The sequence below is a fragment of the Paenibacillus sp. CH40 genome (assembly GCF_024213605.1).
Lineage (GTDB): Bacteria > Bacillota > Bacilli > Paenibacillales > Paenibacillaceae > Paenibacillus > Paenibacillus polymyxa_B.
In genome coordinates this window covers 1-56,386 of record NZ_JANAVQ010000015.1, presented here as the reverse complement: position 1 = coordinate 56,386, position 56,386 = coordinate 1, and the positions used below count along the sequence as shown (strand labels likewise).

Annotated in this window: 71 protein-coding genes and 1 other annotated feature (1 of these 72 cut by a window edge); of the genes, 69 read left to right on the top strand and 2 right to left on the bottom strand. The window is 45.2% G+C overall.

Annotation, left to right across the window (positions count from 1 at the left end; genetic code table 11):
* The 67 genes from clpC to NLX73_RS24105 all read left to right on the top strand — a co-directional run.
* Positions 1-783, top strand: the end of a protein-coding gene (clpC, locus tag NLX73_RS24435; RefSeq protein ID WP_023990572.1) for an ATP-dependent protease ATP-binding subunit ClpC. Its footprint begins 1,662 nt before the window's first position; only the last 783 of its 2,445 coding nucleotides appear in the window; the start codon falls outside the window, past its left edge; its stop codon occupies positions 781-783.
* Between the two features lie 241 nt (positions 784-1,024).
* The gene (radA, locus tag NLX73_RS24430; RefSeq protein ID WP_013312184.1) at positions 1,025-2,398 is read left to right on the top strand and encodes a DNA repair protein RadA; all 1,374 of its coding nucleotides are present in this window, start codon (positions 1,025-1,027) and stop codon (positions 2,396-2,398) included.
* 12 nt (positions 2,399-2,410) lie between these two features.
* The gene (disA, locus tag NLX73_RS24425) at positions 2,411-3,487 is read left to right on the top strand and encodes a DNA integrity scanning diadenylate cyclase DisA (RefSeq protein WP_013312183.1); all 1,077 of its coding nucleotides are present in this window, start codon (positions 2,411-2,413) and stop codon (positions 3,485-3,487) included.
* Between the two features lie 54 nt (positions 3,488-3,541).
* Positions 3,542-4,288, top strand: a complete 747-nt coding sequence (pssA, locus tag NLX73_RS24420; protein WP_025723803.1) for a CDP-diacylglycerol--serine O-phosphatidyltransferase — start codon at positions 3,542-3,544, stop codon at positions 4,286-4,288.
* A gap of 193 nt (positions 4,289-4,481) precedes the next feature.
* Entirely contained in the window at positions 4,482-5,567 is a 1,086-nt protein-coding gene (locus tag NLX73_RS24415) for a PIN/TRAM domain-containing protein (protein WP_039274953.1), read from the top strand.
* A 70-nt stretch (positions 5,568-5,637) separates the two neighbouring features.
* A complete protein-coding gene (gene ispD / locus NLX73_RS24410) occupies positions 5,638-6,336 on the top strand; it encodes a 2-C-methyl-D-erythritol 4-phosphate cytidylyltransferase (protein WP_039274950.1) in 699 nt (232 codons plus the stop codon).
* Positions 6,333-6,809, top strand: coding sequence for a 2-C-methyl-D-erythritol 2,4-cyclodiphosphate synthase (gene ispF, locus NLX73_RS24405; protein WP_025723806.1), 477 nt, complete (start codon positions 6,333-6,335; stop codon positions 6,807-6,809). The genes ispD and ispF overlap by 4 nt, the downstream gene beginning before the upstream one ends.
* A gap of 39 nt (positions 6,810-6,848) precedes the next feature.
* Entirely contained in the window at positions 6,849-8,309 is a 1,461-nt protein-coding gene (gltX, locus tag NLX73_RS24400) for a glutamate--tRNA ligase (RefSeq protein ID WP_254327569.1), read from the top strand.
* A 485-nt stretch (positions 8,310-8,794) separates the two neighbouring features.
* Positions 8,795-9,475: a serine O-acetyltransferase gene (cysE, locus tag NLX73_RS24395; protein WP_069290484.1), complete on the top strand. Its 681-nt coding sequence runs from the start codon at positions 8,795-8,797 to the stop codon at positions 9,473-9,475.
* Positions 9,476-9,499: 24 nt separating this feature from the next.
* Positions 9,500-10,903 carry a cysteine--tRNA ligase gene (gene cysS, locus NLX73_RS24390; protein ID WP_254327568.1) on the top strand — a complete coding sequence of 468 codons (1,404 nt, stop codon included), beginning with the start codon at positions 9,500-9,502 and terminating at the stop codon, positions 10,901-10,903.
* Entirely contained in the window at positions 10,900-11,358 is a 459-nt protein-coding gene (locus NLX73_RS24385) for a Mini-ribonuclease 3 (protein ID WP_069290482.1), read from the top strand. The genes cysS and NLX73_RS24385 overlap by 4 nt, the downstream gene beginning before the upstream one ends.
* A gap of 55 nt (positions 11,359-11,413) precedes the next feature.
* A complete protein-coding gene (gene rlmB, locus NLX73_RS24380) occupies positions 11,414-12,160 on the top strand; it encodes a 23S rRNA (guanosine(2251)-2'-O)-methyltransferase RlmB (RefSeq protein ID WP_013312173.1) in 747 nt (248 codons plus the stop codon).
* 4 nt (positions 12,161-12,164) lie between these two features.
* Positions 12,165-12,686 (top strand): NYN domain-containing protein, encoded by a 522-nt coding sequence (locus NLX73_RS24375; protein WP_007432599.1) that lies wholly within the window; start codon positions 12,165-12,167, stop codon positions 12,684-12,686.
* 162 nt (positions 12,687-12,848) lie between these two features.
* Positions 12,849-13,493 carry an RNA polymerase sporulation sigma factor SigH gene (gene sigH, locus NLX73_RS24370; RefSeq protein ID WP_016324748.1) on the top strand — a complete coding sequence of 215 codons (645 nt, stop codon included), beginning with the start codon at positions 12,849-12,851 and terminating at the stop codon, positions 13,491-13,493.
* A 334-nt stretch (positions 13,494-13,827) separates the two neighbouring features.
* Complete coding sequence (rpmG, locus tag NLX73_RS24365; RefSeq protein ID WP_023990562.1) at positions 13,828-13,977, top strand: 50S ribosomal protein L33; 150 nt, start codon at positions 13,828-13,830, stop codon at positions 13,975-13,977.
* A gap of 20 nt (positions 13,978-13,997) precedes the next feature.
* Positions 13,998-14,189: a preprotein translocase subunit SecE gene (gene secE / locus NLX73_RS24360; protein ID WP_013312170.1), complete on the top strand. Its 192-nt coding sequence runs from the start codon at positions 13,998-14,000 to the stop codon at positions 14,187-14,189.
* A 22-nt stretch (positions 14,190-14,211) separates the two neighbouring features.
* Complete coding sequence (gene nusG, locus NLX73_RS24355) at positions 14,212-14,745, top strand: transcription termination/antitermination protein NusG (RefSeq protein WP_007432596.1); 534 nt, start codon at positions 14,212-14,214, stop codon at positions 14,743-14,745.
* Between the two features lie 73 nt (positions 14,746-14,818).
* Entirely contained in the window at positions 14,819-15,244 is a 426-nt protein-coding gene (rplK, locus tag NLX73_RS24350) for a 50S ribosomal protein L11 (RefSeq protein ID WP_007432595.1), read from the top strand.
* A gap of 87 nt (positions 15,245-15,331) precedes the next feature.
* Positions 15,332-16,024, top strand: a complete 693-nt coding sequence (gene rplA, locus NLX73_RS24345; RefSeq protein ID WP_013312169.1) for a 50S ribosomal protein L1 — start codon at positions 15,332-15,334, stop codon at positions 16,022-16,024.
* Between the two features lie 68 nt (positions 16,025-16,092).
* Positions 16,093-16,244: a sequence feature (ribosomal protein L10 leader region), on the top strand.
* A 74-nt stretch (positions 16,245-16,318) separates the two neighbouring features.
* Complete coding sequence (rplJ, locus tag NLX73_RS24340; protein WP_013312168.1) at positions 16,319-16,822, top strand: 50S ribosomal protein L10; 504 nt, start codon at positions 16,319-16,321, stop codon at positions 16,820-16,822.
* Positions 16,823-16,890: 68 nt separating this feature from the next.
* Positions 16,891-17,256: a 50S ribosomal protein L7/L12 gene (rplL, locus tag NLX73_RS24335; protein WP_010348819.1), complete on the top strand. Its 366-nt coding sequence runs from the start codon at positions 16,891-16,893 to the stop codon at positions 17,254-17,256.
* Positions 17,257-17,404: 148 nt separating this feature from the next.
* Complete coding sequence (locus tag NLX73_RS24330; RefSeq protein WP_061831395.1) at positions 17,405-18,007, top strand: class I SAM-dependent methyltransferase; 603 nt, start codon at positions 17,405-17,407, stop codon at positions 18,005-18,007.
* 355 nt (positions 18,008-18,362) lie between these two features.
* On the top strand, positions 18,363-21,908 hold the full coding sequence (gene rpoB / locus NLX73_RS24325; protein WP_061831396.1) for a DNA-directed RNA polymerase subunit beta: 3,546 nt from the start codon (positions 18,363-18,365) through the stop codon (positions 21,906-21,908).
* Positions 21,909-22,048: 140 nt separating this feature from the next.
* Positions 22,049-25,663: a DNA-directed RNA polymerase subunit beta' gene (gene rpoC / locus NLX73_RS24320; RefSeq protein ID WP_029514492.1), complete on the top strand. Its 3,615-nt coding sequence runs from the start codon at positions 22,049-22,051 to the stop codon at positions 25,661-25,663.
* Positions 25,664-25,879: 216 nt separating this feature from the next.
* Positions 25,880-26,131: a ribosomal L7Ae/L30e/S12e/Gadd45 family protein gene (locus NLX73_RS24315; protein WP_007432588.1), complete on the top strand. Its 252-nt coding sequence runs from the start codon at positions 25,880-25,882 to the stop codon at positions 26,129-26,131.
* Positions 26,132-26,275: 144 nt separating this feature from the next.
* On the top strand, positions 26,276-26,698 hold the full coding sequence (gene rpsL / locus NLX73_RS24310; RefSeq protein WP_007432587.1) for a 30S ribosomal protein S12: 423 nt from the start codon (positions 26,276-26,278) through the stop codon (positions 26,696-26,698).
* Positions 26,699-26,748: 50 nt separating this feature from the next.
* Positions 26,749-27,219, top strand: coding sequence for a 30S ribosomal protein S7 (rpsG, locus tag NLX73_RS24305; protein ID WP_007432586.1), 471 nt, complete (start codon positions 26,749-26,751; stop codon positions 27,217-27,219).
* A 47-nt stretch (positions 27,220-27,266) separates the two neighbouring features.
* On the top strand, positions 27,267-29,345 hold the full coding sequence (gene fusA / locus NLX73_RS24300; protein ID WP_029514491.1) for an elongation factor G: 2,079 nt from the start codon (positions 27,267-27,269) through the stop codon (positions 29,343-29,345).
* A gap of 94 nt (positions 29,346-29,439) precedes the next feature.
* Positions 29,440-30,630, top strand: coding sequence for an elongation factor Tu (gene tuf / locus NLX73_RS24295; protein ID WP_023990558.1), 1,191 nt, complete (start codon positions 29,440-29,442; stop codon positions 30,628-30,630).
* Between the two features lie 339 nt (positions 30,631-30,969).
* Positions 30,970-31,278, top strand: a complete 309-nt coding sequence (gene rpsJ, locus NLX73_RS24290) for a 30S ribosomal protein S10 (protein WP_005544556.1) — start codon at positions 30,970-30,972, stop codon at positions 31,276-31,278.
* Positions 31,279-31,310: 32 nt separating this feature from the next.
* A complete protein-coding gene (gene rplC / locus NLX73_RS24285; RefSeq protein ID WP_013312161.1) occupies positions 31,311-31,934 on the top strand; it encodes a 50S ribosomal protein L3 in 624 nt (207 codons plus the stop codon).
* Between the two features lie 26 nt (positions 31,935-31,960).
* Positions 31,961-32,584: a 50S ribosomal protein L4 gene (rplD, locus tag NLX73_RS24280; RefSeq protein ID WP_013312160.1), complete on the top strand. Its 624-nt coding sequence runs from the start codon at positions 31,961-31,963 to the stop codon at positions 32,582-32,584.
* Positions 32,584-32,874 carry a 50S ribosomal protein L23 gene (rplW, locus tag NLX73_RS24275; RefSeq protein ID WP_013312159.1) on the top strand — a complete coding sequence of 97 codons (291 nt, stop codon included), beginning with the start codon at positions 32,584-32,586 and terminating at the stop codon, positions 32,872-32,874. Before rplD ends, rplW begins: the two co-directional genes overlap by 1 nt.
* A 30-nt stretch (positions 32,875-32,904) precedes the next feature.
* Positions 32,905-33,735 (top strand): 50S ribosomal protein L2, encoded by an 831-nt coding sequence (rplB, locus tag NLX73_RS24270; RefSeq protein ID WP_013312158.1) that lies wholly within the window; start codon positions 32,905-32,907, stop codon positions 33,733-33,735.
* Between the two features lie 72 nt (positions 33,736-33,807).
* A complete protein-coding gene (rpsS, locus tag NLX73_RS24265; RefSeq protein ID WP_007432579.1) occupies positions 33,808-34,086 on the top strand; it encodes a 30S ribosomal protein S19 in 279 nt (92 codons plus the stop codon).
* A 36-nt stretch (positions 34,087-34,122) separates the two neighbouring features.
* Positions 34,123-34,455 carry a 50S ribosomal protein L22 gene (gene rplV, locus NLX73_RS24260; protein WP_013312157.1) on the top strand — a complete coding sequence of 111 codons (333 nt, stop codon included), beginning with the start codon at positions 34,123-34,125 and terminating at the stop codon, positions 34,453-34,455.
* Positions 34,456-34,468: 13 nt separating this feature from the next.
* Positions 34,469-35,134, top strand: a complete 666-nt coding sequence (gene rpsC / locus NLX73_RS24255; protein WP_013312156.1) for a 30S ribosomal protein S3 — start codon at positions 34,469-34,471, stop codon at positions 35,132-35,134.
* Between the two features lie 2 nt (positions 35,135-35,136).
* Positions 35,137-35,571: a 50S ribosomal protein L16 gene (gene rplP / locus NLX73_RS24250; RefSeq protein ID WP_007432576.1), complete on the top strand. Its 435-nt coding sequence runs from the start codon at positions 35,137-35,139 to the stop codon at positions 35,569-35,571.
* Entirely contained in the window at positions 35,561-35,758 is a 198-nt protein-coding gene (gene rpmC, locus NLX73_RS24245; protein WP_007432575.1) for a 50S ribosomal protein L29, read from the top strand. The genes rplP and rpmC overlap by 11 nt, the downstream gene beginning before the upstream one ends.
* A 50-nt stretch (positions 35,759-35,808) precedes the next feature.
* Entirely contained in the window at positions 35,809-36,072 is a 264-nt protein-coding gene (gene rpsQ / locus NLX73_RS24240; RefSeq protein WP_007432574.1) for a 30S ribosomal protein S17, read from the top strand.
* Between the two features lie 34 nt (positions 36,073-36,106).
* Complete coding sequence (rplN, locus tag NLX73_RS24235; protein ID WP_007432573.1) at positions 36,107-36,475, top strand: 50S ribosomal protein L14; 369 nt, start codon at positions 36,107-36,109, stop codon at positions 36,473-36,475.
* A 36-nt stretch (positions 36,476-36,511) separates the two neighbouring features.
* Positions 36,512-36,865, top strand: coding sequence for a 50S ribosomal protein L24 (gene rplX / locus NLX73_RS24230; protein ID WP_013312155.1), 354 nt, complete (start codon positions 36,512-36,514; stop codon positions 36,863-36,865).
* A gap of 31 nt (positions 36,866-36,896) precedes the next feature.
* A complete protein-coding gene (gene rplE / locus NLX73_RS24225) occupies positions 36,897-37,442 on the top strand; it encodes a 50S ribosomal protein L5 (RefSeq protein ID WP_007432571.1) in 546 nt (181 codons plus the stop codon).
* Between the two features lie 76 nt (positions 37,443-37,518).
* On the top strand, positions 37,519-37,704 hold the full coding sequence (locus NLX73_RS24220; RefSeq protein WP_010348808.1) for a type Z 30S ribosomal protein S14: 186 nt from the start codon (positions 37,519-37,521) through the stop codon (positions 37,702-37,704).
* Positions 37,705-37,736: 32 nt separating this feature from the next.
* Positions 37,737-38,135: a 30S ribosomal protein S8 gene (rpsH, locus tag NLX73_RS24215; protein WP_007432570.1), complete on the top strand. Its 399-nt coding sequence runs from the start codon at positions 37,737-37,739 to the stop codon at positions 38,133-38,135.
* A gap of 33 nt (positions 38,136-38,168) precedes the next feature.
* Complete coding sequence (gene rplF, locus NLX73_RS24210) at positions 38,169-38,711, top strand: 50S ribosomal protein L6 (RefSeq protein ID WP_013312152.1); 543 nt, start codon at positions 38,169-38,171, stop codon at positions 38,709-38,711.
* A gap of 115 nt (positions 38,712-38,826) precedes the next feature.
* On the top strand, positions 38,827-39,195 hold the full coding sequence (gene rplR / locus NLX73_RS24205) for a 50S ribosomal protein L18 (protein ID WP_007432568.1): 369 nt from the start codon (positions 38,827-38,829) through the stop codon (positions 39,193-39,195).
* Between the two features lie 27 nt (positions 39,196-39,222).
* On the top strand, positions 39,223-39,720 hold the full coding sequence (rpsE, locus tag NLX73_RS24200; RefSeq protein ID WP_013312151.1) for a 30S ribosomal protein S5: 498 nt from the start codon (positions 39,223-39,225) through the stop codon (positions 39,718-39,720).
* Positions 39,721-39,732: 12 nt separating this feature from the next.
* Positions 39,733-39,918, top strand: a complete 186-nt coding sequence (rpmD, locus tag NLX73_RS24195) for a 50S ribosomal protein L30 (protein ID WP_013312150.1) — start codon at positions 39,733-39,735, stop codon at positions 39,916-39,918.
* 43 nt (positions 39,919-39,961) lie between these two features.
* Positions 39,962-40,402: a 50S ribosomal protein L15 gene (rplO, locus tag NLX73_RS24190; protein WP_013312149.1), complete on the top strand. Its 441-nt coding sequence runs from the start codon at positions 39,962-39,964 to the stop codon at positions 40,400-40,402.
* Positions 40,402-41,700 (top strand): preprotein translocase subunit SecY, encoded by a 1,299-nt coding sequence (gene secY / locus NLX73_RS24185; RefSeq protein ID WP_061831397.1) that lies wholly within the window; start codon positions 40,402-40,404, stop codon positions 41,698-41,700. The genes rplO and secY overlap by 1 nt, the downstream gene beginning before the upstream one ends.
* Positions 41,701-41,790: 90 nt before the next feature.
* Positions 41,791-42,435 carry an adenylate kinase gene (locus tag NLX73_RS24180; RefSeq protein ID WP_061831398.1) on the top strand — a complete coding sequence of 215 codons (645 nt, stop codon included), beginning with the start codon at positions 41,791-41,793 and terminating at the stop codon, positions 42,433-42,435.
* 5 nt (positions 42,436-42,440) lie between these two features.
* On the top strand, positions 42,441-42,980 hold the full coding sequence (locus tag NLX73_RS24175; RefSeq protein WP_061831399.1) for a M24 family metallopeptidase: 540 nt from the start codon (positions 42,441-42,443) through the stop codon (positions 42,978-42,980).
* Positions 42,981-42,989: 9 nt separating this feature from the next.
* Positions 42,990-43,298 carry a KOW domain-containing RNA-binding protein gene (locus tag NLX73_RS24170; RefSeq protein ID WP_013312145.1) on the top strand — a complete coding sequence of 103 codons (309 nt, stop codon included), beginning with the start codon at positions 42,990-42,992 and terminating at the stop codon, positions 43,296-43,298.
* Between the two features lie 2 nt (positions 43,299-43,300).
* Complete coding sequence (gene infA, locus NLX73_RS24165) at positions 43,301-43,516, top strand: translation initiation factor IF-1 (RefSeq protein ID WP_006212898.1); 216 nt, start codon at positions 43,301-43,303, stop codon at positions 43,514-43,516.
* A gap of 118 nt (positions 43,517-43,634) precedes the next feature.
* Positions 43,635-43,748 carry a 50S ribosomal protein L36 gene (rpmJ, locus tag NLX73_RS24160; protein WP_003333770.1) on the top strand — a complete coding sequence of 38 codons (114 nt, stop codon included), beginning with the start codon at positions 43,635-43,637 and terminating at the stop codon, positions 43,746-43,748.
* 21 nt (positions 43,749-43,769) lie between these two features.
* Positions 43,770-44,138 carry a 30S ribosomal protein S13 gene (rpsM, locus tag NLX73_RS24155; protein WP_007432560.1) on the top strand — a complete coding sequence of 123 codons (369 nt, stop codon included), beginning with the start codon at positions 43,770-43,772 and terminating at the stop codon, positions 44,136-44,138.
* 19 nt (positions 44,139-44,157) lie between these two features.
* Positions 44,158-44,553 (top strand): 30S ribosomal protein S11, encoded by a 396-nt coding sequence (rpsK, locus tag NLX73_RS24150; RefSeq protein WP_013312144.1) that lies wholly within the window; start codon positions 44,158-44,160, stop codon positions 44,551-44,553.
* Between the two features lie 135 nt (positions 44,554-44,688).
* Positions 44,689-45,633, top strand: a complete 945-nt coding sequence (locus NLX73_RS24145) for a DNA-directed RNA polymerase subunit alpha (protein ID WP_007432558.1) — start codon at positions 44,689-44,691, stop codon at positions 45,631-45,633.
* A gap of 34 nt (positions 45,634-45,667) precedes the next feature.
* On the top strand, positions 45,668-46,033 hold the full coding sequence (rplQ, locus tag NLX73_RS24140; protein WP_013312143.1) for a 50S ribosomal protein L17: 366 nt from the start codon (positions 45,668-45,670) through the stop codon (positions 46,031-46,033).
* 151 nt (positions 46,034-46,184) lie between these two features.
* Entirely contained in the window at positions 46,185-46,970 is a 786-nt protein-coding gene (gene truA, locus NLX73_RS24135) for a tRNA pseudouridine(38-40) synthase TruA (RefSeq protein ID WP_061831400.1), read from the top strand.
* Positions 46,971-47,153: 183 nt separating this feature from the next.
* Positions 47,154-47,591, top strand: a complete 438-nt coding sequence (gene rplM / locus NLX73_RS24130; RefSeq protein WP_013312141.1) for a 50S ribosomal protein L13 — start codon at positions 47,154-47,156, stop codon at positions 47,589-47,591.
* Positions 47,592-47,611: 20 nt separating this feature from the next.
* Positions 47,612-48,004, top strand: coding sequence for a 30S ribosomal protein S9 (gene rpsI, locus NLX73_RS24125; protein ID WP_013312140.1), 393 nt, complete (start codon positions 47,612-47,614; stop codon positions 48,002-48,004).
* Positions 48,005-49,249: 1,245 nt separating this feature from the next.
* Positions 49,250-49,942: a phosphoadenylyl-sulfate reductase gene (locus NLX73_RS24120; protein WP_013312138.1), complete on the top strand. Its 693-nt coding sequence runs from the start codon at positions 49,250-49,252 to the stop codon at positions 49,940-49,942.
* A 53-nt stretch (positions 49,943-49,995) separates the two neighbouring features.
* The gene (gene sat, locus NLX73_RS24115; protein ID WP_254327567.1) at positions 49,996-51,165 is read left to right on the top strand and encodes a sulfate adenylyltransferase; all 1,170 of its coding nucleotides are present in this window, start codon (positions 49,996-49,998) and stop codon (positions 51,163-51,165) included.
* Positions 51,166-51,233: 68 nt separating this feature from the next.
* On the top strand, positions 51,234-52,010 hold the full coding sequence (cwlD, locus tag NLX73_RS24110) for an N-acetylmuramoyl-L-alanine amidase CwlD (RefSeq protein ID WP_061831403.1): 777 nt from the start codon (positions 51,234-51,236) through the stop codon (positions 52,008-52,010).
* A gap of 59 nt (positions 52,011-52,069) precedes the next feature.
* Positions 52,070-53,176 carry an Mrp/NBP35 family ATP-binding protein gene (locus NLX73_RS24105; protein ID WP_254327566.1) on the top strand — a complete coding sequence of 369 codons (1,107 nt, stop codon included), beginning with the start codon at positions 52,070-52,072 and terminating at the stop codon, positions 53,174-53,176.
* Between the two features lie 35 nt (positions 53,177-53,211).
* Here the strand turns inward: NLX73_RS24105 and gerD are convergent, their stop codons facing one another.
* Both gerD and pdaB read right to left on the bottom strand, forming a co-directional pair.
* Positions 53,212-53,958 carry a spore germination lipoprotein GerD gene (gene gerD, locus NLX73_RS24100; RefSeq protein ID WP_254327565.1) on the bottom strand — a complete coding sequence of 249 codons (747 nt, stop codon included), beginning with the start codon at positions 53,956-53,958 and terminating at the stop codon, positions 53,212-53,214.
* A gap of 106 nt (positions 53,959-54,064) precedes the next feature.
* Complete coding sequence (gene pdaB, locus NLX73_RS24095; RefSeq protein WP_061831406.1) at positions 54,065-54,844, bottom strand: polysaccharide deacetylase family sporulation protein PdaB; 780 nt, start codon at positions 54,842-54,844, stop codon at positions 54,065-54,067.
* Between the two features lie 99 nt (positions 54,845-54,943).
* On the opposite strand from pdaB, the gene NLX73_RS24090 reads away from it, so the two are divergent.
* Positions 54,944-55,558, top strand: a complete 615-nt coding sequence (locus NLX73_RS24090; RefSeq protein ID WP_254327564.1) for a stage II sporulation protein M — start codon at positions 54,944-54,946, stop codon at positions 55,556-55,558.
* Between the two features lie 192 nt (positions 55,559-55,750).
* Complete coding sequence (locus NLX73_RS24085; RefSeq protein WP_013312131.1) at positions 55,751-55,981, top strand: hypothetical protein; 231 nt, start codon at positions 55,751-55,753, stop codon at positions 55,979-55,981.
* Positions 55,982-56,386 lie beyond the last annotated feature (405 nt).

The following is a 56,386-nucleotide window of genomic DNA, read 5'->3' as shown; positions in this document are numbered from 1 at the left end:
GCACGTGCTTTGGCTGAATCCATGTTTGGAGATGAAAATGCGGTTATCCGTATCGATATGTCCGAATATATGGAGAAACACTCCACGTCCCGTCTGGTAGGAGCGCCTCCAGGGTACGTTGGATATGAAGAAGGCGGTCAACTGACTGAGAAGGTACGTCGTAAGCCATACTCTGTTGTGTTGCTGGATGAAATTGAAAAAGCACACCCAGAAGTATTCAATATTCTTCTGCAAGTGCTGGAAGATGGTCGTCTGACAGATTCCAAAGGTCGTGTCGTTGATTTCCGTAATACACTCATCATCTTAACATCTAATGTTGGTGCACAGGCGATTAAACGTAACTCCACGCTTGGTTTTACAGCTGTAGTGGACGCTGGAGCGGATTACGATAATATGAAGGGCAAAGTGATGGATGAACTGAAGAAAAGCTTCCGTCCTGAGTTCTTGAACCGGATTGATGAAATTATCGTTTTCCATTCTCTCGAAGAAAAACATATTGCCGAAATTGTATCACTCATGTCTGAGGAGCTGCGTAAGCGCCTGAATGAGTATGAGGTGGACTTCGAGTTGACAGACAACGCTAAAAAATTCCTTGCCAAGGAAGGCTTTGATCCAGCGTATGGTGCGCGTCCATTGCGTCGTGCAATCCAGAAGCATATTGAAGATCGCCTGTCCGAGGAACTGTTGACTGGCAACATTACTAAAGGTGACTCACTCTTCATTGATGAGGAGAACGGTGCATTGACTGTAACCAAAAAGGATAATGTATCTGCCAAGTCCTAAAGCAGTTTACTAAATAAGATAGCAGAAAAGGGTGTCTCGCAAGCTGGAAAGCTATTGCGAAGACACCCTTTTTGTGTATAAAACACGGTGAAAAGGTTGGGTAAATGCTTTGGGAAAGTTTGTGATATTGCTTTACGTCCGCCAAGCTTCAATGGTAAACTTTTATTGTTACAGCTCTTTCTGGGCTGTATGAACATAAATTTGACATCATCGTCGTCAATAAGGAGCCAGGGAACAAAGTATGGCTAAAGTGAAAACAAAATTTTCCTGTACGGAATGTGGTTATGAATCGCCCAAATGGTACGGAAAATGTCCTGGATGCCAGGCATGGAATTCCATGGTCGAAGAAACGGAAAGCGTTGTAAAAACTCAAGGAATGGGGTCTTCCCTTCTTACTCATAGCACAAAAGACAAGCCACTCCCTATTATAGAGGTGGAGAGTGGTAAAGAAACACGAATCTTGACGGGAATTGGCGAATTGAATCGAGTACTCGGTGGAGGTGTGGTGCCGGGTTCACTCGTTTTGGTGGGCGGTGATCCGGGAATCGGTAAATCTACGCTCATGCTGCAAACATCTAATGAACTGGCTTTAACTGGTTTAAAGGTGCTGTACGTGTCTGGTGAGGAATCTGTCCGTCAAACGAAACTACGTGCAGATCGGCTCGGTGCCTTGTCCCCCAGCCTATACGTATTATGTGAGACGAATTTGGAGACGATTGAAGAAGCGGTGGACAGCTTGAAGCCGGAGTTTTTGGTCATCGACTCGATACAGACTGTATATTTGCCTGAGGTGACGAGTGCACCAGGTAGTGTGGCTCAGGTGCGGGAGTGTACTTCACGCTTTATGCGAATTGCCAAGGGGCTCGGTATTGCTACGGTATTGGTAGGACATGTGACCAAGGAAGGGGCCATTGCAGGTCCGCGTTTGTTGGAGCATATGGTTGATTGTGTACTTTATTTTGAAGGAGAGCGTCACCATACGTATCGGCTTTTGCGTGCAGTTAAAAATCGTTTCGGTTCTACAAATGAAATTGGTATTTTTGAAATGGCTGAAAGCGGTTTGCGTGAGGTGTCGAATCCTTCTGAACTTTTCCTGTCTGAACGACCACTGGGTGTGGCAGGTTCTACTGTTGTAGCCAGTATGGAAGGAACCCGACCTGTATTGGTTGAACTGCAAGCATTGATTGCAGCTACACATTTTCCCTCTCCACGCCGAATGGGCACAGGAGTCGACCATCATCGAATGGGATTAATCATAGCCGTGCTAGAAAAGCGGATGGGCATGTTTTTGCAAAACCAGGACGCTTATCTCAACGTAGCCGGAGGCGTGAAGTTGGATGAACCGGCGGTGGATTTGGCTATAGCTGTGAGTATTGCTTCCAGCTTTAGGGATGCTCCTACAAAGCCGTATGATGTGATTTTTGGCGAGGTGGGACTGACAGGTGAGGTGCGTGCGGTATCCCGAGCGGAACAGCGAGTACGAGAGGCGGAGAAACTAGGTTTCAAACGGGTGATCATGCCGGAGAAAAGCTTGAAGGGCTGGACACATCCGAAAGGGATACAAATTATAGGAGTAGGAACGGTGGCAGATGCACTGGCAGCCGCATTAGATTAGGGGGCATTGAGAATGAAAGAAGCGAGCCAACTGGATAAAATGAACGATTTGCTGCGGCTTGTGGCACCGGGAACTCCCTTTCGCGACGGGTTGGAAAACGTTTTGCGTGCCAAAACGGGTGCTCTTCTGGTCGTTGGCTATAGCCCAGAAGTTATGGAAGTCGTGGATGGCGGTTTCTCCATCAATTGTGATTTTTCACCGAACTATTTGTATGAATTGGCTAAAATGGACGGCGCAATCATATTGAGCGAGGATTTAAAACGAATTTTATATGCCAATACGCAACTGATTCCGGACTCCTCCATTTCTTCAATTGAGACGGGAATTCGGCACCGGACAGCAGAACGAGTTGCAAAGCAGACTGGCAAATTAGTTGTGTCTATTTCCCAACGGCGTAATATTATTACCTTGTATCAGGGGACATTACGGTATGCGCTCAAGGAAATCGGAGTTATTTTAACGAAAGCTAATCAGGCTATTCAGACGTTAGAAAAATATAGATCCGTGTTGGGGCAAGCCTCTACCAATTTGACAGCATCTGAATTTGAAGAGCTGGTTACCATGCCGGAGGTCGTTAATGTCATCCAGCGGATCGAAATGGTGCTGCGCATCAAAATGGAAATCAAACGATTTATTAACGAGCTCGGAAATGAGGGCCGTCTAATTAGTATGCAGATGGAAGAGCTTGTCAGCAACATTGAGGAAGAAGCTTGGTTGCTGTATAAGGATTATGCCAAAGACGATAGCGACGAGAAGATTCGTGAAATTATATTGGGACTCAAACGTTCTACGGACGATGAATTGTTGGATGTGAATCATATTGTACGTTTACTAGGCTACCCTTCTTCAGCTGCGACATCAGAGGAGTATATTGCTGCACGTGGCTATCGGGTACTGAACAAGATACCGCGTTTGCCGAATGTGATTATTCATAATCTGGTGGAGCGGTTTGGACGTTTTCCACATGTCATCACAGCAACGATAGAAGAACTGGATGAAGTGGATGGTATTGGAGAGGTTCGTGCGCGTACGATTAAAGAAGGTCTTAAACGTTTGCAGGAACAAGTTTTCATTGACAGGCAAATGTAAATGTAATACAGTGAAAGGATTATAATGGAACAATTCATACATTGAGGTGAAGAGATGATTACCAAATCAATTCCGAACATGTGTACCTTAGGTAACTTGTTTCTCGGAATGATCGCCATTTTATTGGCTGTAGACGGAAAATACAGTCTTGCCGCTATTATGGTTATTGTCGCCATGTTGTTGGACGGACTGGATGGTAGGATGGCCCGGGTCCTGAATGCCCAAAGCGAATTCGGTAAAGAACTGGACTCCTTATCAGATATGATATCTTTTGGTGTTGCTCCCGCAGTTATTATGTACATGGTTGCTTTTCATGATGCGAATTCGGCTCTCGCTTGGACGGTTACTGCCATTTTCCCGATGTGCGGAGCGTTGCGTTTGGCTCGATTTAACGTACGTCCTGGTGTACCAGGTTATTTTACGGGTTTGCCAATTCCGGCAGCAGGTGGCGTATTAGCCACTTTGTCCTTATTCCATAACGATATTTCATTGTTATACATGTCGATTGCCATGTTGCTGGTTTCTTATTTGATGGTCAGCTCCATGAGATATCCGAATTTTAAAAAGGTCGGCCTTCCGAAAAAAGCGATCTGGGTTGCTCCATGGGTCGTAATTGCAGCGGTGGTGTTGGCTGTTAAATTCCCTGACCAGCTGTCGAAGCTGATTTTTGTACCGCTGGTGCTGTATGCATTGTATGGTATGAAGCTGAACATTCGTAAGCTGTCACGCAGACGTGGACGTGATCGGGAGCGTTCCAGTCAGGAAGAACAGGACGATCAATATCGTCATTCACAGCGCTAGTATCAAGCAAGAACAAGAATAAGCATTTATTTCCTTGAATCATTTTAGGGAGATAAATGCTTTTTTTTATGCATAAAAAGTGAAAACACAGGGTTAGTTATGTGGAAAATGGATCATACTGGTAAGAGAAATGCTATGTATCCAATAAGCAGCAGACTATATGCAAAGAAAATAAAGGAGGTATAGAGACTCAATGTGGAGAAAGGCTATTTTAACTTTTACAGGATTGTGCGGAGCATGGTTTGGCTATACGTTATACCAGCGGGTAGGAGGCATTGTATCGTGGATGCCACAATGGTTGAGTGATGGGTCTTTACCGGGAATGATTGTTTGGATGATGGCGGGAGCAGTGCTATTTATGGCTGGGTGTTCATTCGCAGGGGCATCCGTGGCAAATCGATTGCAGCAGGGCATTGAAGGCTTGGTACGAATTCCGATGAACGAGATGATGGCAGGTGTGATTGGTTTAGCGGTTGGATTGACGCTTTCCTTAGCAGTTTATCCGCTTTTTTCATGGTTGGGGGCCCCGGGTCAACTTATCCAGACCGCTGTTACCGTGATATGCGGATATGTAGGATTGATGGTTGGACTAGAAAAGCGGGACGAGCTGTCTTCCTTTTGGAGTTCTGGTTTTTTTGGTCGGGGAACGGGTGTAGAAGAACGCAAGCTGGAGGAGCATAAAATATTGGACACCAGCGTCATTATAGATGGACGTATTGCAGATATTTGCAAGACAGGTTTTATTGAAGGAACGATTGTGATTCCTGAATTTGTGCTGGAGGAGCTTCAGCATATTGCAGATTCATCAGATTTACTTAAGCGTAATCGTGGACGCCGGGGTCTGGATATTTTGAATAAAATCCAAAAAGAGCTGGATGTGAATGTGCTCATTTACGAAGGTGATTTTGAGGAAATTTCAGAGGTCGACAGTAAGCTGGTCAAGCTGGCAAAGGTGTTGCAGGGTAAAGTTGTAACTAATGATTTTAACCTGAATAAAGTATGCGAACTGCAAGGTGTATCGGTGCTGAATATTAACGATTTGGCGAATGCAGTGAAGCCTGTCGTATTGCCCGGCGAGGAAATTATGGTGCAGATTATTAAAGACGGCAAGGAGCATGGGCAGGGTGTAGCCTATCTGGATGATGGCACGATGATTGTTGTAGAAGGCGGACGTGACTATATTGGCTCTCTGATGGAGGTACTGGTCACGAGTGTACTTCAGACCTCTGCCGGCCGTATGATCTTTGCTAAACCAAAATTATTGGAAAAAGCTCAATAAACGCGGTATGATGAAGTAGATGTGTTATCATACGGATCGTCCAAGTGCGATCAGGGCAGGAGTTATTTGAATGAACAATCGGGTAGGAGTTGTCATTGTGGCAGCAGGGCGCGGCTCCCGTATGGGGACGCAGGAGAGCAAGCAATTTCTGCTTTTGCGGGACAAGCCCATCTTCATACATACACTTGAAATATTCGCAGCTATGCCCGAAGTGGATGAAATGGTGATGGTGACTGGGACAGGAGATGTGGAACGCTGCCGAGATTGGATTCATCAATACAAAATCGGTAAAAATGTACGGGTGGTGGCTGGTGGCAATGAACGCCAGCATTCGGTTTATCGCGGTCTGCGCCACTTACAAGCGGATTGGGTGATGGTGCATGATGGTGTGCGTCCACTCATTCAACCTGAGCTTGTACGTTCATGCCTTGAGGCAGCCCAGCGTACTGGTGCTTCTGTAGCGGCAGTACCTGTAAAGGATACGGTCAAGCAAGTGAACGGGGATGGTATCATTACAGCAACGCCGGATCGCCGAAGTCTGTGGAGTATTCAAACGCCACAGACTTTTCGTCTTTCCGATCTGCTGCGAGCCTATGAGGAGGCGGAGCAGTCGGGATTCTTGGGAACAGATGATTCTATGCTGATAGAGCGGCTAGGAATTCCGGTTACTGTCGTTCAAGGCAGCTACAAGAACATCAAAATTACTACGCCTGAGGATTTGGATATGGCGGCGTTATGGGTAAAAACAGAGGGAGAGGATATAAATTGATCAGAGTGGGACAAGGATTTGACGTCCACCAGCTGGTGGAAGGAAGGCCATGCATCATCGGAGGTGTGAATATTCCGTATGAAAAAGGTTTGTTGGGCCATTCCGATGCAGACGTGCTGCTGCATGCCATTAGTGATGCTATCCTAGGCGCGCTTGGCTTGGGCGACATCGGGAAGCATTTTCCGGATAATGACCCAGAATTTAAGGATGCCGACAGTCTTAAGCTACTGGAGCATGTGTGGGGGCTAGCTAAAGAGCGAGGATATCGCTTGGGGAATATTGATTCTACGATTATCGCACAAAAGCCCAAAATGGCATCGTATATTCCGCAGATGAATGAAGTCATCGCACGGGCGCTGGAAGCAGAGGAGCTATCCCAGGTGAACGTCAAGGCGACCACGACAGAGCAACTCGGGTTTCCCGGACGGGGTGAAGGAATCGCGGCTCAATCGGTTGTCTGTCTTATCAAGTAAATGCTATCATCTTGAGTAATTCAATTTGGAGGAGATTATATGAGCACGGAAGTTCGTGTACGCTATGCACCAAGCCCTACAGGGCATCTGCACATTGGAAATGCTAGAACGGCATTATTTAATTATTTGTTTGCTCGCAATCAAGGTGGAAAATTTATTATTCGTATTGAAGACACAGATGTGAAGCGCAATATTGAGGGCGGAGAAGAAAGCCAACTTAAATATTTGAAATGGTTGGGTATGGACTGGGATGAGAGCGTAGACGTGGGAGGCGAGTTTGGACCTTATCGTCAGACGGAACGCTTGGACATATATAAAACGTACTGGCAGGATTTGCTGGATCGTGGTTTGGCTTATCGCTGTTACTGCACTGAAGAAGAGCTGGAGCGCGAGCGTGAAGAACAGACGGAACGTGGGGAGACACCACGCTATTCTGGAAAACATCGTGATCTAACAGAAGAACAGTGCCAGGCATTCGAAGCAGAGGGCCGTGTACCAAGTATTCGTTTTCGCGTACCGGAAGATCGTGAATATACGTTTGATGATATCGTTAAAGGTCAAATTACGTTTAATTCCAAGGAAAGCGGCGATTTTGTTATCGTCAAAAAGGATGGTATTCCGACATATAACTTCGCTGTAGCGGTTGACGATTATTTGATGAAAATATCGCATGTACTACGGGGCGAAGACCATGTTTCCAATACACCGCGGCAGTTGATGATCTTTGAAGCTCTCGGCTGGGAACCGCCACGCTTCGGTCATATGACGCTGATTGTAGGCGAGGATCACAAAAAGCTCAGTAAGCGTAACGAATCCATTATTCAGTTCATGGAGCAGTATGACAAGTTGGGCTATTTGCCAGAAGCTATATTCAACTTCATTGCACTACTGGGCTGGTCCCCGGAAGGCGAAGAAGAGATCTATGATCGGGAACAACTGATTTCGATTTTCGATCCTAATCGTTTGTCCAAAAGTCCAGCTGTGTTTGATACCAATAAGCTTGCTTACCTGAACAATCACTATATTAAAAAGGCTGATCCTGAGCGAATTGCCAGCATGGCGATTCCCCATCTCCAGACAGCGGGGTTGTTGCCGACTGAACTGTCTGCGGAACAACTGGATTGGGCTAAGGCCCTTGTTCGTTTATACCAGGAACAGATGACTTCTGCATCCGATATTGTAGCGTTGTCTGAGTTGTTTTTCCGTTCACATCTGGAACTGGATGCTGAAGCAGCAGCTGTATTGGCCGAAGAGCAGGTTCCTGAGGTACTTAGAGCTTTTGCAGGTAAAGTTGAAACGAGTGAGGAATTTACAGCTCCACAAATGGCTAAGCTGATCAAGGAAGTTCAAAAGGAAACGGGTTTTAAGGGAAAACAACTATTCATGCCGATTCGTGTGGCTCTTACAGGCCAAACGCATGGACGAGATCTGAATGAAACCATCTTTTTGCTCGGACGTGACAAGGTACTGGATCGTCTCAAGGCACAAATTAAAGGCTGATATTTCTTGTCAATTTGTTGTCTTTTCGCTATAATGACTCCATTGATACGGATTGATATTTACGTGTAAAGGCTGCGAACAGGAGAAGTACACTGCATATGGGCATCTGCCAGAGAGGACGGTCGAGGGGAAACCCCAGGCTGAGAGCCGTCCAGATCCCTGCGGAGGAAATGCGCCTGGGAGCCGTGCGCCCGAACTTACATTAGCGTCAAATGCTGATGTGACAAGGGCGTGCCGAGTCGTTCCCGTTACAGGACGCCAAAGACGGGCTGTCTGCTTTTTATGCAGCAGATATGTTCGAAGCAGAGTGGGACCACGTTCATGCGTCTCTGCAGCTTAGGCTGCGGAGACGCTTTTTCTTTTTTATCAGACTCAGACTCGTTATAGATTGAAAAATGTCGAAGAGTGCTGGTGGATGCGAAAATTGGCGGAACGTGAAGTGTTGTGATGATGCGGCAAGGATATGAAGGGAATAGGAGGGCGACATGTTCAGACATTTCAAATCCGACATTCAGACTGTTTTGGATAATGATCCGGCCGCCCGGAGTAAGCTGGAGGTCATTTTTACGTATTCCGGCGTTCATGCCCTTTGGGCACATCGAATCGCACATTGGTTTTATTTGCGAAACTGGTGTACTCTAGCCCGTGTTATATCCCAGGTATCAAGGTTTATGACAGGCATTGAAATTCATCCTGGCGCTCGTATCGGAGATCGGCTGTTCATTGATCATGGCATGGGAGTTGTCATCGGTGAAACCTGTGAGATTGGCGACGATGTCATATTGTATCAGGGGGTCACACTCGGCGGGACTGGGAAAGAGAAAGGGAAGCGCCATCCGACCATTGGGAATAATGTTGTTATCGGCTCCGGTGCGAAGATATTAGGTTCTTTCACGATTGGGGCACAATCCAACATTGGCTCTAACTCGGTTGTGCTCAAAGAAGTTCCACCAAACAGTACGGTGGTGGGCATCCCGGGGCGAGTTGTCAGACAGGATGGTAGGCGTCCAGACCGACTTAGTCATCAATTGCCTGATCCGGTTGTGGACTCTATGCGAGAACTTCAACGGGAAATAGAACGTTTGCGTGCAGAAATGTCTGATTTGAAGGATGGGGCATCTGCTCAGAAACATCAGGTGACCCAAGAGAATAAATTAGAAAAATGATTTTCATGAGGGAGGAACATAACAATGCCGCTTCAAATTTATAATACAATGACGAGGAGTCGGGAGCCTTTTGTGCCACTGGAGCCTGGAAAGGTTAAAATGTATGTATGCGGACCTACCGTGTATGATTACATTCATATTGGCAATGCACGACCTGTAATTGTATTTGACGTGGTGCGCAGCTACCTGGAGTACTTGGGCTATGATGTAAACTATGTGGTGAATTTTACGGATGTCGATGATAAATTAATCCGCAAAGCTCGGGAACTTGATATGGAGGTTTCGGCAGTTGCTGAGAAATTTATTGCTGCCTACCATGAGGATCTGGCAGGATTGAATGTTCCTGCTGCCAGTATGAACCCTCGTGTAACAGAGAGCATGGACCTGATTATTGATTTTATTAAGGAATTGGTAGACAAGGACTATGCCTATGAGAATGATGGCGATGTGTTCTATCGAACCAAAAAGTTCAAAGATTACGGACAACTGTCAGGTCAAAATCTGGAAGAGCTTCAGTTCGGTATTCGCATCAATGTGGATGAACGCAAGGAAAATGCTGAGGACTTTGTACTCTGGAAGGCAGCGAAACCGGGCGAAATTTATTGGTCGAGCCCTTGGGGAGATGGACGACCAGGCTGGCATATCGAATGCTCTGCTATGGCTCGCCATTATTTGGGGGATACATTGGATATTCATGGGGGCGGACAGGATCTGCAATTTCCGCATCATGAATGTGAATGCGCACAATCCGAAGTGATCACGGGTAAGCCATTATCTCGCTACTGGATGCATAACGGCTATATTCGCATAGATAATGAAAAAATGTCGAAATCACTCGGTAATGGTATTTTGGTTAAAGATTTGCGCGCTCATCACAAGCCGGAGGCTTTACGTTATTTTATGTTGTCGACGCATTACCGGAATCCGCTGAACTACAACCAAGAGACTATGAGTCAGGCGGAGAACAGTGTCGAGCGGATCGCCAATGCAGTTGCCAATGTGAAGCATCGTTTAGCTAATGCGCTGGAAGGTAATGGGGGAGTATCGGCGGAACTGCAAACGAAGCTCGACGGAATTTTGCAGCAGTTTGGCGAAAAAATGAATGATGATTTCAATACACCTGATGCGATTACTGCTGTATTTGATTGGGTTAGCGAAGCAAACCATTTGTTGCAGCGAGATGTCGTACATCAGGCTGAACTACAAGCTGTATTGCATACCTTTCATTCGATGAATAACGTACTTCGCATTTATTCGGAACCCAGTGAAGAGTTGCTGGATGACGAAATTGAGCAATTAATTGCAGAACGTGTCGAAGCTCGTAAGACCAAAAACTGGGGTAGAGCTGACGAAATTCGCGATCTGTTGGCTGCAAAAGGCATTGTGCTTGAAGATACGGCGCAGGGTATGCGGTGGCGGCGAAAATGAGTGATAAGCCACTGAACTCAGGAGCATCGGCAGGTACGGGGAACTGGTTCCCGTACCCTGCGTCCAAGCCAGCTCGTTTGATGCCTCCCATTGCACTAGCTTATATTGGTGATGCAGTATATGAGGTAGCTGTCCGGCAATATTTGTTGGCACAGCCCAACCTGCGTCCAAATCATCTGCACCGCCGAGCCACAGGGCTAGTCTCCGCCAAGGCGCAGAGTCGCATGTTGGGGCTATTGGAAAAGGTACTGACGGAAGAAGAACGCGATATTGTCCGACAAGGAAGAAATGCTAAATCAGGAAGTTTGCCCAAAAATGCTGATGTGCTTGAGTATCGGCACGCCACTGCACTGGAAGGGTTGATTGGATCTCTTTATTGTGATGGACATTTGGACAGATTAAGAGAGTTGATTACGTACGGAATTGCACAAATGGAAAATACAGAAAAATCATAAATGGGAACGGACTGGATGGAACAAGCATCGGCCGTGTCCCGGGAGGAAGCTAGAGATGGAAGAAGAATGGATTGCCGGTAAGCATTCGGTAACGGAGGCATTGCGTTCAGGCAGAACGATAAATAAAATATGGATTGCGGATAATGCACAAAAACATTTGACGCTGCCGATTACAGCCGAGGCCAAAAAAGCAGGAATTATTGTCTTGCAGGTGGACAAGCGTAAGCTGGATCAAATGGTTCCGGGCATTCAGCATCAGGGAGTGGTCGCGCAAGCTGCGCCTTTTGCCTATGTTGAAGTGGAAGAATTGCTCGCCACTGCTCGTGATAAGGGAGAAGAGCCGTTTTTAATTTTGCTGGATGAGATTGAAGATCCTCATAATTTGGGCTCCATCCTTCGTACAGCGGACTGTACTGGAGCACATGGTGTTATTGTGCCGAAAAGGCGCTCTGCAGCTGTAACTGTAACAGTGTCCAAAACATCGGCAGGTGCTGTGGAGTACGTCCCGGTGGCGCGTGTAAACAATCTGGGACAAACCATTGATCGTCTTAAAGAAGAAGGTGTATGGGTAGTTGGTACGGATGTTACAGCGACAGATCCTGTCTTTGGGAATGGAGTATTCACGGGGCCAGTAGCCATTGTCATTGGTAACGAAAATAAAGGAATGGGCCGTTTGATCCGTGAAAAATGCGATGTACTCGTCAAGCTGCCAATGGCGGGGCAAATTAATTCCCTTAATGCTTCTGTAGCTGCGGGTGTTGTCATGTACGAAGTATTGCGCGGACGACAGGCACGGGGCTAACGATATGGCTGACACGCGGGATGTTCTGCTTGTGGACGGTTACAACATGATTGGAGCCTGGCCCGAACTTTCCGCACTGGTACAATCTGGTATGCAGGAAGCGAGGGACAGACTTCTTGAACGACTGGCGGATCATCAGGCGTATTCCGGCAGAAGAGTCATCGTCGTATTTGATGCTTACAGGGTGCCAGGATTAGGTAAAACTTTTGCTCAGAGCAAAGTCCAGATTTATTTTACCAGAGAAAAAGAAACTGCCGATGAGTGCATCGAGCGATTGGTTCGGGAGCTGAGCAGTAAAAGAAGAAGTATTTACGTAGCGACAAGCGATCAGGTAGAGCAACATGTCGCATTTGGACAAGGTGCACTCAGGGTGTCGGCGCGGGAATTACTGATCGAGATTGAGGAATCCGAAAGGGAAGTGCAGAAGCGAATCCAGCAGGATAGTGCCAAATTGTCCCGTAACTCGCTAGATGCCAAACTGAGTCCGGAGCTTCGAAAGTTGTTTGAACGATGGAGAAGAGAATAAACCAATAATTGGGGACTCCTCCATTTTGAAACCATTGACAATTTTGTTAGTGCTCTTCTTTTTTAGGTTGTTGTGGTTGACGGTATCAGGTTACATCGCGTATACTTGTCGTATATTTGAGAGAGTAACGGGTACCTTGCGTTGCAGCCGGAGGGATTGTTAGTGAGTGTGGACCTCAAGGATATCATGTTGTCAAAGTTTGATTACAAAAATGATGAAGACATTGTCGGAGCAGTCCATGAAGGTGATGGGGAAGCGCTGGAGTTTCTGATTAACAAATACCGGAACTTTGTGCGGGCCAAGGCCAGATCCTACTTCTTGATTGGTGCTGATCGCGAGGATATTATTCAGGAGGGCATGATTGGTCTCTACAAATCCATTCGTGATTTTAAGGGAGACAAGCTTGCTTCGTTCAAGGCTTTCGCCGAGTTGTGCATTACACGACAGATTATTACGGCAATTAAGACGGCTACACGACAAAAGCACATTCCTCTGAACTCTTACGTATCTCTGGACAAACCCATCTATGATGAAGAGTCAGACCGCACGTTGCTCGATGTGATTTGCGGAACACAAGTAAGTGACCCTGAAGAGCTGATAATCAATCAGGAAGAGTTTGTGGGCCTTGAGGACAAGATGTCCGAGATTCTGAGCGAGCTGGAACGCAAGGTACTTATGTTGTATCTGGACGGACGTTCGTATCAGGAGATTGCAGAGGATCTTGACCGCCATGTGAAATCCATTGATAACGCGCTGCAACGGGTCAAGCGTAAACTTGAAAAGTATCTGGAAGTAAGAGATAGTTGAAAGTAGAGGCTGACAGGGAAAAGGCTCGAGTCCGAGTCTTTTTTTATTCGTTATAGGTAGGCTATGCAGGTTTATAAGTGTTACAAATGATTTATACTAAAAAAGATGAATAATAGATATCGCCTTGATTTTTGAAGCAGCTTTTCAGAGAACAGTTTTAAAGGATGCACAGATGTTAAAATGCACCACAGCCGGGACTGCGAATTGTATGCAAACATTCGTTGACATGGAAAACCCCGTGTGATAAAGTGTTTTAGGTAGGCCTAAATTCGCGGTTTTTTTTAGGATCAATTATGAGACTTCCGGTGTTGGATGTCTTCGGGAGGTGCACATCATGCGGGTAATTATTACTTTGGCTTGTACAACATGCAAACAAAGAAATTACACAACGACGAAAAACAAGCGTAATCACCCCGACCGCATGGAGATGAAGAAATTCTGTAAGTCCTGTAACGAACAGACTTCTCATCGGGAAACCAGATAGTTTTTGGAGGTGTAGTCGGCGTGAAACGCAGTTTCAAGTCTCTGTTTTCCTTTTTCTCTGAAAGCTGGGCTGAACTCAAGAAGGTTCGCTGGCCCAATCGTAAAGAACTGACCAACTATACGTTGATTGTCATAGGGACAATTGCGTTCGTCACGATTTATTTTTGGGTTCTCGATATCGGCATTTCCGCTGTGATCGAAGCGATTATCTAGGAAGGGTTCCAGGTGGCTTGATATGGAAAAAAGATGGTACGTCGTTCATACCTATTCAGGGTATGAGAACAAAGTCAAAGCCAATTTGGAAAAACGCGTTGAGTCCATGGGCATGGAAGACAAGATATTCCGTGTTCTTGTTCCTATGGAAGAAGAACTGGTAACCAAGGACGGTAAGAAAAAAACCGTTATGCGTAAAGTCTACCCTGGTTATGTCTTAGTCGAAATGGTCCAAACCGACGACTCTTGGTATGTTGTACGCAATACACCAGGTGTTACGGGATTTGTAGGGTCGACAGGCTCGGGTTCCAAACCGACGCCATTGCTTCCAGAAGAAGTTGAACAGATTCTGAAGCATATGGGCATGGTAGAGCCGAAACCGAAGATTGAATTCGATGTTAAGGAATCCGTGCGAATTAAAGTTGGTCCTTTTGCGAATTTTGTGGGCTCCGTGGAAGAAATTTTGGTTGAGAAGAGCAAGCTTAAGGTTCACGTCAACATGTTTGGACGGGAAACCCCGCTTGAGTTGGATTATACTCAAGTGGAGAAAATATAGATTTTTCTTACAGGTTTCTTGTGGGAGGATCGATAGGTCCGTCTACCACTATTGAGTCAAGGAGGTGTCATCCATGGCAAAAAAGGTAATTAAAATGGTAAAACTGCAGATTCCTGCAGGGAAAGCTAATCCAGCGCCTCCAGTAGGTCCAGCTTTGGGTCAAGCAGGTGTCAACATCATGGCATTCTGTAAAGAGTTCAATGCTCGTACTGCTGATCAAGCAGGCCTGATTATTCCGGTTGAAATTTCGGTATTTGAGGATCGTTCTTTTACGTTCATCACCAAAACTCCACCGGCTGCTGTTCTGTTGAAAGTTGCTGCTAAAATCGAAAAAGGTTCCGGTGAACCGAATAAAACGAAAGTTGCAACTGTAAATCGCGCTGCTGTTCGTCAAATTGCAGAGCAAAAAATGCCTGACCTTAACGCAGCTTCCGTAGAATCGGCAATGCGTATGGTTGAAGGTACTGCTCGCAGCATGGGTATCACCATCGTAGATTAATTTTATTAATCTACGTGTGCCGGCAGTTTGACTGTCCGGCAAGTGTGGGAGGAATATCCGCTAATACCACATAAGGAGGAAAACATTATGGCTAAACATGGTAAGAAGTACCTGGAAGCTGCTAAGCTGATTGACAGCGAAGCAACTTACGAGCCTTTAGAAGCCGTTGAACTGGTGAAAAAGGCTGCGACTGCTAAATTCGACGAAACCGTTGAAGCAGCAGTTCGTCTGGGCGTAGATTCCCGTAAACAAGACCAGGCTGTTCGTGGTGTTGTTGTCCTGCCGCATGGTACGGGTAAAACACAACGCGTTCTGGTATTTGCAAAAGGTGACAAAGTGAAAGAAGCGGAAGCGGCTGGCGCTGATTTTGTTGGCGATCAAGATATGATCAACAAAATCCAACAAGGCTGGTTCGAATTCGACGTCTGCGTTGCGACACCTGATATGATGAGTGAGGTTGGTAAACTGGGTCGTTTGCTCGGTGGTAAAGGTTTGATGCCTAACCCTAAAGCAGGCACAGTTACTTTCGACGTTGCCAAGGCTGTTCAAGAAATTAAAGCCGGTAAAATCGAATACCGTCTCGACAAAGCCGGTCAAATTCACGCGCCAATCGGCAAAGCTTCCTTCAGTGCTGAACAGCTGAACGAGAATCTTAAAGCCTTGGTTGAAGCCTTGAACCGTGCGAAGCCAGCGGCTGCTAAAGGTGTATACCTGAAAAACATCGCTATTTCTTCGACTATGGGACCAAGTGCACGTGTGAACGCATCTGTTTATAGATAATATTTTGATTGACATGTTCAATCCAATTTGTTATTCTATAAAAGTTGTGAGTCCTTGTGACTGACCATTAAAGTTGAATATGCTTACCGTAGACAGTAGGTGCCTTTGGGCTTAATTTCCTACCGAGGTGTTATGATAGAACGTTTCATGTGACGGGCTTGTCCCGTCCATGTAGATTTATCAAGCCTTCGTACTCTACGGAGGCTTTTTTCATGCTTATGAAAGCAAGCTTTGTAAGATCACCAGAGTGGGTGCTTCGAACAAAGCGGATAAATTGATCAGGAGGTGTACAGTTTGGCAAATGCAAAGGTGATTCAAGCAAAACAAGAAGCTGTTGAAGTTGTAGCTGCAAAATTGCGCGAGAGCGTAACGACTGTGGTTGCAGACTATCGCGGTCTGAATGTTGCCCAAGTAACTGAGCTGCGTAAGCAGCTTCGCGAAGCCGGAATCGAATTTCAAGTGCTGAAAAACACACTGCTCCGCCGTGCAACTGCGGCAGCAGAATTGACTGAACTGGACGCAGTATTGACAGGTCCTACTGCAATCGCGTTCGGCAAAGATGATGCAGTGTCTGCAGCTAAAATCTTGAACGATTTCGCTAAGAAGAACAATGCACTGGAACTGAAAGGTGCAGTTGTAGAAGGTCGCGTTATCGGTGTTGAGGAAATCAAAGCACTGGCAGAACTGCCATCCCGCGAAGGTCTCCTTTCCATGCTCCTCAGCGTGCTTCAAGCTCCTGTGCGCAACTTCGCGCTTGCAGTTAAAGCTGTTGCAGAAAAAGAAGAGCAAAGCGCATAAGTTAGGGATTAAACCTGCTGTATAGCAGTTGAGAACAAAAAAATACGAATTTAAATGGAGGTTCAACCATGAGTAAAGAGCAAATCTTGGAAGCAATTAAAGGTATGTCCGTATTGGAACTGAACGATCTCGTGAAAGCAATCGAAGAAGAATTCGGCGTAACTGCAGCAGCTCCAGTAGCTGTAGCAGGTGGCGCAGCAGGTGGCGCAGCTGAAGCTGAGCAATCCGAGTTCGACGTAATCTTGACAAGCGCTGGCGCTTCCAAAATCAACGTTATCAAAGCAGTTCGCGAAATCACAGGTCTTGGCCTGAAAGAAGCAAAAGAACTGGTTGACAACGCTCCAAAACCACTGAAAGAAAAAATCGCTAAAGAAGAAGCTGAATCCATTAAAGCAAAATTGGAAGAAGCAGGCGCTTCTGTAGAAGTAAAATAATTGACTGCTTTCTAGCAGACAATGGACTAAAACAAACCCCTTGAGGTGATCTTCAAGGGGTTTGTTGCTGTAAAACGGTAGTACCAGCATGTCTGAAAGGTTATTGTAAAGGCTATGATGGTAGTACAACCGAAAGAGGTGGGCATGAATGGCTGATCATTATTACTCCAAGCGGCCAGAGACGGCGCATGAACGACGGAGCCTGGAAACAGTGCTGCGGGGGCGGTCATACCGTTTTGCCAGCGATTCAGGCGTTTTTTCGAAGCAGGGAATTGATTACGGGAGTCGTGTGCTGATTGAAGCGATGCAGCTTCCTGCACAAGCCTCGGTATTGGATGTAGGATGCGGTTACGGCCCGATTGGTCTGGCGGCAGCCGCGCTTGTCCCAGAGGGACACGTTACAATGGTTGATATTAATGAGCGAGCCGTTCAACTTGCGATAGAGAATGCGGAACGTAATGGGGTTAAGAATGTCACCATTAAGCAAAGCGATTTGTTTGCGGAAGTGAAGGATGAACGCTTTGACGTGATCTTGACGAATCCTCCTATACGTGCAGGAAAAGAAACAGTGCATACCATTTTTGAGCTTGCTTATGAGCATTTAAACGAAGGTGGAGCTTTGTGGGTAGTTATTCAGAAAAAGCAGGGGGCCCCTTCGGCGAGTGCTAAGATAGAGAGCCTTTTCGGTCATGTAGAGGAAGTTACAAAGGATAAAGGTTATCGAATTTTGAAGGCTGAAAAAAGTTTTTAAGAAAATGCAATAGGACCATTGACTTGAATCCTGGTCTGTGATATTATTATAAAATGTCAGTATTAGGATGCCCTCCATGGCTTTAGTTTGTTGAAATGTCAATAGATTTATGCGTAGTAGGTATAGTATTTATCTCTATTACGTATAATACAACCATTTTGGGCAAATCTACAAGTGATGAAGATCTTCCGGTAAGAGGATTCTGCAGATACGGTGCTCTTTTTTCGAATGCATTCGAGTAAGGGCTTTTCTGTATTTGTAAGATTGAATCTTCTGTATGTGTCTTATTATAAGGTCACAAACAGAGGTTCGCAATGTATTTTTAAAGTGAGTAGACATGAGGGGTGAGTTTAAGTTGGCAGGACATCTTGTTCAATATGGTCGACGCACTCGGCGCAGTTATGCACGTATTAATGAGGTACTCGAGGTTCCGAACCTGATTGAGATCCAACAAAAATCCTATGATTGGTTTTTGGAGGAAGGATTACGGGAAATGTTTCGGGATATTTCGCCAATTCAGGATTTCACTGGAAATCTGATTTTGGAGTTTATCGACTATTCTCTCGGAGAACCCAAATATACCGTTGACGACGCAAAGGAACGCGACGTTACGTATGCAGCACCGCTTCGGGTAAAAGTCCGGCTTATTAATAAAGAAACCGGCGAAGTGAAAGAGCAGGAAGTATTCATGGGAGACTTCCCGCTGATGACTGAAACGGGTACGTTTATTATTAACGGTGCGGAACGGGTTATTGTCAGCCAGTTGGTTCGCTCTCCCAGCGTCTATTTCAGCACAAAAGTCGACAAGAATGCGAAAACAACATACACCGCAACGGTAATTCCTAACCGGGGGGCTTGGCTCGAACTGGAGATGGATGCGAAGGATATTATCTATGTCCGGATTGACCGTACCCGTAAAATTCCGGTTACGGTGTTGCTGCGTGCGCTTGGCTTTGGCACTGATGCTGAGATTCTGGATTTGCTCGGCAATGACGAATATATCCGCAACACACTTGATAAAGACAACACGGATTCCACCGAGAAAGCGCTGATCGAAATTTATGAGCGTCTTCGTCCGGGTGAGCCACCTACACTGGATAACGCAAAGAGCTTGTTAGTTGCGCGCTTCTTTGATCCAAAACGTTATGATCTGGCCAACGTAGGCCGTTACAAAATCAATAAAAAGCTTCACATCAAAAACCGTCTGTTCAATCAGCGGCTTGCTGAGACTTTGATTGATACAACAACTGGTGAAATCATCGCTGAAGCTGGTCAAATGGTGGATCGCCGCCTGTTGGACGAGATTTTGGCCCAGCTCGAGGAATCAGTAGGACATCGTACGTATCATGTTGCTAGTGGTGTGTTAGAAAGTAATGATATTCCACTTCAGACGATCGATGTATTCTCACCAATTGAGGACGGTAAAGTAGTCAAACTGATTGCTAACGGAAATATTGATAAATCGGTTAAGAATATTACGCCTGCCGATATTATTTCCTCCATCAGTTATTTTATTAACTTGCTTCACGGAATCGGAAGTACGGACGATATTGACCATTTGGGTAACCGTCGTTTGCGTTCTGTAGGTGAGTTGCTCCAAAACCAGTTCCGTATCGGTTTGTCCCGTATGGAACGCGTAGTGCGCGAAAGAATGTCGATTCAGGATGCTAATGTAATTACGCCACAGGCATTGATTAACATACGTCCAGTAATTGCTTCGATTAAAGAGTTCTTTGGTAGCTCGCAGCTGTCTCAGTTTATGGATCAGACGAATCCGCTTGCTGAATTAACGCACAAACGTCGTCTGTCCGCACTCGGACCCGGCGGTTTGACGCGCGAACGCGCGGGCATGGAAGTGCGTGACGTCCATCCGAGTCACTACGGCCGTATGTGTCCTATCGAGACACCAGAGGGACCAAACATTGGTTTGATCAACTCTTTGTCCACTTTTGCACGCATTAACGAGTATGGATTTATCGAAGCTCCTTATCGTTGGGTAGATCCAAAAACCGGAAAAGTTACAGACCAGATTGATTACCTGACTGCTGATGAAGAAGATAACTACATTGTAGCTCAGGCGAATGCGGAATTGACGGAGGAAAACACCTTTAAGGATGAGGTTGTCATTGTCCGTTATAACAAACAGTCTGATAACATTATTCCGATGGCTAGTAGCCGTGTCGATTACATGGACGTATCGCCTAAACAGGTCGTATCGGTCGCGACTGCACTGATTCCGTTCTTGGAGAATGATGACTCTAACCGCGCATTGATGGGTTCCAACATGCAGCGTCAGGCTGTCCCGCTTCTGATTCCGAAGTCTCCATTGGTCGGAACAGGAATGGAGCACAAGTCTGCAAAAGATTCCGGTGTTTGCGTTGTATCCAAATACAACGGAGTTATCGAACGTTCTTCGGCTAACGAAATTTGGTTGCGTCGTATCGAAACTGTAGATGGCGCTGAAGTGAAGGGCGACATTGTTAAGTATAAATTACACAAATTTATGCGATCTAACCAAGGAACTTGCATCAACCAACGTCCGATTGTGAACAGAGGAGATATTGTCAAAGTTGGCGATATTCTTGCGGATGGTCCATCTACAGAGATGGGTGAGTTGGCGTTGGGACGTAACGTTGTCGTTGCCTTCATGACTTGGGAAGGTTACAACTACGAGGATGCGATCTTGCTGAGTGAGAAACTGGTTAAGGAAGATGTATACACCTCAATCCATATTGAGGAATACGAATCCGAGGCTCGTGACACGAAGCTTGGACCTGAAGAAATCACTCGCGACATTCCAAATGTCGGTGAAGAAGCGCTTCGCAACTTGGATGAGCGTGGAATCATACGTATTGGTGCTGAAATTGGCGCAGGTGACATTCTCGTTGGTAAAGTAACACCTAAAGGTGTGACTGAATTGACAGCTGAAGAACGTCTCTTACACGCAATCTTTGGTGAGAAGGCACGCGAGGTTCGCGATACTTCTTTGAGAGTTCCTCACGGAACAGACGGGATTGTTGTAGATGTAAAGGTATTTACACGTGAAAATGGCGATGAACTGCCACCAGGTGTAAATCAGTTGGTTCGAGTATATATTGCTCAAAAACGTAAAATCTCCGAAGGCGATAAAATGGCTGGACGTCACGGTAACAAGGGTGTCGTTGCCCGTATTCTGCCTGAAGAAGATATGCCGTTCCTGCCGGATGGCACACCAGTACAGGTCGTTCTGAACCCGCTGGGCGTACCTTCACGGATGAACATCGGACAGGTGCTTGAAGTCCATCTGGGTATGGCTGCAATGCGTCTTGGTATTCATGTGGCAACTCCAGTATTCGATGGTGCCAAGGAATATGACGTATTCGATACAATGGAAGAGGCAGGCATGCAGCGTAATGGTAAGACTGTGTTGTATGACGGACGTACGGGTGATCGTTTTGAACGTGAAGTTACTGTCGGTGTCATGCACATGATCAAACTGGCGCACATGGTCGATGATAAAATCCATGCTCGTTCTACAGGTCCTTACTCTCTCGTTACGCAACAACCATTGGGTGGTAAAGCTCAATTCGGTGGACAGCGCTTCGGAGAGATGGAAGTATGGGCATTGGAAGCCTACGGCGCAGCGTACACGCTTCAGGAAATTTTGACTGTGAAATCTGATGATGTGGTTGGACGTGTTAAAACTTACGAATCCATTGTCAAAGGTGAAAATGTACCTGAACCGGGTGTTCCAGAATCATTTAAGGTCTTGATCAAAGAGCTGCAAAGCTTGGGTATGGACGTGAAGATTCTGTCTGAAGACGAACAAGAGATCGAAATGAGAGAGCTTGATGATGAGGATGACACAACCGGCGATAAGCTGAGTTTGAATCTGGAAGGCTCTGAGGTTGGCGTAGAGTAGTTTGACTGCTGACTGACTCATATCAGCTTTGTTATATACCTTGATCCATTCTAGGATGGATCAGGTTTCTTGATACCGCCCGGTGCTGCTGGGCGGTATCAAACCTAAAAACTCAGGATTTAGTTAAGGAGGGTTGCTCCTTGTTGGACGTTAACAATTTCGAATATATGAAAATCGGGCTTGCTTCCCCCGAAAAGATTCGTTCTTGGTCCCGCGGAGAAGTCAAAAAACCGGAGACGATTAACTATCGTACGCTTAAACCGGAAAAAGAAGGACTATTTTGCGAGAAAATTTTCGGACCTACGAAAGACTGGGAATGTCATTGCGGTAAGTACAAACGTGTACGCTATAAAGGTGTTGTCTGTGACCGTTGTGGAGTAGAAGTTACTCGCGCTAAGGTTCGCCGTGAGCGTATGGGTCATATTGAGTTGGCTGCTCCTGTATCGCACATTTGGTACTTTAAAGGCATTCCAAGTCGTATGGGTCTTGCTCTTGATATGTCTCCAAGATCTCTGGAAGAGATCATTTACTTCGCATCTTATGTTGTAACCGATCCAGGAGATACGCCTTTGGAGAAAAAGCAACTCCTGTCCGAGAAAGAATACCGTAGCTACCGTGAGAAATACGGCTATGGCTTCCAGGCAGGTATGGGTGCTGAAGCGGTTAAAAAGCTTCTTCAAGATTTGGATATAGACAAAGAGTTAGAATTCTTGAAAGAAGAGCTACGTACAGCTCAAGGACAACGTCGTAACCGTGCGATCAAACGCCTTGAAGTTATTGAGGCATTCCGTAACTCCGGCAACCAACCGGATTGGATGATCATGGACGTACTTCCTGTTATTCCTCCTGAGCTTCGTCCGATGGTACAGTTGGATGGTGGTCGTTTCGCTACCTCTGACCTTAACGACTTGTATCGTCGTGTTATTAACCGTAATAACCGTCTGAAACGGTTGTTAGATCTAGGTGCGCCAGATATTATCGTGCAAAATGAAAAACGGATGTTGCAGGAAGCTGTTGACGCCTTGATTGATAATGGTCGTCGTGGTCGTCCTGTTACAGGTCCAGGTAACCGTCCTTTGAAATCCCTCAGCCACATGCTGAAAGGTAAACAAGGACGTTTCCGTCAGAACTTGCTCGGAAAACGTGTTGACTACTCTGGTCGTTCCGTTATCGTTGTAGGCCCGTACTTGAAAATGTATCAATGCGGTTTGCCAAAAGAAATGGCACTGGAACTGTTCAAACCTTTTGTTATGAAGGAACTGGTGAACAAAGGTTTGGCGCACAATATCAAGAGCGCGAAGCGTAAAGTAGAGCGTGTGAGTGCAGAAGTATGGGATGTGCTGGAAGAAGTAATCAAGGAGCATCCAGTTCTTCTGAACCGTGCCCCTACGCTGCATAGACTCGGTATCCAGGCGTTCGAACCGATTTTGGTTGAAGGCCGTGCGATTCGTCTGCATCCGCTCGTATGTACTGCATATAATGCCGACTTTGACGGTGACCAAATGGCTGTTCACGTTCCGTTGTCTGCGGAAGCCCAAGCTGAAGCTCGTTTGCTTATGCTAGCATCCGGCAACATTTTGAATCCGAAAGACGGCAAGCCAGTTGTTACACCTTCCCAGGATATGGTTCTTGGTTCTTTCTATCTGACTATGGATAACAAAGAAGAAGAAGGAAGCAATATGATCCTTCGCAACATGAATGAAGCTATATCGGCCTACCAACGTGGTACAGCAGGACTTCATGCTCGTGTAGCTATTCCGGTTAAAGCTTTGAATAAAACGAGCTTTACGGAAAAACAACAGGAAGCGATGTTGATCACAACGGTTGGTAAAATTATCTTTAATGAAATTTTCCCGGCAAGCTTCCCGTACATCAATGATGCTACCCGTGCGAACCTGCTTTATGGTACTGCGGAGGAGTTCTTTGTTTACGAGAAGGGTGTAAATCTTACAGAAGCCATTCAAAACGCTCCGCAAGCTAGCGGGGTAGGCAAGGATTACCTTGGTAATATCATTGCCCGTTGTTTTGAGACTTACCATACAACAGAAACAGCTGTAATTCTGGATAAAATCAAGCAGCTTGGCTTTACGTATTCCACTCGTGCAGGGGTAACCGTTGCTGTATCGGACGTAATCGTGCCGGTGGAAAAACAAGAGATTCTTAAGGGATCCGAAGACAAAGCGCAAGTTGTAACGAATCAGTACCGTCGTGGTCTGATTACGAATGAAGAACGCTATGACCGGATTATCGATATTTGGTCTAAAGCCAAAGATGATATTACCGAAGTATTGATGAAGTCCATGGATCGCTACAACTCCATCATGATGATGGTGGACTCCAAAGCGCGGGGTAACAAATCACAGATTACTCAGCTCGGCGGTATGCGTGGTCTGATGGCCAATCCATCCGGACGTATTATCGAACTCCCAATCAAATCAAACTTCCGTGAAGGTCTGACAGTACTCGAGTACTTCATCTCCACTCACGGAGCGCGTAAAGGTTTGGCGGATACAGCCCTTCGTACGGCTGACTCTGGTTACCTGACTCGTCGTCTCGTAGATGTGGCGCAGGATGTTATCGTGCGCGAAGAAGACTGCGGAACGGATAAAGGCTTCACAGTAAGTCGTATCCAGGACGGTAAAGAAGTAATTGAGGATCTCTATGACCGTCTAGAAGGTCGCTATTGCTTTGAAACTGTACGTCATCCTGAGACTGGCGAGATTTTGGCTAGACGTAACGAATTGATTGACTCCGACAAAGCTGAAGCGATTGTTAAAGCTGGTGTACACAAAGTTCAGATTCGTTCTGTATTAAGTTGCCGTGCTAAACATGGCGTCTGCAAGAAATGTTACGGTCGCAATCTGGCTACTGGTAAACACGTTGAGATTGGTGAAGCAGTTGGTATCATCGCTGCACAATCCATCGGTGAGCCAGGAACACAGCTTACTATGCGTACGTTCCACACAGGCGGCGTAGCGGGTGACGATATTACACAAGGTTTGCCTCGTATCCAGGAGCTTTTTGAAGCACGTAATCCTAAAGGTCAGGCAACTATTAGTGAAATTGACGGTACAGTTAAAGAAGTTCGTGAAGGTAAAGACCGCCGTGAGATCGACATTCAGGGTGAAGCCGAAACGAAAACATACTCAGTAACGTATGGTTCCCGCCTGCGCGTAAGCGAAGGTATGACTGTTGAAGCTGGGGACGAACTGACGGATGGTTCGATTGATCCTAAAGAAATGCTACGTATTAAAGGTATTCGCGGGGTACAGAACTATATCCTTCAGGAAGTTCAACGCGTATACCGGAACCAGGGCGTAGAAATCAACGACAAGCACGTAGAAGTTATGATTCGTCAAATGTTGCGTAAAATCCGTATCATTGATGCGGGCGACACGATCTTACTTCCAGGCTCCTTTGTTGATGTCCATGAGTATGAAAATGCAAACAAGATAGCGATTCTCAGCGGCCAAGAACCAGCGGTAGCCAAGCCGGTACTGCTCGGTATTACCAAGGCATCTCTGGAAACTGACTCCTTCTTGTCAGCAGCATCCTTCCAGGAAACTACTCGTGTCCTGACTGATGCAGCTATTAAAGGCAAGGTCGATCAGTTGCTTGGACTGAAAGAGAACGTAATTATTGGTAAATTGATTCCTGCGGGAACAGGTATGAACCGTTACCGTAGCGTGAAATTTGCCCAACCGGAAGAGGGGCAGTCTCCATCTGAGGAGCTCGAACCAATTTCGGCCGAGTAATATGAAAATGGTATGCTTGCCGGAACACCGTAGACATAAGCTTTGCATAAAAGCTACAGCAGACGGTGCTCCGGTGCTTTTCAAAAATGAATCGTACTATTCTGTTTAAATGAATTATAGTTTATAATTGTCTTGACATTACTTATAGTCAATGCTAATATAGCAAAGGTGCGTGAGCAGCCTATATGCTATTGGGTCTTTTCGGAGGAATGAGATATGTCTAAAGAACAAGGACTGCAAGATGCTCATGTCAAAATCGGTACCAAACAAACCATTCGTATGGTAGAATTGGGCTTTGCCTCAGAAGTATATGTGGCAGAAGACGCAGATCAGCGTCTCACTTCCAACATCATTGCTTTGTGCAACAAGCAAGGAGTCAAAGTGACTCTCGTAGACACAATGAAAAATCTCGGAGCTGCATGTGGGATTGAAGTGGGAGCCGCAATGGCTGCTATCGTAAAACAATAGGGTAAGGAACGTTTTTGTCTAAGGAATTGTTATTCTTGGCGGCAAAGACTTTTCATTTGTTCTTTTATGAACCGCCTGGGTCTGTGGGCTTAGATAAGGTTTGTAAAGTAACAGCAAAAATTGAGGAAGGGGGTGGCAACCAACATGCCAACTATTAACCAACTGGTTCGTAAAGGACGTCAAGCCAAAATCGAGAAATCGAAATCACCGGCTTTGCAAAAAGGTTTTAATGCCTTGAAACGTGAAGCTACCGACATCAGTGCCCCGCAAAAACGCGGAGTGTGCACTCGTGTAGGTACTATGACTCCGAAAAAACCAAACTCCGCACTTCGTAAATATGCTCGTGTTCGCTTGACGAACCGTGTAGAGGTGACTGCTTACATTCCAGGTATTGGACATAACCTTCAAGAACACAGCGTAGTGCTGATTCGCGGCGGTCGTGTAAAAGACCTTCCGGGTGTGCGTTACCACATCGTTCGCGGTGCTTTGGATACTGCAGGCGTAAACAACCGCATGCAAGCTCGTTCCAAATACGGCGCAAAACGCCCTAAAGCTAAAAAATCCTAATGAATATAAACCGCGTATGTCGGTTTAACATGTAAGAAAGGGGGATATCCATGCCACGCAAAGGTCCAGTTACCAAAAGAGACGTGTTGCCAGATCCGGTATACAACAGCAAGTTGGTTACCCGCTTGATCAACCGCATCATGCTCGACGGAAAACGAGGCGTTGCTCAAAGCATTCTGTACAATGCGTTCAAGCTTATCCAAGAACGTACGGGGAATGACCCGATGGAAGTTTTTGAAGCAGCTATCAAGAATATCATGCCAGTCCTGGAAGTTAAAGCACGCCGTGTCGGCGGTGCCAACTACCAAGTACCAATCGAGGTAAAACCAGAAAGACGTACGTCCCTGGGATTACGTTGGCTCGTAAACTACTCCCGCAACCGCGGTGAGAAAACCATGGAAGAGCGTTTGGCGGCTGAAATTATTGATGCTTCCAACAACACAGGCGCTTCCGTGAAAAAACGTGAAGACACGCACAAAATGGCTGAAGCGAACAAAGCGTTTGCTCACTATCGTTGGTAGGATTCAGCTCAAAAAAATAACTTCAATTTTGAAGGGAGACCCATTTCATGGCAAGAGAGTTCTCCTTGAAAAATACACGTAATATCGGGATCATGGCTCATATTGACGCGGGTAAAACCACAACAACAGAGCGGATCTTGTTCTACACAGGCCGTACGCACAAAATCGGTGAAGTTCACGAAGGCGCTGCGACAATGGACTGGATGGAACAAGAACAAGAGCGCGGAATCACGATTACTTCCGCTGCGACGACCGCTGCCTGGAAAGGTCACCGCGTCAATATCATCGACACCCCGGGGCACGTTGACTTCACTGTTGAAGTTGAACGTTCCCTTCGTGTATTGGACGGAGCAGTTGGTGTTTTCAGTGCGAAAGAAGGCGTTGAGCCTCAGTCCGAAACCGTATGGAGACAGGCTGATCGCTACGGCGTTCCACGGATCGCATATGTAAACAAAATGGATATCATTGGTGCCGACTTCCTGAATGTTGTCTCTGACATGCGTGATCGCCTTCAAGCGAACGCAGTTGCGATTCAATTGCCAATCGGCGCAGAAAATGATTTTACTGGTATTATCGATATCGTTGAACAAAAAGCTCATATGTACAAAGATGATCTTGGTCAAGATATCGAAGAAGTAGAAGTTCCTGCGGAATTCAAAGATCAAGTTGAAGAACTTCGTAATGAATTGATCGAGAAGGTTGCTGAACTGGACGAAGAATTGACAATGAAATACCTGGAAGGCGAAGAAATTTCGGTTGCCGAAATTAAAGCCGCTCTCCGTAAAGGTGTTGTAGAAGTTAAAATCTTCCCAGTTATCTGTGGATCTTCTTACCGCAATAAAGGTGTTCAGCTGATGTTGGATGCTGTTCTCGACTATTTGCCGGCTCCTATTGATGTGCCAAGTATTCAAGGACATTTGGAAGACGGTACGGAAGTTGAACGTCACTCTTCCGATGAAGAGCCATTCTCCGCATTAGCATTCAAAATCATGACGGATCCTTACGTTGGTAAGTTGACATTCTTCCGCGTATACTCCGGTGTTCTTCAATCCGGTTCTTACGTATTGAATGCAACAAAAGGTAAACGCGAACGTATCGGACGTATTCTTCAAATGCATGCGAACAGTCGTCAAGAAATCACTGTAGTTTACTCTGGTGATATTGCGGCTGCCGTAGGTTTGAAAGATACAGGTACAGGTGATACACTGTGTGATGAGAAGAGTCCTGTTATTCTCGAGTCCATGAACTTCCCTGATCCGGTTATCGAAATCGCGGTTGAGCCTAAAACCAAAGCTGACCAAGATAAAATGTCTGTAGCTCTCGGTAAGTTGACTGAAGAGGATCCAACTCTTCGTGCTCATACTAACGAAGAAACAGGTCAAACCATCTTGGCGGGTATGGGTGAGCTTCACTTGGACATCATCATTGACCGTATGCGTCGTGAGTTCAAGGTAGAAACAAATGTGGGTAAACCACAGGTTGCTTACCGTGAAACGTTCCGTGCTCCAGCACGTGTCGAAGGTAAATTCGTTCGTCAGTCCGGTGGTCGTGGTCAATATGGTCACGTATGGGTTGAGTTCGAACCGCTCGAGCCAGGTACTGGTAGTCAATTCGAAAGTAAGGTAGTCGGCGGCTCTGTTCCTAGAGAGTACATCGCTCCTGCTCTTGCTGGTATTGAGGAACAAATGAAAAACGGCGTTATCGCAGGCTTCCCGCTTGTGGACGTTAAAGCTACAATCGTGGACGGATCATACCATGATGTCGATTCCAATGAAATGGCATTTAAAATTGCCGGATCAATGGCGCTGAAAGCAGCGAAAGACAAATGTAAACCAGTATTGCTCGAGCCGATTATGAAAGTTGAAGTAACGGTTCCTGAGGAATATATGGGTGACGTAATGGGTATGTTGAACTCCCGTCGTGGTCGGATTGAAGGTATGGATTCCCGCAGTGGAGCTCAAATCATTCGTGCGAAGGTGCCTTTGTCCGAAATGTTCGGATACTCGACTACACTTCGCTCCGGTACACAAGGACGCGGCGTGTTCTCCATGGAACTCTCTCATTATGAAGAAGTACCGAAGAGCATTGCTGAAGAGATCGTTGCCAAAACCAAAGGCGGCGAGTAATACAATGTATCAGCTGACCGGTATGCTTAAGGTTTTACCAAAAAGACATCCGGCAGCCTAAAATAAAACAAGTTATTGAGGAGGAATTGTTCAAATGGCAAAGGCTAAGTTTGAACGTAACAAACCGCACGTTAATATCGGTACTATTGGTCACGTCGATCATGGTAAAACTACTTTGACTGCTGCAATCACAACTGTATTGTCCAAAACTTACGGTGGTGCTGCTGTAGCATTCGATCAAATCGATAAAGCTCCAGAAGAGCGCGAACGCGGTATCACAATCTCCACTGCACACGTGGAATATGAAACACCTAACCGTCACTATGCACACGTTGACTGCCCAGGTCACGCCGACTATGTTAAAAACATGATCACTGGCGCTGCACAAATGGACGGAGCGATCCTGGTTGTATCCGCAGCTGACGGCCCAATGCCGCAAACTCGTGAGCACATCCTGTTGTCCCGCCAAGTTGGTGTTCCTTACATCGTTGTATTCCTGAACAAATGCGACATGGTTGAAGACGAAGAGTTGCTGGAATTGGTTGAAATGGAAGTTCGCGACTTGCTGAGCGAGTATGACTTCCCAGGCGACGACACTCCAATCACTCGCGGTTCCGCTCGTGAAGCACTGCAAAACCCAGATGGCGACTGGGCTAAGAAAATCGTTGAAATGTTCGAAACAATCGACACTTACATCCCAACTCCAGAACGCGACACTGACAAGCCTTTCCTTATGCCTGTCGAGGACGTATTCTCCATCACTGGTCGTGGTACAGTTGCTACAGGCCGTGTAGAGCGTGGTACAGTTAAAGTGGGCGACGAAATCGAAATCATCGGTATTCAAGAAGAATCTCGTAAATCCGTAGTAACAGGCGTAGAAATGTTCCGTAAATTGCTTGATTCCGCTCAAGCTGGTGACAACATCGGCGCACTGCTTCGCGGTGTAGATCGTGCACAAATCGAGCGTGGTCAAGTATTGGCTAAACCAGGTTCTGTTAACCCACATACAGAATTTTCTGCTCAAATCTACGTTTTGACTAAAGAAGAAGGCGGACGTCACAAACCTTTCTTCACTGGTTACCGTCCACAGTTCTACTTCCGTACAACTGACGTAACTGGTATCATTACTTTGCCAGAAGGTTCTGAAATGGTAATGCCTGGTGACAACATCACGGTTACTGTTCAACTGATCAACCCGATCGCTATCGAAGAAGGAACTAAGTTCTCTATTCGTGAAGGTGGACGTACAGTTGGCGCTGGTGCCGTAGCAACAATCTCCAAATAAGAAGGCTTTAGCCTTTAAATAGAGTAACAGTGTACTGGAACGAGTAACGTTGTATTGGAACGAAGCTAAACGAGCCCCTGCCCTGGTGCGGGGGCTTTTCTCTTGGGAAAAATCGCGAGCTGCGAGCACAACTGCATCTTTTGAAAATAAGGTGCATTGTTTTTTCGTTTTTGCTTGCAATAGGCAGAACTATTCGATATAATAACTAATGTTGTTTGTGACTGTGCGATGATGTGAGAGGTTACTGACACACCCGGCCCCTTTGCCATGGGAGGGCTGTCGGAAAATTTTCACGGAGTATGTCCGATACCAAATTGGGCGATAGAAGGAGGGACTAAAATGGCAAAGCAAAAAATTCGTATTCGTTTGAAAGCTTACGATCATAGAATTCTTGATCAATCCGCTGAGAAAATTGTTGAAACAGCTAAACGTTCGGGCGCAGGTGTATCCGGGCCAATTCCGCTGCCAACTGAAAAACAAATCATTACTATTCTCCGTGCGGTACACAAGTACAAGGATTCTCGGGAACAGTTCGAAATGCGCACACACAAGCGTTTGATCGACATTGTTAACCCGACTCCACAAACTGTGGATGCCTTGATGCGCTTGGACCTGCCGTCCGGTGTAGATATCGAAATTAAATTGTAATATGTAATTAGGAAAAGAAATGAGGTGTCAACATGAAAGGTATCTTAGGAAAAAAACTCGGAATGACTCAAGTGTTTACCCCTGAAGGTAACGTACTTGCTGTTACGGTTATCGAAGCAGGTCCTTGTGTTGTTCTGCAAAAGAAAGATCTGGAAAACGATGGATACGAAGCTATCCAACTCGGTTTCTCTGATAAGAAAGAAAAAAGATCCAACAAACCTGAAGCAGGACATGCGAAAAAAGCAAATACTGCACCTAAGCGCTACGTTCGTGAACTTCGTGGCATCGACCTTGCTGCGTACGAGGTTGGCCAAGAACTGAAGGCTGATGTCTTCACAGAAGGCGAGTTCGTTGACGTAACAGGTATTTCTAAAGGTAAAGGTTTTGCCGGCGTTATCAAACGTTGGGGACAAAGCCGCGGACCAATGGCACACGGATCGCGTTACCACAGAGGTCCAGGTTCTATGGGTTCCATTCAAGCTAACCGCGTTCCTAAAGGTAAACACCTTCCAGGACACATGGGGCATGAAACGGTGACGATCCAACGTCTTGAAGTTGTTAAGATCGATACAGAACGTAATGTATTGCTCGTGAAAGGTTCCATTCCAGGACCTAAAAATAGCTTCGTTAAAGTATTAGAAACGGTGAAAAAATAAACAACTGAAGAAAGGAGGAACACGAAATGCCAAAAGTAGCACTATTTAATATTAGCGGCAGCCAAGTTGGTGAAATTGAATTGAACGACGCAGTGTTCGGTATCGAGCCGAATAAGCACGTTCTTCATGACGCTGTTGTTATGCAATTGGCTTCCCTGCGTCAAGGTACTCACAAAGTAAAAGGACGTTCTGAAGTACGTGGTGGCGGACGTAAACCTTGGAAACAAAAAGGTACTGGCCGCGCTCGTCAAGGTTCGATTCGTGCACCGCAATGGGTTGGTGGCGGTACTGTATTCGGTCCGACTCCACGCAGCTATGCTTACAAATTGCCTAAAAAAGTTCGTCGTCTGGCGATCAAATCGGCGTTGTCATCCAAAGTGATTGAGAATGAAATTATCGTATTGGACGCTCTTACACTGAACGGACCTAAAACGAAAGAATTCGCAGCCATTTTGAATAACCTTAAAGCTGATCGTAAAGCATTGATCGTAGCTCCTAGCTATGATGATAATGTAGCACTGTCCGCTCGTAATATTCCTGGTGTGAAGTTTGTAGCCGCAGACGGCATTAATGTTCTTGATGTGCTCGGACACGACAAACTGATCATTACGAAGGAAGCAGTTCAGAAGGTAGAGGAGGTGCTCGCGTAATGAAGGATCCTCGTGATATTATCAAACGTCCGGTTATCACCGAACGTACGGCTGGTATGATGAATGACTTGAAATACGTTTTCGAGGTTGACATTCGTTCTAACAAAGTCGAAGTTAAAAAAGCAATCGAAGCCATTTTTAACGTGAAAGTAAGTAACGTAAATACGCTTCGTGTTCCAGCAAAACCAAAACGCTACGGACGTCATTCCGGCTATACGAGCGAGTGGAAAAAAGCGTTCGTAACGCTGAGCAAAGACAGTAAGCCGCTTGAGTTTTTTGAAACGGTATAATTGAAACTGTAAAGTAAGGAGGGAAACTCAGTGCCAATTAAAAAGTATAAACCAACGTCCCCGGCCAGACGTGCTATGTCTGTATCTACTTTCGAGGAGATTACAACTAATCAGCCCGAGAAATCGTTGCTGGCACCTCTGAGCAAGCAAGCTGGACGCAATAACCAAGGTAAAATTACAGTTCGTCATCAAGGCGGCGGACACAAACGTAAATACCGTATTATTGACTTCAAACGTAACAAAGATGGAATACCGGGCCGCGTTGCTACGATCGAATATGATCCAAACCGTACGTCCAACATCGCACTTATCCACTATGTGGATGGTGAAAAACGTTACATCATCGCTCCTAAAGGTCTGAAAGTAGGAGACGAAGTGGTATCCGGTGCAGGTTCCGATATCAAAATCGGTAACTCCTTGCCGTTGGAAAACATTCCAGTAGGTACGGTTATCCACAACATCGAATTGAAACCGGGTAAAGGTGGCCAACTCGTTCGCGCCGCTGGTACGGAAGCCCAACTTCTTGGTAAAGAAGAAAAGTATGTTACAATTCGTTTGACTTCTGGTGAAGTTCGCCGCATTCTGAAAGTTTGCCGCGCTACAATCGGTTCTGTAGGTAACGAAGACCACGAACTGGTGAAAATCGGTAAAGCTGGTCGTAGTCGCTGGTTGGGACAACGTCCTGAAGTTCGCGGTGTTGTAATGAACCCTAACGATCACCCACACGGTGGTGGTGAAGGTCGCGCTCCAATCGGACGTAAATCTCCAATGTCTCCATGGGGTAAACCAACCCTTGGTTACAAGACGCGTAAAAAAGGTAAAGCATCTGATAAGTACATCGTTCGTCGTCGTACTAAGTAATAAAACGTGCGCTTAAGTCGCACGTTAACATATTAAGGAACGACTACGTTTTAACGAAGGGAGGATTCATAAATGGGTCGCAGTCTCAAAAAAGGACCATTCATTGATGGTTACCTGTTGAAAAAAGTAGAGGTTTTGAACGAGTCGGACAAAAAAGTGGTAATCAAAACTTGGTCCCGTCGCTCTACGATTTTCCCACAATTTATCGGACATACGTTTGGTGTATACGATGGTCGTAAACACGTGCCAGTATACGTAACGGAAGATATGGTCGGACACAAATTGGGCGAATTTGCTCCAACACGTACGTACAAAGGCCATACGGATGACGATAAGAAAACAAGAAGATAATCAACACAGCGTAGTGTTTGAGAGGAGGTAAACTCAATGGAAGCAAAAGCACATGCTAAGTCCGTACGGATTTCTGCTCGCAAAGTGAAACTTGTTATCGATTTGATTCGCGGTAAGCAGGTTGGTGAGGCGATCGCAATTCTTCGTCACACTCCAAAGTCCGCTTCTCCAGTCGTTGAGAAATTGTTGAATTCTGCGATTGCAAATGCAGATCACAACTACTCTTTGGACGTAAATAAATTGGTAGTATCCCAGGTTTTTGTAAACCAAGGTCCTACAATGAAACGATTCCGCCCGCGTGCAATGGGTCGTGCAAGTCGCATCAACAAACGCACCAGTCATATTACTCTGGTGGTATCTGAAAAATAAGGAGGGAAAACGTGTGGGCCAAAAGGTAAATCCCGTCGGACTCCGAATCGGTATTATCCGTGATTGGGAATCCAAATGGTATGCAGGCAAAGATTTCGGTGATCTTTTGCTGGAAGACGTTAGAATTCGTGAACATCTGAAAAAAAGATTGAAAGACTCCGCTGTATCCCGTGTTGAAATCGAGAGAGCAGCTAACCGTGTCAACGTAACGATTCACACTGCGAAACCAGGTATGGTTATCGGTAAGGGTGGTTCCGAAGTTGAAAATCTGCGTAATGAAATTACTAAAATCGCAGGCGGTAAAAAGGTACACATCAATATTTCTGAAATTAAAAATCCTGAACTGGATGCAATTCTGGTTGCTGAAAGCATTGCACAACAATTGGAACGTCGTGTTTCTTTCCGTCGTGCTTTGAAACAAGCAATTCAAAGAACTATGCGTTCCGGAGCAAAAGGAATTAAAACTCAAGTAGGCGGACGTCTTGGCGGTGCCGAAATCGCTCGTTCCGAAGGGTACAGCGAAGGAACAGTTCCACTGCATACGCTTCGTGCCGACATTGACTATGGTACAGCGGAAGCTCATACTACTTACGGTCGTCTTGGCGTAAAAGTATGGATCTATCGTGGAGAGGTTCTTCCTCCAGCTAAGAAACAAGCTCCTCAGGAAGGAGGCAACTAATCATGTTGGTACCAAAACGCGTAAAACATCGTAAACAACAACGTGGTCATATGAAGGGTCGTGCAAAAGGCGGTACTACACTGAACTTTGGTGAGTACGGTTTGCAAGCTACCGAACCTGCATGGATTACTAACCGTCAAATCGAAGCTGCTCGTATTGCGATGACTCGTTACATCAAACGTGGTGGTAAGGTTTGGATTAAAATTTTCCCTGACAAACCAATTACTCAGAAGCCTCTTGAGGTTCGTATGGGTAGTGGTAAAGGTAACGTAGAAAAATGGGTTGCAGTAGTGAAACCAGGCAAGATTATGTTCGAACTTGCTGGTGTTCCGGAAGAGATTGCTCGTGAAGCAATGCGTCTTGCCGCTCACAAACTGCCAATCAAAACTAAGTTTGTGAAACGTGAAGAATTGGGTGGTGAAGCAAATGAAGGCTAGTGAATTCCGCAACCTAACCACTGCTGAAATCGAACAAAAGATCTCCGGTTTTAAAGAAGAACTTTTCAACCTTCGTTTTCAACTCGCTACCGGTCAGCTTGATAACCCGACTCGGATCGGCGCTGTGCGTAAGGAAATTGCTCGTGCTAAAACTGTGATCCGTGAAAGAGAACTTGGGATTAGCTAAGATATCAGACCGGGTGGAAAATCCGCCTGTAATTAGGAAGGAGGCCAACAATGAGCGAACGTAATGCCCGTAAAGTATTAGTCGGTAAAGTAGTCAGCGACAAAATGGATAAAACGATTGTGATTGCTGTAGAAACTTACAAAAAACATGATCTCTACCATAAACGCATTAAAGTAACTAAGAAATTCAAAGCTCATGATGAAAACAACACCGCACAAATTGGTGATACTGTTAAAATCATGGAAACTCGCCCTTTGTCCAAAGACAAAAACTGGAGACTGGTCGAAATCGTTGAAAAAGCTGTTATAATCTAATGTAGTGTAGTTTTTCCGAAAGGAGGATAAATAAATGATTCAACCATTTACACGTTTGACTGTAGCTGACAATTCCGGCGCGAAGGAACTGATGTGTATCCGTGTGCTCGGTGGTACGGGACGTCGTACAGCTCAAATTGGTGACCTGATCGTTTGTTCCGTAAAACAAGCAACACCAGGCGGCGTTGTCAAAAAGGGTGATGTAGTAAGAGCGGTTGTTGTTCGTACTAAACGTTCTATCCGCCGTAAAGACGGTTCCTACATCGGATTTGACGAAAACGCAGCAGTGGTCGTTAAAGAAGACAAGAGCCCACGTGGTACTCGTATTTTCGGACCAGTTGCTCGCGAACTTCGTGACAAGGACTTCATGAAAATCGTTTCCTTGGCTCCGGAAGTGATCTAAACTCACCTTAAAATGTGCCCGTAGGAGGTGTACGAAATGCCAAAAGTGAAAAAAGTTCTGGAATCCCATAACAACAAGCTGCACGTCAAAAAAGACGACACTGTTCTGGTGATTACAGGTAAAGATAAAGGTAAAAAAGGTCGCGTTATCGCTGCTTACCCTCGTCAAAACCGTGTGCTTGTGGAAGGTGTTAACATGATAAAAAAACACCAAAAGCCTAATCAGCTGAATCCACAAGGCGGCATCATCGAGAAAGAAGCTCCGATTCACGTTTCCAACGTTATGCACATTGATCCGAAGAGCGGAAAAGTAACCCGTGTTGGTTACAAAGTTTTGGACAACGGAAAAAAAGTGCGCATTGCAAAACGTTCTGGCGAAGTGATCGACTAATTATTTTTTGAAGAAAGGAGGTATATGATTCATGGCTACAACAAGAATGAAAGAACGTTTCTTGAAAGAAATCACTCCTGCTTTGATGCAGAAGTTCAACTATACAACAGTGATGCAAGTGCCTAAAATCGAGAAAGTTGTAATCAACATGGGTGTTGGCGACGCAGTCCAAAACTCCAAAGTACTTGATTCAGCTCTCAACGACATGCAGCTGATCGCTGGTCAAAAACCAGTAATCACTCGCGCAAAAAAATCTATTGCAGGTTTTAAATTGCGTGAAAACATGCCGATCGGTGTAAAGGTAACACTTCGTGGCGAGCGTATGTATTATTTCTTGGACAAATTGTTCAACATTACTCTTCCTCGCGTACGTGACTTCCATGGTGTATCGACAAAAGCTTTTGACGGACGTGGTAACTACACGCTTGGTCTGAAAGAACAGTTGATCTTCCCGGAAATCGAGTATGATCAAGTTGATAAAGTTCGTGGTATGGACATCGTTATCGTAACGACTGCCAAAACTGACGAAGAGTCCCGTGAGCTTCTGACTCAGCTGGGCATGCCTTTCGCAAAATAATGTTGGCATAACGTTTCGGGCGTCTGATTTTAAAGACACCCTGTTCTCCGAAACTATTTAGGAGGTGTCAGGCTAAGTGGCAAAAACTTCAATGAAAGTCAAACAACAACGCGCACCAAAGTTTAAAGTTCGTGCTTATACTCGTTGCGAGCGTTGTGGTCGTCCACATTCGGTACTGCAAAAGTTTAAGATCTGCAGAATTTGCTTCCGTGAATTAGCTTATAAAGGCCAGATTCCTGGCGTGAAAAAAGCAAGCTGGTAAAAAGTCCTGTTTGGGAAGGAGGTTTATACACAATGACTATGTCTGATCCAATTGCAGATATGCTTACTCGTATTCGTAACGCGAACACAGTTCGTCACGAAACAGTAGAAATGCCTGCATCTACAATGAAAAAACAAATCGCCGACATCCTGAAACGTGAAGGATTCATTCGTGATGCGGAATTTGTTGAAGATAGCAAACAAGGGATCATCCGTATTTTCTTGAAATACGGTGCAAACAACGAGCGTGTTATTACAGGTTTGAAAAGAATCAGTAAACCAGGTCTTCGCGTTTACACGAAGAGCAATGAGATTCCACGCGTACTAGGTGGACTCGGGATCGCAATCATTTCAACATCCAAAGGTATCATGACTGACAAAGAAGCGCGTCAGTCCAAAGCCGGCGGAGAAGTTGTTTGCTACGTTTGGTAAGATAACGTTTAAAAGATAGGAGGTGCAACAGATATGTCCCGTATTGGTCGTAAACCAATCACAGTACCAAGTGGTGTTGACGTGACTTTGAACAACACAGCAATCACAGTTAAAGGTCCTAAAGGAACATTGACTCGTGAGCTTCATAAAGACATGTCCGTTACTGTGGAAAACAATGAAATTAATGTAGTTCGTCCTTCGGACAACAAACTTCACCGCTCTTTGCATGGAACAACCCGCAGCGTTGTCAACAACATGGTAAGTGGTGTAACTGAAGGGTTTTCAAAATCTCTGGAGCTGGTTGGGGTCGGATATCGTGCAAGCAAATCCGGAGATAAAATCGTTCTGAACGTTGGATACTCTCACCCGGTTGAAATCACACCGGAAGCGGGCATCGAATTCGAAGTTCCTTCGAACACTAAAATCATCGTTCGCGGAATTGATAAAGAGCGTGTAGGTGCCTACGCTGCTAAAATTCGTTCCGTTCGTGAACCTGAACCGTACAAAGGTAAAGGGATTAAATACGAAGGCGAACGCATCATTCGTAAAGAAGGTAAAGCCGGTAAGAAGAAATAAGTTTCTTACCGACTTTGTGCGGTCTTTCTGCTGGAAAGACTTCGTACTTCTTTTTTACCCAGTGCGTCTTAGTATAAAGTTTTAAAAGGCAAACTGAAGGGAGTGAAAACTTGAGATGATTACAAAACAAGATAAAAATAAAGCACGTGTCAGAAGACATCTGCGTGTACGTAAGAAAATCGAAGGTACGGCTGTACGTCCTCGTTTGAACGTGTTCCGTTCTTCCAAGCATATCTACGCACAACTGATTGATGATGTAGCTGGTGTAACATTGGTATCTGCATCCACTATGGATAAAGAACTGAGCAGCGAAATCAAAAACGGCGGTAGTGTAGAAGCAGCTCGTAAAGTTGGCGAACTCGTTGCTAAACGTGCGAAAGAAAAAGGTCATGCTAACATCGTATTTGACCGTGGTGGATACTTGTATCATGGACGGATTCAAGCTTTGGCTGATGCAGCTCGCGAAGCAGGCCTTGAATTCTAAGACATTTCTCAAAAGGAGGTTAACGACTTGCGTGTAGATCCGAATACTTTGGAACTGACTGAAAGAGTAGTAAATATTAATCGTGTAGCTAAAGTTGTCAAAGGCGGACGCCGTTTCAGCTTCAGTGCTCTGGTAGTAGTGGGCGACGGCAACGGCTGGGTAGGCGCTGGAATCGGTAAAGCTGGCGAAGTACCTGATGCAATTCGCAAAGGTATTGAAGATGCTAAGAAAAACCTGGTTCACGTTCCACTCGTAGGAACAACAATTCCTCACCTTGTTACAGGTAAGTTCGGTGCTGGCCGGGTTCTGTTGAAACCGGCATCGGAAGGTACTGGAGTTATCGCTGGTGGTCCGGTTCGTGCTGTACTGGAACTTGCTGGTGTAGGTGATATCTTGACAAAATCTTTGGGTTCTTCGAATTCCATGAATATGGTCAATGCGACTTTGGAAGGTTTGTCCCGCTTGAAACGCGCTGAAGAAGTTGCAAAATTGCGCGGCAAATCCATCGAAGAGCTGCTGGGCTAAGGAGGGAATATCATGGCGAAATTAGAAATTACCCTCGTTCGTTCGTTGATCGGCCGTCCTGGTAATCAGAGAACGACTGTTAAAACGCTCGGCTTGCGTAAAATCAACCATAAAGTAGTTCAACCCGACAATGCAGCTATTCGCGGGATGATTAATCAAGTTAGCCATTTGGTTTCTGTTAAAGAAATTGAGGCTTAAGAAATAAAGTATTTTAACAATAATCAAGGAGGTGCAACGAACGATGAAGTTACATGAGCTTTCCCCAGCTCCAGGCTCCCGCAAAGAACGTAAACGTTTGGGTCGTGGTCCTAGTAGCGGTACGGGTAAAACTTCTGGTCGTGGTCATAAAGGTCAAAACGCTCGTTCCGGCGGTGGTGTACGTCCGGGCTTCGAGGGTGGTCAAAACCCACTGTATCGTCGCTTGCCTAAACGCGGTTTCGTAAATCCTACTCGTAAAGAGTATGCGGTTTTGAATATCGAAGATTTGAACAGTTTTGCAGCGGGTACAGAAGTAAGCCCTGAGTTTTTGCTGAACAATGGCATTGTGAAAAACGCCAAATCCGGAATTAAAATTCTGGGTAACGGTGAAATCACTGTGAAGTTGACAGTTAAAGCGAACAAGTTCTCTCAATCTGCGGTAGAGAAAATTGAAGCTGCCGGCGGTAAAACCGAGGTGATCTAATGTTCAAGACCCTGAAAAATATATGGCGGGTTGAGGATCTTAGAACCCGAATCCTGTTTACCCTGTTTATACTCTTTGTATATCGTATTGGCTCCTTCGTGCCGGTTCCCGGCGTGAACAAGCAAGTCTTTACTTCTCAGGATCAGGCAGGAAGCGAGTTGTTTGGACTCCTTAACACCTTCTCAGGGGGCGCATTGTATCAGTTTTCGATCTTCGCCCTCGGGATTATGCCATATATTACAGCGTCCATCATTGTACAGTTGCTGTCAATGGACGTGATTCCGAAACTTGCGGAATGGGCTAAACAAGGAGAGCATGGTAAAAAGAAGTTGGCTCAAATTACGCGTTATGGTACGGTAATACTTGGCCTGATTCAAGCATTCGGAACGTCGATTGGCTTTAATCGACTGTACGGTGCAGCGATGATTCCAGGAGCCACTTTTGCAGATTATCTGGTTATTGCCATTGTGCTTACAGCAGGAACTACGTTCCTTATGTGGCTCGGTGAGCAAATTACTGAAAAGGGAATCGGCAACGGTATCTCTATTGTTATCTTCGCAGGGATTGCGGCGGGTATTCCAAGACATATTCGGACGGTTGTAGAATCTCAGTTTATTCAGGCAGATCAGCTGTTTATGAATATTCTGAAGGCAATTATAATTGCCCTGGTGATTGTTCTGATTATTGTTGGTGTTATCTACATCCAGCAAGGTATTCGGAAAATCCCGGTACAATACGCGAAACGTGTAGTTGGCAACAAAATGTACGGTGGCCAGAATACGCATATTCCGATGAAAATTAATGCGGCAGGCGTTATTCCGGTAATCTTTGCGGTATCATTGCTGCAATTCCCGACAATTATTGCGAGTTTCTGGGCAGATCATGCTTGGGCTAAGTGGATTACCACTTACTTGTACTATGACAAGCCGCTGGGCATGGTTTTGTATGTCGTAATGATTATCGGTTTCACATTCTTCTATACCTTTGTACAGATGAATCCGCAGCAAATGGCCGACAATATGAAGAAAAACGGCGGTTATATTCCGGGAATTCGCCCGGGTAAGGCCACGGAGAAATACTTGACACGAGTAATGTCACGTTTGACAATGACAGGAGCTTTGTTTCTGGCAGTCATATCCGTTTTGCCGGTATTCTTCGGTTCGCTTTCGGGCTTGCCTCGTTCCGTGCAAATTGGCGGTACTTCATTGCTCATCATCATTGGTGTAGCATTGGATACAATGAAGCAAATCGAAAGCCAACTGATCAAACGCCATTACAAAGGCTTCATCAACAAATAGGCAATAGGTACCGGCTTAGGATGTTCGCATGCTTACCGGCACCTTTTGTGCTGTTTCTTGTGTAGGGGTCGTCTTGAGGAGTGACAGATTGTGAATATTTTGATCATGGGCCCTCCGGGGGCTGGTAAAGGTACACAAGCAGATGTCATTGTGAAGGAATTCGGCATTCCTCATATCTCGACAGGTGATGCTTTTCGCCTAGCGATGAAACAGGGAACACCTATTGGCATTAAAGCTAAAGAATATATCGACAAGGGTGAACTTGTTCCGGATGACGTAACAATCGGTATCGTTGAAGAACGGCTACAACAGCCAGATTGCAAGAAAGGGTTCTTGCTGGACGGTTTTCCAAGAACTTTGGCTCAAGCTGAAGCCTTGGATCAAATTTTGGGTCGGTTGAATACGAAGCTAGATGACGTCATCAACTTGAAAGTGGATAGTGACAACTTGTTGGCACGAATCACAGGACGGCGGGTTTGTAAAAGCTGCGGAACTAGCTATCATATTGTCTTTAATCCTCCTAAGGTTGAAGGCATTTGCGATAAAGACGGTGGGGAACTCTATCAGCGTCCTGACGATAATGAAGATAGCGTAAGAACACGACTTGAAGAATATAGTAATAAAACAGCACCACTCCTCACGTTTTATGAGAACCAGAATCTTCTGCGTCATATTGACGGAGAACAGGATATTGATGTGGTTTCCCAAAATATCGTGTCCTTGTTGCGGGGTTAGCTGTAATGATCATTTGCAAGTCGGGGACGGAATCAAGCTTAATGAGGAAAGCTAAGAGAATAGATACGGAGACGGATCATCTCTTGGCAGGACACATCGAGCCCGGTATTACGACCGGTGAACTTGATCATTTAGCTGATCGGTATATTCGCAGTCAGGGAGCTGTGCCGTCTTTTAAAGGTTATAACGGTTTTCCTGCTAGCATTTGCGCTTCAGTCAACGAACAACTGGTGCACGGATTTCCCGGCAAACGCAAGTTAAACAAAGGCGATATCATCGCGAAAACTCGCCAGTTTACAATGTCGCATGCCATTCGGCAATATATTGAGAATCCAAACCGTGGTATTCCTGAGCAGGGGCCGAGGCTGAAAACCGGCATTGGGCTGGCTATTGAATCTATGATTCAGATAGGTTCTCACCATGTAGGGACGCTGGAAGACAACTGGACGGTCGTTACGATGAACGTAACCTCATGTGCTCATAACGAGCAAGCGGTGACGTGCGAAACGGGCGGCATGGACATTTTCACGAAACTGAGTGCGTAGGTGATTGGAATGATTCAGCAAGGAAACCTGCAAATCGGTCAGCTGGTGAAGATTCTGAAGGGCAGAGGTGCCGGACAGATTGCGGTTGTCGTTTCAGTAGCAGATAGCAGGTTTGTATATATTGCGGATGGGGATAAACGAAAGTTTGATCAAGCGAAGAAGAAAAATGTTCTTCATTTGGTGCCTCAGCCAAAGATTAGTAGCGAGATTGTAAACAGTTTAAACGAAAGCGGTCGGGTGACGAACGGAAAGCTGCGCCATGCAGTGAAAACTTTCCTGGACTCGTCCGAATACCAAGCTGAAGAGAAAGGAGACTGACTTTGGCCAAAGAAGATGTCATTGAGGTTGAAGGTACGGTAATCGAGCCACTACCGAACGCTACGTTCAAGGTAGAGCTGGAGAACGGTCATCAAATTCTTGCTCATGTTTCCGGAAAGCTGCGGATGCACTTTATCCGTATTTTGACAGGCGACAAGGTGGTTGTACAGTTATCGCCTTACGATTTAACCAAAGGCCGTATAACGTACCGCAAGTAATTCATGCAGGTTTTTATTAAACGTATGTCATTTAAAAAAACTTGTTTTGCTCGGCAAAACGATGTGAATGTTCACGAAGCGAGTTTTACCAGGGTAAAGCTTGGAGGAGGTAATCAACATGAAGGTAAGACCTTCTGTAAAACCTATTTGCGAAAAATGCAAAGTCATTCGCCGCAAAGGGAATGTAATGGTTATTTGCGAAAATCCGAAACACAAACAAAAACAAGGTTAATAGAAGGGGGTGTAGCGTAAAATGGCTCGTATAGCTGGTGTGGATTTGCCACGTGACAAACGCGTTGAGATCGCCTTGACTTACATTTTCGGAATCGGTAAAACGACTTCTCAGAAAATCTTGAAGGAAACAGGCATCAGTGCAAACACGCGTGTTCGTGATTTGACTGAAGATGAAGTGAGCAAATTACGTGAAACGATCGACAAAGAAGTTAAAGTAGAAGGCGATCTGCGTCGTGAAATTTCCTTGAATATTAAACGTCTGACTGAGATTGGCTGCTACCGTGGTGTTCGTCACCGTCGTGGATTGCCTGTTCGCGGACAACGTACTAAAACTAATGCTCGTACCCGTAAAGGTCCTCGTCGGACTGTAGCGAACAAAAAGAAATAAGAAGGGAGGATAACATTCAATGGCTAAACCGAAAAAAGTTGTACGTACAAAACGCCGTGACCGTAAAAATATCGAGACTGGCGTGGCACACATCCGTTCCACGTTCAACAACACGATCGTTACGATCACAGATCCACACGGTAACGCAATCTCTTGGGCCAGCTCAGGCGGCATGGGATTCCGTGGTTCCCGTAAATCTACTCCATTCGCAGCACAAATGGCCGCAGAAACTGCTGCTAAAGCTGCTATGGAACACGGCATGAAAACTGTCGAAGTCATGGTTAAAGGACCTGGTGCAGGTCGCGAAGCAGCAATTCGCTCTTTGCAAGCTGCTGGTTTGGAAGTTAACCTGATTAAAGACGTAACTCCGGTACCTCATAACGGATGCCGTCCTCCAAAACGTCGTCGCGTCTAATGAGATTTCTCCTCTGCGTGTAGTATAGATCCGGCACAAACTGCCAAGAATGGATGTTTAGGTATACTGCATGATAGACTATGGATAAGGTGAATGTTTCATATAGGAGCGACGTTTTGAAGGAGGGATATTGCAGTGATAGAAATCGAAAAGCCGAAAATTGAGACGGTTGACGTCAATGATGATGGCACCTATGGAAAATTCGTAGTAGAACCGCTGGAACGCGGATACGGTACGACGTTGGGTAACTCGCTTCGCCGTATTCTGTTATCCTCGTTACCGGGGGCAGCAGTCACATCGGTTCAGATCGATGGGGTTCTGCACGAGTTTGCAACGGTTCCCGGTGTGAAGGAAGACGTAACGGAGATCATTCTGAACTTGAAAGCTTTATCGCTTAAAATCCACTCGGATGAAGAGAAAGTACTCGAAATCGATGCGGAAGGCGAAGGAGTTGTAACGGCAGGAGATATCCGTGCGGATAGTGATGTGGAAATTCTTAATCCTGATCTTCACATTGCTACGCTCGGACCGGGTTCGAGACTTCACATGCGTATTTTTGCCAATCGCGGTCGCGGTTACGTTAAGCAGGATCGGAACAAACGTGATGACCAGCCGATCGGCGTCATTCCCGTCGACTCCATCTACACTCCGATTGCACGCGTGAACTACGGCGTAGAAAATACGCGTGTCGGCCAGGTTACGAATTACGACAAGCTGACACTTGAGGTTTGGACTGACGGAAGTATTCGTCCCGAGGAAGCAGTGAGCCTTGGAGCCAAAATTTTGACCGAGCATGTGATGTTGTTCGTGGGTCTCACGGACGAGGCAAAAGATGCTGAAATTATGGTTGAAAAAGAAGAAGACAAGAAAGAAAAAGTTCTTGAAATGACGATCGAAGAGCTGGATCTCTCCGTCCGTTCCTATAACTGCCTTAAGCGCGCTGGTATCAATACGGTACAAGAACTCACGACTAAATCTGAAGAAGATATGATGAAGGTCCGTAACTTGGGTCGCAAATCTTTGGAAGAAGTACAAGAGAAGCTTGAGGAACTTGGTTTAGGACTTCGTACGGAAGAATAGTACAGCAACGTTTTTGTGAAGGAGGGGAAATTACATGGCATACCAAAAATTGGGCCGTAACTCCAGTGCCCGTAAAGCTTTGTTTCGTGATTTGGTAACCGATCTGTTCTTGTATGAGCGTATCCAAACTACTGAGGCTAAAGCGAAAGAAGTTCGTTCTATTGCTGAAAAACTGATCACCAAAGCGAAAAAAGGAGATCTGCACGCACGTCGTCAAGTGGCTGCGTTCGTTCGCCGTGAAACTTTGGATGGTGAGCAGGATGCAATCCAAAAGCTGTTTAGCGAATTGGCTACACGTTACACTGAGCGTCCAGGTGGATACACTCGTATCTTGAAATTGGGACCTCGTCGTGGCGACGCCGCTCCAATGGTATATCTGGAATTGGTTGACCGCGCGTAGACAGGCGAAGATGAGGGAAGGGTGGACAGAATCGGCTTGATTCTGAACAACCCTTTTTTTCTCTTGGAGGAGTCCTTGAGGGGCTTCTCCTTTGTTATGTTCGGTTATTCCTTGTAAGGCCAGAGACTACCCCTATAAAGGTGTGAGAAACATGCGGAACTTGTGCATGAAGGTGAACTATGACGGAACCCACTATGATGGCTTTCAGACGCAGCCTGACGGTAACACCATTCAGGACTGCCTTGAACATGCTATTTACTCATTGACGGGCGAGCGTCTTAAAATTACAGGCTCAGGCCGTACAGATGCAGGTGTACATGCATACGGGCAGGTATTCAATTTTCACACTGAATCGCCGATTCCGTTACAGCGCTGGTGTCTGGCACTTAATGCCTGGTTGCCTCGTGATATCATCGTTACGGATGCGAGAGAGGTGCCACTGTCCTTTCATGCACGCCGCATGGCGAAGCGGAAGACATATCGGTACAGCATTAATGCGAACCGGTTTCCGGACATCTTTCACCGTCGTACACAGGCCCATCATCCAACGAGACTGGATGTAAGAGCGATGGAGGAAGGGTTGGCTCATTTAGTGGGCACCTTTGACTATACTTCGTTCGCATCTCGACGTTCCCAAAAGACGAATCATGTTCGCACTATTTACGAAGCCTATATGACAGTAGACCATTCCTTTTCACGTCCGGGCTCGGATGATCAGGGAATTATCCATACTTATATTACAGGTAGCGGATTTTTACAGCACATGGTTCGGATTATTATGGGTACTTTGCTGGAAGTGGGAGAAGGCAAAAAATCGTCGGATGATATTCCTTCCATTTTGGAGGCGAAAAATCGTTCAAAGGCTGGACCTACGGCCGTTGGACACGCTTTAACGCTCTGGAATGTAGAGTACGACGAAAACATCAAAAAACATTGATTTTACCCTTGCGGAATTGATGGTTATCCTGTAATATAAAAGTTGTGTTTTCTTAATGGCTTTCCCACAGCCCCAATTAAGATAATCACTTTAAATTAACATCTAATCCATCAATAATGCAGCAACTTAACGAACGAAGATAAATGATGATTTCTGTTAACGAACTTAAGGAGGATACTTTTCATGCGTACTACGTATATGGCGAAGCCAAATGAAGTTGAGCGCAACTGGCACATCATTGATGCCGAAGGCAAAACGCTCGGCCGTCTGGCAAGCGAAGCGGCTGCGTTGATTCGCGGCAAACACAAGCCACAATTTACACCACATGTGGACACAGGTGATTTTGTTGTTGTAATCAATGCGGAAAAAATCGTATTGACCGGTAAAAAAATGGAGAACAAGAAATACTACCGTCACTCCCTGCATCCGGGTGGTCTGAAAGTAACGGTTGCACAAGAAATGGTTAAGAACAAGCCTGAGCGTATGTTGGAATTGGCTGTTCACGGTATGCTTCCTAAAACTCGTCAAGGCGAGAAAATGAAGCTGAGACTTAAAGCTTACAGAGGCACTGAGCATCCACATGCAGCACAAAAACCTGAAGTTTACGAACTTCGCGGATAATTAAAAGGGAGGACAGTTTCATGGCACAAGTACAATACTATGGGACAGGTCGTCGTAAACATTCGGTAGCTCGTGTTCGTCTCGTACCGGGTGAAGGACGCATTGTCATCAATAAGCGTGATATTAATGAATATTTCGGTTTGGAAACACTCAAACTGATCGTAAAACAACCACTGAACCTGACAGAAACAGTTGGCAGCTATGACGTACTCGTTATCGCTCATGGTGGTGGTATCTCTGGTCAAGCCGGCGCAATTCGCCACGGTATTTCCCGTGCTCTGTTGAAAGCAGATCCGGAATTCCGTCCAGCTTTGAAAAAAGCAGGCTTCTTGACTCGTGACCCACGTATGAAAGAACGTAAAAAATACGGCCTCAAAGCCGCTCGTCGTGCACCACAGTTCTCGAAACGTTAATATTTCGAATACAGAAGAACCTTTTCCTTATGGAAAGGGTTCTTTTTTATTTAGTCATTTCCTGATCATTATCCACATGTGGATAAGTAGACCTACTCTAAAAGTTACAAGCTTCAGCATGTTTCAGCGAATACATAAATAACTGCATGCAAATGCACGGAATACGAAAAGTTATCCACGATGGAATTGAAGATGATATTGTTATACACAAATACAGTTTGCTATTTCAACGCAGTTTATTCTGTAATGTTTATAACCTGTGACTAAAAATATAATGTTCGGCTATTCAATATAGCCTCATCTTAATATTCTCTGCTAAGTGCTGTTTCACGAGGATACTTTGCTTTCACTTGTTTATGTAAAGTCCTCCTTGATATGTTCTGGCTGGCACTGTCTATGCCTCTTGTACAGCTGTTTTGGGCGTAGCTAGGGATACGGCAAGGAATACCCCTTTTTATTTGTGTGAACGGAGCAGAAGGACGGTCCTTAGCCTAGCAGTGTCCGCTTCCTAGGCTACTGCAATTGCAACGGCGATGTACATGTTACTGGTAATAGAAATAGTCTACACAGCAATCGCTCCAAACTATAACCGGGAGCCCGTGTATTGTCCGACTGTCTACCCTCATAAAATCGCCCTTCATTGATGACAGGCTTTAAATAGGCTTCCAGTAGCGATAAGAGTCTTGCTTGTGTTCAGTGATCAATTCCTTGGGAATTGCCGCTACGAGCGCTTTAGGATTGAATAGAGGTATACTAAGAGTTCAGCGCGCAGTCATTCCTTTTATAATTTTCAGAATGAAGGCATCGCTGTCGCCAGAGCTCCAGAATAGTATAGTGAAACCTAAAGTCATTTTCAATTCCCTCGGTTAGCATCCTTCGATAATCTTAGATTCAGAAACGATGCTTGCTTTCTTCTATAAATGGTTCTTGCTTGATCAAAGCAACCCAAAGCTGTTCAGCATTACCGATGGCTGCCGCGCACTGGGCCTATGGGCCATTTTCAAATGTTTGGTATAAGAATATTTTATATAAAGTCAATGAACTTGATTAGATACGCAAGAAAGCATTAAAGAATGCTGACAGAGCAACATTCCTGCAAATTTAGGTGGATAAATGCTTGCATCAGGACATTTTGCCGTGGATTGACAATGATTGTGAAAGTTTTATACTGTATTTAATCTTATTAGTTTAGTCGGTATTGGAGTGACACTTATTTATGAATCTTCATATGGAGGCGCATTGATAATGAATTTATTGGAGAAAGAAGCGTTGATTAGAGTCAAGGCAATTGAACTGGAAGAGGCTACGCCAGAGGAAATTATCCAGTATGCTGTTCTTACATTTCCCAATCTTACCTTTGCTTGTAGCTTCGGAGCAGAAGATGTAGTACTAGTAGATATGCTTCAAAAAATTAGCCCTTCCACCGACATTTTTTACTTGGACACCGACTTTCATTTTCAAGAAACTTATGATACGCGAGATCAGATGAAAGCCAGATATAACTTGGATTTTGTTAGGGTCTCTCCCTTAATTACTCCTGAAGAGCAAGCGGCTGAGCATGGAGAGGAACTGTGGAAAACAGATCCAAACACATGTTGTGGTATACGCAAAGTTGAGCCGCTGACACGTATTTTGTCACAATACGATGCATGGATTACCGGTATTCGCCGGGATCAGGCCCCTACCCGTGCGAATTCAAAAAAGGTAGAGTACGACGAAAAGTTTGGACTCGTTAAATTTAACCCCTTGGCAAGCTGGACATCCGAGGATGTATGGAACTATATCCGTACTCATGAAGTGCTGTATAATCCATTGCATGATCGCAATTATCCCAGTATTGGTTGTGAGCAATGTACCCGTGAGGTCCTACCAGGTGAAGATCCTCGTGCAGGTCGCTGGTCAGGCAATGAGAAAACGGAGTGTGGGCTCCATCAATAAAATGGTATTCAGGTAGCTATGAGTCATATTTATGAAGAGAAGGGAAGTGCATTATGACTGCAATTCTTCCGCATGGCGGAACACTTGTTGATAAAATCATTACAGGACCGAAGCAAAAAGCACTTTTGCAGGCCGCAGAGGAATTGTTCCCAATCCGTGTAAACTCATGGACCATTTCTGATCTGGATTTGATTGGAGTGGGGGCATTCTCTCCTTTGACGGGGTTTATGAATGAATCTGATTATCGGTCAGTGGTAACAGATATGCGTCTTGCCGATGGTACAGTCTGGAGTATTCCCATTACTCTTGCAGTTGCAGAAAGTGTAGCCAGTGAATTGAAATTAGGTCAGCAGGTGGCTTTGGTGGGTGAAACAGATGGTACTATTTATGCTGTACTTGATATTGAAAGTATTTATCAGGTAGATCAGGCTGAGGAAGCCAGACAAGTATTCAAGACGGATGACCCGGCTCATCCTGGCGTAAAAAAACTGTTAGATCGACCTGCTACGTATGTTGGTGGATCTGTGCAAGTGCTGAATCGGCCGGAGCCCACACAATTTAGTGAGTTTTACTATACACCATCACAGACACGCGACTATTTTGCAGAAAAAGGCTGGAAAACAGTAGTCGGATTTCAAACACGAAATCCGGTACACCGGGCACATGAGTACATTCAAAAAAGCGCAATGGAGATTGTGGATGCTTTGTTTCTAAACCCACTCGTTGGTGAAACCAAGTCAGATGACGTTCCGGCAGATGTGCGTATGAAGAGCTATCTGGTGCTGTTGGACAATTATTATCCGGCTGATCGGACTTTTCTGGGGGTATTTCCTGCTGCCATGCGATACGCGGGTCCTAGAGAGGCCATTTTCCATGCTATTGTGCGAAAGAACTATGGCTGCACCCATTTTATTGTTGGAAGGGATCATGCTGGTGTAGGAGACTATTATGGTACCTACGAAGCACAGGAAATTTTCAGGCACTTTACACCTGAAGAGCTGGGAATTACTCCATTATTCTTTGAACACAGCTTTTATTGCACCCGATGTGGAAATATGGCCTCAAATAAAACATGCCCACATCCCAAGGAGCATCATTTAACGCTCTCGGGCACCAAGGTACGGGAATTGTTGCGCTCTGGGGTTTGCCCGCCACCTGAATTTACACGACCGGAAGTTGCTCAAGTGCTGATTGAAGGTATGAAAGAATTTGTTCATGCCTGAGTTGTACTATCTACACGCCTCGTCCCATATAGATTATTAGTATCTGTATAGGACGGAGGCGTTTTGTTATGCAAAAAAATAATCGTAAAAACGAGGTTACACTGTGGATTCGCTATCGGACGTTGCAAAAAATGCTGTTGGGCTGTTGTCTCGCCGTTCTATTTATTACACTGGCATTATATGAGATACCTGCTTCGAGAGCTTGGACCCATTGGAGTTTACCCCTTACTGGTAAAGTAATTGCCCTAGATGCTGGACACGGAGGGCCTGATGGAGGGGCGGTTAGCAAAGAAGGGATTATAGAAAAGGATATTAATCTGGCAATCGCTTTTTATTTGCGGGATTATTTACAGCAAGCAGGTGCTGTTGTTGTCATGACACGTGAGGATGACCGCGACCTGGCGCAGCAAGAAACGAAAGGTTATTCCAGAAGAAAAACGGAGGATTTGAAGCAGCGTGTGCGTATAATTGAGGAGCAGAAAGCAGACCTCTTTCTAAGTATCCATATGAACAGTATTCCGTCGAGCCGTTGGAGTGGAGCCCAAACCTTTTACGTACCTAACCATGCAGATAACGGGAATTTGGCGTCTTTAATTCAGGAAGAGATCAAACGCAACTTGGAAAATACGGACAGAGTGGCTAAGACCGTGAACACAGTTTATTTATTGAAAGCTCTCAAAATGCCATCAGCCCTTGTAGAAGTAGGATTTTTGTCCCATCCTGAGGAAGCTAGACGACTTAGCGACGTGAACTATCAAAGGCAGGTGGCGGCGTCCATATATAAGGGGATTTTGCGTTACAGTGCCGGGGAAAAGGGGATCTCACCAGCACCTGAAGCCAGATAGTGGTATACTGTAAGTGTTTACCACTCCGTAATTCATTAAAGCAGAGGTGCTGATAATTCATGCAATCAAGAGAGCAAGTTATAGAGCTACTTCAACAAGTGCGGGAGCCTCATACAGGACGCCGCCTAGTCGATCTCCATTTTATTCGGGATGTGGTGGTTAAAGAGGATCGGGTATCCTTGACCGCCATTACCCTGAATAGCCAGGAAGAGACGCTGACAGAGTTGGAACGAGAAATACGGCAGACATTAGAAGAAGCGGGATTAAGTCACGTTCATATTCGTATTCGTGAGGCATCTGAGCATGAAAAGTCTGCCCTTCAAAATGGAGAGGAGGCCGAGGAAGCGGCTGACCCGGTTTTGACCAAAGGACATGCTGTTGGCATGGAAGAACATGAGCTGCTTAGCCCAGCATCTGGCGTACGATTTATTGCCATTGCAAGCGGAAAAGGTGGTGTCGGAAAATCGACAGTAGCTGTAAATTTGGCGGCTGCTTTAGCTAGACAGGGGAAGCGTGTGGGTTTGATTGATGCGGATATCTATGGATTCAGTGTGCCGGATATGATTGGAGTAGAAGATGTGCCTACTGTCGAAGATGGTATCATTCAGCCAGTGGAGCGATTTGGTATCAAAATCATGTCTATGGGCTTCTTTGTTAGAGAAAACAACCCGGTGATCTGGAGAGGTCCCATGCTGGGGAGAATGCTCAGACAGTTTTTTAGTGATGTCGAATGGGGAAAACTGGACTATATGATTCTCGATTTACCACCAGGCACTGGCGATGTAGCGCTTGACGTACATCAAATGATTCCGCAGAGTGAAGAAATCATTGTCACTACTCCACATGCGACGGCGGCTTTTGTAGCTGCACGTGCAGGCGCAATGGCGCTTCAAACGGATCATAAGGTCATCGGCGTTGTGGAGAACATGTCTTATTATGTGTCCTCCACTGGAGAAAAGGACTATGTTTTTGGGCGAGGAGGGGGGGCTATGCTGGCAGACACTCTTCATACAAAACTTCTTGCTCAAATTCCGCTGGGTATTCCAGATAACCATCCGTCAGAGACCGACTTTTCTCCATCTGTATATAAATCTGAGTCTGCCACGGGGACCATTTACAATGATATTGCTGCTCAGATTACGATCTTGCACACGGAATCTGAATAAAGAAAAAAGGCTGGTTTATTAAACCAGCCTTTTTATTATTGGCTTCCTCCTTGTTCTCCTTCGCCCCCACCTTCGCTACCTCCACCACCTTGCTTATCGCCGCCTGCACCGCTTTGCTCACCACTTTTTTTCTCAACCTTGGGTTGAAGCTCCTCTTGTACGACGGTTTTAAGTAAATTCATAACCTCAAGTCGGAAAATCGGATTTTGCATGGCATCATGCATGACTGTCATAGATTGTTTGCGATATTCAGGGGTTTTAGTTAAGTCCATATACATTTTGGTTAATTCTGGTGACTTGAGCATTGCTTCAATTGATTTTTGATAAGAAGGGTCTTTTATAAGTTGCATATGAAGCTGTTTGCTTTGGCTGTTGATGGCTTTGGCAAATTCTCCGGCAAAACGCGGATCAGTCATAATCTTTTCGATTTCTTTTTTATATTCAGGTGATACCAAAGTATCTTTGACTGCGATCTTCATCTGTTCAGCCGATTGCATGGGCATAAGCATTTTCATTCCCATGCTACCACCAGATCCACCACCAGACCCACCCTCTTCACTGCTTTGACCGGATTGTCCTTCTTTGGATGAACTGTTTTCCCCGGTTAAAGCCTCCTCTACCGCTTTTTTTCCGTCATCGCTTTTCAGGATATCGACAACCATCGTTTTCATCTCTTTATAACTGTTCTGGGGGGGCGCAGAACCCTGATCCGAGCCGCATCCACTCAGTGCAACGCCCAGTACGCATACCGTGCTAACAAATCGCAAACGAGTCCAATTCATGGCCGTATTCCTCCTTCATCATGAATGTGGATAGTATGCGGATGAATGGGGAGAAATATGTCGATTTGCTTTTGGTTTTTAGATGAGAACGATGTAAAATAACTCCTTAAAGACCCAGTGCCTGATCGCGTACCTCTTTGCCTTTTACTGTACCCTGTTGAAGCAGTTCAGATACAGTCACAAATTCATAGCCTTGTGCTCGCAACTTGTCGATAATGACCGGCAGGGCTTCATGCGTTTGTTTACAGGAATCACTGGCATGCAGAAGGACGATATCGCCAGGATGCGCTTTATTTACAACACGGTCGATTATGACCTGAGTACCAGGGTTTTTCCAGTCCAGGGAATCTGTATCCCACTGAATGGTTTTGTAGCCTAAAGTGCCGGCAACCTGAAGGACTCTTTTATCAAAGTCGCCATTAGGCATACGGATCAACTTCGGGGACTGTCCCGTCAGTTCGGTTAATGTGGTATGAGCAATTGAAATCTGCTTACGAATATCTTCATCGCTTAAGCTGCTGTAATTTTCGTGTTTATGGCCATGACTGCCGATCTCAAATCCGCTTTCTTTAATCTGATTCACAAGTTCCGGATGTGTTTTACTCCAAGGGGCAGAAAGAAAAAAGGTAGACTTGGTCACTTTTTTATCTTCAAGGACTTTTAAGATGGGGGCAGTACGCTTATCGCCCCAACTAATATCAAAGGTGAGAGCGATCAACTTTTTGTCCGTGGGCACACTATAAATAGCGGTTGGTGCTTCCTCGGAAAAAACTGTAACATTATCGGTTTCTACATAAATGACTCCGACAGTAAAGATGGCTGCAGCCATTACGATTAAGAATCGTTTGATTTTTTTACCGTTTAATACATAAAAAAAAGAATTCATGGTTAATAACGCCCCTTTCATCCTAGAAGTGCTTGTTTACTTAAAGCTATGCCAGGGGTTGTCAATTATTCCATTGGGCTAATAGGAGGAATTATCAAAATGGGACTAAACGCATTTTTTCACGATTTACACATGACAAGACGGTTAATTTTAATCTCTGCATTTCTTTTCTGCACAAGTATTATGGTGGGCTGGTTAAGTACAGGCACTATTCAATCCATGCTGGCGCAACAAATGGAGGGGCTGGGAGAAGTAGCGCAGCACTTGCAGAATTCTGAGCATCCACAATGGAGTTTTTTTGTATTCATCTTTTTCAATAATGCAATTAAATGTGTGCTGGTTATATTTATGGGGGCTGTATTTGGAATCGTACCGTTTATATTTTTAATTGTGAACGGTATGGTTTTAGGGTTTGTAGTACACTTGCAGACAGATATGGGAAGAAGTGTGTATGAAGTTGTTGTCAAAGGGTTACTGCCTCACGGTGTGATTGAACTGCCTGTTTTGATTATCGCCTGTGCCTTCGGATTGAAGTTTGGAATCAACATAATGTCTACTATAGGTAAAAGCATAGGGCTAAAGCGCAAAGGAACTGGCCCATCGTGGAATGTATTTATGAAACAAACGTTGAGAGTGTCCCTATGGTCCGTCATCTTACTGCTTATAGCAGCTGCTATTGAGAGTGGCATAACTTATCGTTTATTGTCACAATAAAATATTATGGCCAATTATTTATATATTTCCTGAAAATTGAACATAACAAAGGGGAGAGCCTAAAGAGAAGCTGAAGATTAATCGGGGTAAGTTTGAAACCTTAGCAGTTGAGTTTAAAAACAGGTAAAGATTGGAACAATAGTTGAGCGAATATAAGTACTATATAATCTGCTGATAAGGGAGTATGGTCATATGTTGGGAATGCTGTTTAACGAAAAAGAATGCAAGGAACTTGACTACGTTCTTCGTAAGGAGCTAGATGAAATGCTGCTTGATATGAGCGATACTCGATTGGATCAAGATATTCGCTACGCAATCGCACTTCGATATAAAACAGTCTTTCGCATGTATGCCCGTTTTGCACCCGCCAAGGAGCTATCAAAATATGCTCGCAGAGGGCGAGTCCCACAAACCAAACAATAGATAGGTTAGAAAACATATCAGAGATATCAGGAAGTAAACTATTTTAAAAAGCTTATACTTTCTGATATCAAAAAAAGTATTGACTCTATTCAATATTCATGGTAAATTAATTTTCGTTCCTTTTTGAAGGATTTGCTCGAAAAAAGAAATTAAAAAAACTCTTGCAAATTCTAAAAAGAGATGATATATTATAAAGGTCGCCACTGAGACGCGGTGACGAAACGAAGTGAGATATTATGTAAGTTTGATCTTTGAAAACTGAACAACGAGTGAGTATGGATTTTGTTTACAAAATCCAACGCTGAAATTTTGGTACATGCCATTAGGTTGTATGAAATGGAAGCGAAAATGAGATATTTTATCTCGTCAGTTTCAACATGAGCTTATCGCTCTTTCTATAAACCA

Bases quoted from the DNA above. Each gene is read 5' to 3' on its own strand.
- radA (WP_013312184.1), top strand. From the start codon at position 1,025: ATGGCTAAAGTGAAAACAAAATTTTCCTGTACGGAATGTGGTTATGAA.
- disA (WP_013312183.1), top strand. From the start codon at position 2,411: ATGAAAGAAGCGAGCCAACTGGATAAAATGAACGATTTGCTGCGGCTT.
- pssA (WP_025723803.1), top strand. From the start codon at position 3,542: ATGATTACCAAATCAATTCCGAACATGTGTACCTTAGGTAACTTGTTT.
- NLX73_RS24415 (WP_039274953.1), top strand. From the start codon at position 4,482: ATGTGGAGAAAGGCTATTTTAACTTTTACAGGATTGTGCGGAGCATGG.
- ispD (WP_039274950.1), top strand. From the start codon at position 5,638: ATGAACAATCGGGTAGGAGTTGTCATTGTGGCAGCAGGGCGCGGCTCC.
- gltX (WP_254327569.1), top strand. From the start codon at position 6,849: ATGAGCACGGAAGTTCGTGTACGCTATGCACCAAGCCCTACAGGGCAT.
- cysE (WP_069290484.1), top strand. From the start codon at position 8,795: ATGTTCAGACATTTCAAATCCGACATTCAGACTGTTTTGGATAATGAT.
- cysS (WP_254327568.1), top strand. From the start codon at position 9,500: ATGCCGCTTCAAATTTATAATACAATGACGAGGAGTCGGGAGCCTTTT.
- NLX73_RS24385 (WP_069290482.1), top strand. From the start codon at position 10,900: ATGAGTGATAAGCCACTGAACTCAGGAGCATCGGCAGGTACGGGGAAC.
- rlmB (WP_013312173.1), top strand. From the start codon at position 11,414: ATGGAAGAAGAATGGATTGCCGGTAAGCATTCGGTAACGGAGGCATTG.
- NLX73_RS24375 (WP_007432599.1), top strand. From the start codon at position 12,165: ATGGCTGACACGCGGGATGTTCTGCTTGTGGACGGTTACAACATGATT.
- rpmG (WP_023990562.1), top strand. From the start codon at position 13,828: ATGCGGGTAATTATTACTTTGGCTTGTACAACATGCAAACAAAGAAAT.
- nusG (WP_007432596.1), top strand. From the start codon at position 14,212: ATGGAAAAAAGATGGTACGTCGTTCATACCTATTCAGGGTATGAGAAC.
- rplK (WP_007432595.1), top strand. From the start codon at position 14,819: ATGGCAAAAAAGGTAATTAAAATGGTAAAACTGCAGATTCCTGCAGGG.
- rplA (WP_013312169.1), top strand. From the start codon at position 15,332: ATGGCTAAACATGGTAAGAAGTACCTGGAAGCTGCTAAGCTGATTGAC.
- rplL (WP_010348819.1), top strand. From the start codon at position 16,891: ATGAGTAAAGAGCAAATCTTGGAAGCAATTAAAGGTATGTCCGTATTG.
- NLX73_RS24330 (WP_061831395.1), top strand. From the start codon at position 17,405: ATGGCTGATCATTATTACTCCAAGCGGCCAGAGACGGCGCATGAACGA.
- NLX73_RS24315 (WP_007432588.1), top strand. From the start codon at position 25,880: ATGTCTAAAGAACAAGGACTGCAAGATGCTCATGTCAAAATCGGTACC.
- rpsL (WP_007432587.1), top strand. From the start codon at position 26,276: ATGCCAACTATTAACCAACTGGTTCGTAAAGGACGTCAAGCCAAAATC.
- rpsG (WP_007432586.1), top strand. From the start codon at position 26,749: ATGCCACGCAAAGGTCCAGTTACCAAAAGAGACGTGTTGCCAGATCCG.
- fusA (WP_029514491.1), top strand. From the start codon at position 27,267: ATGGCAAGAGAGTTCTCCTTGAAAAATACACGTAATATCGGGATCATG.
- tuf (WP_023990558.1), top strand. From the start codon at position 29,440: ATGGCAAAGGCTAAGTTTGAACGTAACAAACCGCACGTTAATATCGGT.
- rpsJ (WP_005544556.1), top strand. From the start codon at position 30,970: ATGGCAAAGCAAAAAATTCGTATTCGTTTGAAAGCTTACGATCATAGA.
- rplC (WP_013312161.1), top strand. From the start codon at position 31,311: ATGAAAGGTATCTTAGGAAAAAAACTCGGAATGACTCAAGTGTTTACC.
- rplD (WP_013312160.1), top strand. From the start codon at position 31,961: ATGCCAAAAGTAGCACTATTTAATATTAGCGGCAGCCAAGTTGGTGAA.
- rplW (WP_013312159.1), top strand. From the start codon at position 32,584: ATGAAGGATCCTCGTGATATTATCAAACGTCCGGTTATCACCGAACGT.
- rpsS (WP_007432579.1), top strand. From the start codon at position 33,808: ATGGGTCGCAGTCTCAAAAAAGGACCATTCATTGATGGTTACCTGTTG.
- rplV (WP_013312157.1), top strand. From the start codon at position 34,123: ATGGAAGCAAAAGCACATGCTAAGTCCGTACGGATTTCTGCTCGCAAA.
- rplP (WP_007432576.1), top strand. From the start codon at position 35,137: ATGTTGGTACCAAAACGCGTAAAACATCGTAAACAACAACGTGGTCAT.
- rpmC (WP_007432575.1), top strand. From the start codon at position 35,561: ATGAAGGCTAGTGAATTCCGCAACCTAACCACTGCTGAAATCGAACAA.
- rpsQ (WP_007432574.1), top strand. From the start codon at position 35,809: ATGAGCGAACGTAATGCCCGTAAAGTATTAGTCGGTAAAGTAGTCAGC.
- rplN (WP_007432573.1), top strand. From the start codon at position 36,107: ATGATTCAACCATTTACACGTTTGACTGTAGCTGACAATTCCGGCGCG.
- rplX (WP_013312155.1), top strand. From the start codon at position 36,512: ATGCCAAAAGTGAAAAAAGTTCTGGAATCCCATAACAACAAGCTGCAC.
- rplE (WP_007432571.1), top strand. From the start codon at position 36,897: ATGGCTACAACAAGAATGAAAGAACGTTTCTTGAAAGAAATCACTCCT.
- rpsH (WP_007432570.1), top strand. From the start codon at position 37,737: ATGACTATGTCTGATCCAATTGCAGATATGCTTACTCGTATTCGTAAC.
- rplF (WP_013312152.1), top strand. From the start codon at position 38,169: ATGTCCCGTATTGGTCGTAAACCAATCACAGTACCAAGTGGTGTTGAC.
- rplR (WP_007432568.1), top strand. From the start codon at position 38,827: ATGATTACAAAACAAGATAAAAATAAAGCACGTGTCAGAAGACATCTG.
- rpmD (WP_013312150.1), top strand. From the start codon at position 39,733: ATGGCGAAATTAGAAATTACCCTCGTTCGTTCGTTGATCGGCCGTCCT.
- rplO (WP_013312149.1), top strand. From the start codon at position 39,962: ATGAAGTTACATGAGCTTTCCCCAGCTCCAGGCTCCCGCAAAGAACGT.
- secY (WP_061831397.1), top strand. From the start codon at position 40,402: ATGTTCAAGACCCTGAAAAATATATGGCGGGTTGAGGATCTTAGAACC.
- NLX73_RS24175 (WP_061831399.1), top strand. From the start codon at position 42,441: ATGATCATTTGCAAGTCGGGGACGGAATCAAGCTTAATGAGGAAAGCT.
- NLX73_RS24170 (WP_013312145.1), top strand. From the start codon at position 42,990: ATGATTCAGCAAGGAAACCTGCAAATCGGTCAGCTGGTGAAGATTCTG.
- rpmJ (WP_003333770.1), top strand. From the start codon at position 43,635: ATGAAGGTAAGACCTTCTGTAAAACCTATTTGCGAAAAATGCAAAGTC.
- rpsM (WP_007432560.1), top strand. From the start codon at position 43,770: ATGGCTCGTATAGCTGGTGTGGATTTGCCACGTGACAAACGCGTTGAG.
- rpsK (WP_013312144.1), top strand. From the start codon at position 44,158: ATGGCTAAACCGAAAAAAGTTGTACGTACAAAACGCCGTGACCGTAAA.
- rplQ (WP_013312143.1), top strand. From the start codon at position 45,668: ATGGCATACCAAAAATTGGGCCGTAACTCCAGTGCCCGTAAAGCTTTG.
- truA (WP_061831400.1), top strand. From the start codon at position 46,185: ATGCGGAACTTGTGCATGAAGGTGAACTATGACGGAACCCACTATGAT.
- rplM (WP_013312141.1), top strand. From the start codon at position 47,154: ATGCGTACTACGTATATGGCGAAGCCAAATGAAGTTGAGCGCAACTGG.
- rpsI (WP_013312140.1), top strand. From the start codon at position 47,612: ATGGCACAAGTACAATACTATGGGACAGGTCGTCGTAAACATTCGGTA.
- NLX73_RS24120 (WP_013312138.1), top strand. From the start codon at position 49,250: ATGAATTTATTGGAGAAAGAAGCGTTGATTAGAGTCAAGGCAATTGAA.
- sat (WP_254327567.1), top strand. From the start codon at position 49,996: ATGACTGCAATTCTTCCGCATGGCGGAACACTTGTTGATAAAATCATT.
- cwlD (WP_061831403.1), top strand. From the start codon at position 51,234: ATGCAAAAAAATAATCGTAAAAACGAGGTTACACTGTGGATTCGCTAT.
- NLX73_RS24105 (WP_254327566.1), top strand. From the start codon at position 52,070: ATGCAATCAAGAGAGCAAGTTATAGAGCTACTTCAACAAGTGCGGGAG.
- gerD (WP_254327565.1), bottom strand. From the start codon at position 53,958: ATGAATTGGACTCGTTTGCGATTTGTTAGCACGGTATGCGTACTGGGC.
- pdaB (WP_061831406.1), bottom strand. From the start codon at position 54,844: ATGAATTCTTTTTTTTATGTATTAAACGGTAAAAAAATCAAACGATTC.
- NLX73_RS24090 (WP_254327564.1), top strand. From the start codon at position 54,944: ATGGGACTAAACGCATTTTTTCACGATTTACACATGACAAGACGGTTA.
- NLX73_RS24085 (WP_013312131.1), top strand. From the start codon at position 55,751: ATGTTGGGAATGCTGTTTAACGAAAAAGAATGCAAGGAACTTGACTAC.